Annotated in this window: 53 protein-coding genes (2 of these 53 cut by a window edge); 17 read left to right on the forward strand and 36 right to left on the reverse strand. The window is 62.6% G+C overall.

Going from position 1 to position 57671, the window contains the following annotated elements; translation table 11 throughout:
* Nucleotides 1–186, reverse strand: partial view of a type VI secretion system tip protein VgrG gene (locus JYG34_RS25960; RefSeq protein ID WP_213658935.1) — the 5' portion only. Its footprint begins 1872 nt before the window's first position; only the first 186 of its 2058 coding nucleotides appear in the window; its start codon is at nt 184–186; the stop codon falls past the left edge of the window.
* Nucleotides 187–397: 211 nt separating this feature from the next.
* On the opposite strand from JYG34_RS25960, the gene JYG34_RS25965 reads away from it, so the two are divergent.
* From JYG34_RS25965 to JYG34_RS25975, 3 genes are all read left to right on the forward strand, one after another.
* A complete protein-coding gene (locus JYG34_RS25965) occupies nt 398–1390 on the forward strand; it encodes an AraC family transcriptional regulator (RefSeq protein ID WP_213658936.1) in 993 nt (330 codons plus the stop codon).
* Nucleotides 1391–1579: 189 nt separating this feature from the next.
* Nucleotides 1580–2620: a histone deacetylase family protein gene (locus tag JYG34_RS25970; protein WP_213658937.1), complete on the forward strand. Its 1041-nt coding sequence runs from the start codon at nt 1580–1582 to the stop codon at nt 2618–2620.
* A 2-nt stretch (nt 2621–2622) separates the two neighbouring features.
* A complete protein-coding gene (locus tag JYG34_RS25975; protein WP_213658938.1) occupies nt 2623–3726 on the forward strand; it encodes an extracellular solute-binding protein in 1104 nt (367 codons plus the stop codon).
* 48 nt (nt 3727–3774) lie between these two features.
* Here the strand turns inward: JYG34_RS25975 and JYG34_RS25980 are convergent, their stop codons facing one another.
* On the reverse strand, nt 3775–5301 hold the full coding sequence (locus tag JYG34_RS25980; protein ID WP_213658939.1) for a PLP-dependent aminotransferase family protein: 1527 nt from the start codon (nt 5299–5301) through the stop codon (nt 3775–3777).
* A 90-nt stretch (nt 5302–5391) separates the two neighbouring features.
* On the opposite strand from JYG34_RS25980, the gene JYG34_RS25985 reads away from it, so the two are divergent.
* From JYG34_RS25985 to JYG34_RS25995, 3 genes are read left to right on the forward strand one after another with little or no spacing between them, the layout of a single operon-like run.
* Nucleotides 5392–6021, forward strand: coding sequence for an FMN-binding negative transcriptional regulator (locus JYG34_RS25985; RefSeq protein WP_213658940.1), 630 nt, complete (start codon nt 5392–5394; stop codon nt 6019–6021).
* Nucleotides 6022–6033: 12 nt separating this feature from the next.
* Nucleotides 6034–6480 (forward strand): GNAT family N-acetyltransferase, encoded by a 447-nt coding sequence (locus tag JYG34_RS25990; protein WP_213658941.1) that lies wholly within the window; start codon nt 6034–6036, stop codon nt 6478–6480.
* A 7-nt stretch (nt 6481–6487) separates the two neighbouring features.
* Nucleotides 6488–7159, forward strand: coding sequence for a GNAT family N-acetyltransferase (locus JYG34_RS25995; protein WP_213658942.1), 672 nt, complete (start codon nt 6488–6490; stop codon nt 7157–7159).
* A 122-nt stretch (nt 7160–7281) separates the two neighbouring features.
* Here JYG34_RS25995 and oadA read toward each other — a convergent pair whose 3' ends face one another.
* Nucleotides 7282–9090 carry a sodium-extruding oxaloacetate decarboxylase subunit alpha gene (gene oadA / locus JYG34_RS26000; protein ID WP_213658943.1) on the reverse strand — a complete coding sequence of 603 codons (1809 nt, stop codon included), beginning with the start codon at nt 9088–9090 and terminating at the stop codon, nt 7282–7284.
* Between the two features lie 11 nt (nt 9091–9101).
* Nucleotides 9102–10517 (reverse strand): acetyl-CoA carboxylase biotin carboxylase subunit, encoded by a 1416-nt coding sequence (locus JYG34_RS26005; RefSeq protein WP_011536458.1) that lies wholly within the window; start codon nt 10515–10517, stop codon nt 9102–9104.
* 189 nt (nt 10518–10706) lie between these two features.
* Here JYG34_RS26005 and JYG34_RS26010 point away from each other — a divergent pair, with 189 nt between their 5' ends.
* Complete coding sequence (locus tag JYG34_RS26010; protein ID WP_283811787.1) at nt 10707–11669, forward strand: LysR family transcriptional regulator; 963 nt, start codon at nt 10707–10709, stop codon at nt 11667–11669.
* On the opposite strand, the gene JYG34_RS26015 is transcribed toward JYG34_RS26010, so the two are convergent.
* Both JYG34_RS26015 and hexR read right to left on the reverse strand, forming a co-directional pair.
* The gene (locus JYG34_RS26015; RefSeq protein WP_213658945.1) at nt 11611–11829 is read right to left on the reverse strand and encodes a PA3496 family putative envelope integrity protein; all 219 of its coding nucleotides are present in this window, start codon (nt 11827–11829) and stop codon (nt 11611–11613) included. The genes JYG34_RS26010 and JYG34_RS26015 overlap by 59 nt on opposite strands.
* Before the next feature lie 127 nt (nt 11830–11956).
* Nucleotides 11957–12823, reverse strand: coding sequence for a transcriptional regulator HexR (gene hexR / locus JYG34_RS26020; RefSeq protein WP_011536461.1), 867 nt, complete (start codon nt 12821–12823; stop codon nt 11957–11959).
* A gap of 103 nt (nt 12824–12926) precedes the next feature.
* Here hexR and zwf point away from each other — a divergent pair, with 103 nt between their 5' ends.
* Complete coding sequence (gene zwf / locus JYG34_RS26025; RefSeq protein WP_213658946.1) at nt 12927–14369, forward strand: glucose-6-phosphate dehydrogenase; 1443 nt, start codon at nt 12927–12929, stop codon at nt 14367–14369.
* Nucleotides 14370–14496: 127 nt separating this feature from the next.
* On the opposite strand, the gene JYG34_RS26030 is transcribed toward zwf, so the two are convergent.
* Nucleotides 14497–17358 (reverse strand): putative bifunctional diguanylate cyclase/phosphodiesterase, encoded by a 2862-nt coding sequence (locus JYG34_RS26030; RefSeq protein WP_249746202.1) that lies wholly within the window; start codon nt 17356–17358, stop codon nt 14497–14499.
* A 255-nt stretch (nt 17359–17613) separates the two neighbouring features.
* Here JYG34_RS26030 and uvrD point away from each other — a divergent pair, with 255 nt between their 5' ends.
* The 3 genes from uvrD to JYG34_RS26045 all read left to right on the forward strand — a co-directional run bounded on the left by uvrD (nt 17614) and on the right by JYG34_RS26045 (nt 21351).
* Nucleotides 17614–19797: a DNA helicase II gene (gene uvrD / locus JYG34_RS26035; protein WP_213658948.1), complete on the forward strand. Its 2184-nt coding sequence runs from the start codon at nt 17614–17616 to the stop codon at nt 19795–19797.
* A 187-nt stretch (nt 19798–19984) separates the two neighbouring features.
* A complete protein-coding gene (locus JYG34_RS26040; protein ID WP_011536466.1) occupies nt 19985–20830 on the forward strand; it encodes a Tim44 domain-containing protein in 846 nt (281 codons plus the stop codon).
* A gap of 113 nt (nt 20831–20943) precedes the next feature.
* Nucleotides 20944–21351, forward strand: coding sequence for an SMI1/KNR4 family protein (locus JYG34_RS26045; RefSeq protein WP_213658949.1), 408 nt, complete (start codon nt 20944–20946; stop codon nt 21349–21351).
* Nucleotides 21352–21489: 138 nt separating this feature from the next.
* On the opposite strand, the gene JYG34_RS26050 is transcribed toward JYG34_RS26045, so the two are convergent.
* The gene (locus tag JYG34_RS26050; protein ID WP_213658950.1) at nt 21490–23250 is read right to left on the reverse strand and encodes a cation:proton antiporter; all 1761 of its coding nucleotides are present in this window, start codon (nt 23248–23250) and stop codon (nt 21490–21492) included.
* 325 nt (nt 23251–23575) lie between these two features.
* Between JYG34_RS26050 and JYG34_RS26055 the strand changes: the two genes are divergently transcribed.
* A complete protein-coding gene (locus JYG34_RS26055; RefSeq protein WP_213658951.1) occupies nt 23576–24061 on the forward strand; it encodes an acyl-CoA thioesterase in 486 nt (161 codons plus the stop codon).
* Here JYG34_RS26055 and pdxY read toward each other — a convergent pair.
* Complete coding sequence (gene pdxY / locus JYG34_RS26060; protein WP_213658952.1) at nt 24058–24930, reverse strand: pyridoxal kinase PdxY; 873 nt, start codon at nt 24928–24930, stop codon at nt 24058–24060. The genes JYG34_RS26055 and pdxY overlap by 4 nt on opposite strands.
* Before the next feature lie 120 nt (nt 24931–25050).
* On the opposite strand from pdxY, the gene JYG34_RS26065 reads away from it, so the two are divergent.
* Nucleotides 25051–25443, forward strand: a complete 393-nt coding sequence (locus tag JYG34_RS26065) for a DUF3301 domain-containing protein (protein ID WP_213658953.1) — start codon at nt 25051–25053, stop codon at nt 25441–25443.
* Here the strand turns inward: JYG34_RS26065 and JYG34_RS26070 are convergent, their stop codons facing one another.
* From JYG34_RS26070 to zigA, 3 genes are all read right to left on the reverse strand, one after another.
* Nucleotides 25444–26418, reverse strand: coding sequence for a CobW family GTP-binding protein (locus tag JYG34_RS26070; protein WP_213658954.1), 975 nt, complete (start codon nt 26416–26418; stop codon nt 25444–25446).
* Nucleotides 26419–26584: 166 nt separating this feature from the next.
* Entirely contained in the window at nt 26585–27205 is a 621-nt protein-coding gene (locus JYG34_RS26075) for a DUF1826 domain-containing protein (RefSeq protein WP_283811788.1), read from the reverse strand.
* Entirely contained in the window at nt 27202–28410 is a 1209-nt protein-coding gene (gene zigA, locus JYG34_RS26080; RefSeq protein WP_213658955.1) for a zinc metallochaperone GTPase ZigA, read from the reverse strand. Before zigA ends, JYG34_RS26075 begins: the two co-directional genes overlap by 4 nt.
* A gap of 110 nt (nt 28411–28520) precedes the next feature.
* On the opposite strand from zigA, the gene JYG34_RS26085 reads away from it, so the two are divergent.
* Together JYG34_RS26085 and folE2 are read left to right on the forward strand one after the other, a co-directional pair.
* The gene (locus tag JYG34_RS26085; protein WP_213658956.1) at nt 28521–28898 is read left to right on the forward strand and encodes a glutamine synthetase; all 378 of its coding nucleotides are present in this window, start codon (nt 28521–28523) and stop codon (nt 28896–28898) included.
* Nucleotides 28899–28922: 24 nt separating this feature from the next.
* A complete protein-coding gene (gene folE2, locus JYG34_RS26090; protein WP_213658957.1) occupies nt 28923–29804 on the forward strand; it encodes a GTP cyclohydrolase FolE2 in 882 nt (293 codons plus the stop codon).
* Nucleotides 29805–29809: 5 nt separating this feature from the next.
* Here folE2 and JYG34_RS26095 read toward each other — a convergent pair whose 3' ends face one another.
* Nucleotides 29810–30337, reverse strand: coding sequence for a DUF3617 domain-containing protein (locus JYG34_RS26095; protein ID WP_213658958.1), 528 nt, complete (start codon nt 30335–30337; stop codon nt 29810–29812).
* Between the two features lie 130 nt (nt 30338–30467).
* On the opposite strand from JYG34_RS26095, the gene cls reads away from it, so the two are divergent.
* On the forward strand, nt 30468–31907 hold the full coding sequence (gene cls / locus JYG34_RS26100; protein WP_213658959.1) for a cardiolipin synthase: 1440 nt from the start codon (nt 30468–30470) through the stop codon (nt 31905–31907).
* A 35-nt stretch (nt 31908–31942) separates the two neighbouring features.
* Here the strand turns inward: cls and cfaB are convergent, their stop codons facing one another.
* Entirely contained in the window at nt 31943–33127 is a 1185-nt protein-coding gene (cfaB, locus tag JYG34_RS26105; RefSeq protein WP_213658960.1) for a C17 cyclopropane fatty acid synthase CfaB, read from the reverse strand.
* Nucleotides 33128–33336: 209 nt separating this feature from the next.
* On the opposite strand from cfaB, the gene lpdA reads away from it, so the two are divergent.
* A complete protein-coding gene (gene lpdA / locus JYG34_RS26110; protein ID WP_213658961.1) occupies nt 33337–34737 on the forward strand; it encodes a dihydrolipoyl dehydrogenase in 1401 nt (466 codons plus the stop codon).
* A gap of 56 nt (nt 34738–34793) precedes the next feature.
* Here the strand turns inward: lpdA and hcnC are convergent, their stop codons facing one another.
* From hcnC to yidD, 22 genes are all read right to left on the reverse strand, one after another.
* Nucleotides 34794–36044: a cyanide-forming glycine dehydrogenase subunit HcnC gene (gene hcnC, locus JYG34_RS26115; RefSeq protein ID WP_213658962.1), complete on the reverse strand. Its 1251-nt coding sequence runs from the start codon at nt 36042–36044 to the stop codon at nt 34794–34796.
* Between the two features lie 2 nt (nt 36045–36046).
* Nucleotides 36047–37441: a cyanide-forming glycine dehydrogenase subunit HcnB gene (gene hcnB, locus JYG34_RS26120; RefSeq protein ID WP_213658963.1), complete on the reverse strand. Its 1395-nt coding sequence runs from the start codon at nt 37439–37441 to the stop codon at nt 36047–36049.
* Entirely contained in the window at nt 37438–37752 is a 315-nt protein-coding gene (hcnA, locus tag JYG34_RS26125) for a cyanide-forming glycine dehydrogenase subunit HcnA (RefSeq protein WP_213658964.1), read from the reverse strand. The genes hcnB and hcnA overlap by 4 nt, the downstream gene beginning before the upstream one ends.
* A gap of 225 nt (nt 37753–37977) precedes the next feature.
* Nucleotides 37978–39813, reverse strand: a complete 1836-nt coding sequence (gene glmS, locus JYG34_RS26130; RefSeq protein ID WP_213658965.1) for a glutamine--fructose-6-phosphate transaminase (isomerizing) — start codon at nt 39811–39813, stop codon at nt 37978–37980.
* Between the two features lie 2 nt (nt 39814–39815).
* Nucleotides 39816–40592: a DeoR/GlpR family DNA-binding transcription regulator gene (locus JYG34_RS26135; protein ID WP_213658966.1), complete on the reverse strand. Its 777-nt coding sequence runs from the start codon at nt 40590–40592 to the stop codon at nt 39816–39818.
* Between the two features lie 311 nt (nt 40593–40903).
* Nucleotides 40904–42271 (reverse strand): bifunctional UDP-N-acetylglucosamine diphosphorylase/glucosamine-1-phosphate N-acetyltransferase GlmU, encoded by a 1368-nt coding sequence (glmU, locus tag JYG34_RS26140; RefSeq protein WP_213658967.1) that lies wholly within the window; start codon nt 42269–42271, stop codon nt 40904–40906.
* 122 nt (nt 42272–42393) lie between these two features.
* Nucleotides 42394–42813 carry a F0F1 ATP synthase subunit epsilon gene (locus JYG34_RS26145; RefSeq protein WP_011536500.1) on the reverse strand — a complete coding sequence of 140 codons (420 nt, stop codon included), beginning with the start codon at nt 42811–42813 and terminating at the stop codon, nt 42394–42396.
* A 44-nt stretch (nt 42814–42857) separates the two neighbouring features.
* Entirely contained in the window at nt 42858–44234 is a 1377-nt protein-coding gene (gene atpD / locus JYG34_RS26150) for a F0F1 ATP synthase subunit beta (protein WP_213658968.1), read from the reverse strand.
* A 27-nt stretch (nt 44235–44261) separates the two neighbouring features.
* A complete protein-coding gene (gene atpG, locus JYG34_RS26155) occupies nt 44262–45122 on the reverse strand; it encodes a F0F1 ATP synthase subunit gamma (RefSeq protein ID WP_011536502.1) in 861 nt (286 codons plus the stop codon).
* 48 nt (nt 45123–45170) lie between these two features.
* Nucleotides 45171–46715: a F0F1 ATP synthase subunit alpha gene (gene atpA, locus JYG34_RS26160; RefSeq protein ID WP_213658969.1), complete on the reverse strand. Its 1545-nt coding sequence runs from the start codon at nt 46713–46715 to the stop codon at nt 45171–45173.
* Nucleotides 46716–46736: 21 nt separating this feature from the next.
* On the reverse strand, nt 46737–47273 hold the full coding sequence (locus JYG34_RS26165; protein WP_213658970.1) for a F0F1 ATP synthase subunit delta: 537 nt from the start codon (nt 47271–47273) through the stop codon (nt 46737–46739).
* 12 nt (nt 47274–47285) lie between these two features.
* A complete protein-coding gene (locus JYG34_RS26170; protein WP_023383136.1) occupies nt 47286–47756 on the reverse strand; it encodes a F0F1 ATP synthase subunit B in 471 nt (156 codons plus the stop codon).
* Between the two features lie 57 nt (nt 47757–47813).
* Nucleotides 47814–48071 (reverse strand): F0F1 ATP synthase subunit C, encoded by a 258-nt coding sequence (atpE, locus tag JYG34_RS26175; protein ID WP_003097235.1) that lies wholly within the window; start codon nt 48069–48071, stop codon nt 47814–47816.
* A 143-nt stretch (nt 48072–48214) separates the two neighbouring features.
* Entirely contained in the window at nt 48215–49084 is an 870-nt protein-coding gene (gene atpB, locus JYG34_RS26180; RefSeq protein WP_213658971.1) for a F0F1 ATP synthase subunit A, read from the reverse strand.
* A 16-nt stretch (nt 49085–49100) separates the two neighbouring features.
* The gene (locus tag JYG34_RS26185; RefSeq protein WP_011536507.1) at nt 49101–49508 is read right to left on the reverse strand and encodes a F0F1 ATP synthase subunit I; all 408 of its coding nucleotides are present in this window, start codon (nt 49506–49508) and stop codon (nt 49101–49103) included.
* A 149-nt stretch (nt 49509–49657) separates the two neighbouring features.
* Nucleotides 49658–50530 (reverse strand): ParB/RepB/Spo0J family partition protein, encoded by an 873-nt coding sequence (locus JYG34_RS26190; protein WP_011536508.1) that lies wholly within the window; start codon nt 50528–50530, stop codon nt 49658–49660.
* Between the two features lie 9 nt (nt 50531–50539).
* Nucleotides 50540–51331 (reverse strand): ParA family protein, encoded by a 792-nt coding sequence (locus JYG34_RS26195; RefSeq protein ID WP_011536509.1) that lies wholly within the window; start codon nt 51329–51331, stop codon nt 50540–50542.
* Nucleotides 51332–51349: 18 nt separating this feature from the next.
* Nucleotides 51350–52000 carry a 16S rRNA (guanine(527)-N(7))-methyltransferase RsmG gene (gene rsmG / locus JYG34_RS26200; RefSeq protein ID WP_213658972.1) on the reverse strand — a complete coding sequence of 217 codons (651 nt, stop codon included), beginning with the start codon at nt 51998–52000 and terminating at the stop codon, nt 51350–51352.
* Entirely contained in the window at nt 51997–53889 is a 1893-nt protein-coding gene (mnmG, locus tag JYG34_RS26205) for a tRNA uridine-5-carboxymethylaminomethyl(34) synthesis enzyme MnmG (protein ID WP_213658973.1), read from the reverse strand. The genes rsmG and mnmG overlap by 4 nt, the downstream gene beginning before the upstream one ends.
* A gap of 543 nt (nt 53890–54432) precedes the next feature.
* Nucleotides 54433–55803 (reverse strand): tRNA uridine-5-carboxymethylaminomethyl(34) synthesis GTPase MnmE, encoded by a 1371-nt coding sequence (gene mnmE, locus JYG34_RS26210; protein WP_213658974.1) that lies wholly within the window; start codon nt 55801–55803, stop codon nt 54433–54435.
* A gap of 87 nt (nt 55804–55890) precedes the next feature.
* On the reverse strand, nt 55891–57576 hold the full coding sequence (gene yidC / locus JYG34_RS26215) for a membrane protein insertase YidC (RefSeq protein WP_213658975.1): 1686 nt from the start codon (nt 57574–57576) through the stop codon (nt 55891–55893).
* A 2-nt stretch (nt 57577–57578) separates the two neighbouring features.
* A protein-coding gene (gene yidD, locus JYG34_RS26220; protein ID WP_011536514.1) for a membrane protein insertion efficiency factor YidD crosses the window boundary here: on the reverse strand, nt 57579–57671 show its end. 153 nt of this gene lie beyond the right edge of the window; only the last 93 of its 246 coding nucleotides appear in the window; its start codon lies beyond the right edge, outside the window — the gene reads right to left on this strand; the stop codon is at nt 57579–57581.

A 57671-nucleotide genomic window follows, 5' to 3' on the forward strand; every position in this document is an offset into this window, starting at 1 on the left:
GGCGAGAAAGGCCGGTTGGTTGAGCATCCGCTCGAGCGGCAGGCGGGCATTTTCGCTGACCAGTTCGAGCTCGAAGCGGAAGAGCCTGCTGATGTATTCGTCGCCGTCGAATTTCAGGACCTGAAGCTCAGGCAGGACTGCCGGTACATGAAACCGCAGGCGGTCGGGGGGTAATGATTCGAACATCCGTTGTCCCTGGTTGGGCCACCTTGGCCGGGGTGCAACATCGCCCCCTGCAAAGTGGGGAAAACCGCCAAGCTAGCCGAACTTCTCCACCAGATATGCAGGACCGATCTGAGCTCGCGTAGGAGCTTTCCTTGAAGGCTGTAAGGCATTTACCAAGCCACGAGGCACGCAAATTGCTGCTGATTCCCCTCAGCCCCACGGGACACCGAGCATGCTGCACAGCCACCTCACCACCCTCAACGCGGTTTCGCTGATCCTCCAGGTGTTCCAGGAGGCCGGCGTCGACCCGCGGCAGCTGCTCGCCGGCAGCGGCATTGGCCCGGCGGACCTGGGCCACGCCGATGCGCGCATCACCACCCAGCAGGAGCTGCAGGTGTGCGCCAACGCCGTGGCCCGGCGCGAGGACATCGGCCTGGAGCTGGGCCGGCGCATGCATGTGTCGTGCTACGGCATGCTCGGTTACGCCCTGCTCTCCAGTGCCACTTTGGGTGACGCCCTGCGCCTGGCGCTGAGCTATCCGGCACTGCTGGGAACAGTCTTCCAGCTGCGCCTGGTCGACGATGGCCAGCGGGTCTGGCTGTGCGCCAGCGACCATCACGACGCGCCAGGGCTGGCGGCCTTCAACGCCGAGTTCTGCCTGGTGTCGCTCAAGGTGATCTGCGACGACCTGCTGGGCCGCCCGTTACCGCTGCTGGCGGCACGCTTCGAACATGCCCGGCCCGGCTATCACGCGCTCTACAACGGGGCATTCCAGTGCCCGCTGGGGTTCGAGGCCAGGGACAACGCCTTCGCCTTCGAACGCCGCTGGCTGGACATGCCGCTGCCGCTGGCCGACCCGATCACCCACAAGGCCATGGGCGAGCGCTGCCGGCGCCTGAACCTGGAGTTCACCGGGCGCCAGGCCTGGCTGGGGCGGATTCGCCAGCTACTGCTGCAGCAATTGGACGCGGCCCCCGGGCTGGACGGGCTGGCGCGGCAGATGAACTGCTCGTCGCGTACTTTGCGCCGGCACCTGCAGGCGCTGGGCAGCAGTTATCAACAACTGCTCGACGAGTTGCGTTTCGAGCGGGCCAAGCAGTTGCTGGCCGAGGACCAGATGCCGATCTATCGCATCGCGGAAACTCTGGGGTTCAGCGAGACCGCGAGTTTTCGGCATGCCTTCCAGCGCTGGAGTGGCGTGGCGCCGAGCCATTTTCGCGGGTAAACCCGCTCCTACAGGATCAGCATCGCTCTCAACATTTGCGCCATGCCCGCAAATGGGCCGGTTCAGGATGACCAGGATCCGGCCAACGCCCGTGGCCACATCGATCCCCTTTTGGCCGTTTGCGTCGTTCTCCCTGGCTTGGCCGCCCACCAGAATGGCCCCACGCCAGTCATAAACGGAGAACAACACGTGCTGACGATCTATTCCGATGACCACCGCCTGCACCACGGCCGCTGCGAGCTGATCGACGGCCAGCTGATGCCCTGCTTCGAGATGCCCTCCCGCGCCGACCACGTCCTCGATCAGGTGAAACAGCGCAACCTCGGCCCGGTGCAAGGCCCCACCGATTTCGGCCGCGCCCCGCTGCAGCGCATCCACAGCGCCGACTACCTGAATTTCTTCGAAGGCGCCTGGGCCCGCTGGGCGGCGCTGGGCCACGACGGCGACCTGCTGCCCTTCACCTGGCCGGCGCGCACCCTGCGCCAGGTCAAGCCCACCGGCCTGCACGGCGAACTGGGCTACTACAGCTTCGACGCCGGCGCGCCGATCACCGCCGGCACCTGGCAGGCCGCCTACAGCGCCGCGCAGGTGGCGCTGACCGCCCAGGCCGCGATCCAGCAGGGCGCCCATGCGGCCTTCGCCCTGTGCCGCCCGCCAGGGCACCATGCCGCTGCCGAGGTGATGGGCGGCTACTGCTACCTGAACAACGCCGCCATCGCCGCCCAGGCCTTCCTTGACCAAGGCCGGCGCAAGGTGGCCATCCTCGATGTCGACTACCACCACGGCAACGGCACCCAGGACATCTTCTATACCCGCAACGACGTGTTCTTCGCCTCGATCCACGGTGACCCGCAGGACGAGTTCCCATTCTTCCTGGGGTATGCCGATGAAGTCGGCGAAGGCGCGGGCGAAGGCTGCAACGTCAACTACCCGCTGCCCGCCGGCAGCGACTGGGCCGCCTGGAGCGCCGCCCTGGAAGAAGCCTGCCAGCGCATCGCCGCCTACAACGCCGACGTACTGGTGATTTCACTGGGCGTGGACACCTTCAAGGACGACCCCATCTCCCAGTTCAAGCTCGACAGCCCCGACTACCTGGCGATGGGCAAGCGCATCGCCCAGCTCGGCAAGCCGACCCTGTTCGTGATGGAGGGAGGCTACGCAGTAGAAGAAATCGGCATCAACGCGGTCAATGTGCTGGAAGGTTTCCAGCGCGCCCAGCCAGGAGCCTGAACATGGTCCGACTCAAGCGTCTGCTCGCCCCGCTCATCACCGCCGGCCTGCTCGCCGGCGCGCTCCACGCCCACGCCGACCAGCGCACCTTGCGGGTGTACAACTGGTTCGACTACATCACCCCGCAGACCCTCACCGACTTCCAGAAAGACAGTGCTGTGAAGCTGGTGTACGACATCTTCGACACCAACGAGGCGCTGGAAGCCAAGCTGCTGACCGGCAACTCCGGCTACGACGTGGTGGTGCCGTCCAACGTGTTCCTCGCCAAGCAGATCGAGGCCGGTGTGTTCCAGCCGCTCGATCGCTCGAAACTGCCGAACTGGCAGCACCTGGACCCGGCGTTGATGAAACTGATCGAGGCCAACGACCCGGGCAACAAATTCGCCGTGCCCTACATGTACGGCACCGTGCTGATCGGCTTCAACCCGGACAAGGTCAAGGCCGTGCTCGGCGCAGATGCCCCGGTGGACAGCTGGGACCTGATCTTCAAGGAAGAGAACATCGCCAAGCTCAAGCAATGTGGCGTGGCGCTGCTGGACTCGCCGTCCGAGATCCTGCCCCTGGCGCTCAAGTACCTGGGCCTGGACCCCAACAGCAACAAGCCAGCCGATTACCAGAAAGCCCAGGACCTGCTGCTGAAGATCCGCCCGCACATCACCTACTTCCACTCCTCCAAATACATGGCCGACATCGCCAATGGCGATATCTGCGTGGCGGTGGGCTATTCGGGCAGCTTCTCCCAGGCCGCCAACCGCGCCCGCGAAGCGAAGAATGGCGTGACGGTGGACATGCGCCTGCCCAAGGAGGGGGCGCCGATCTGGTTCGACATGCTGGCGATCCCGAAAAACGCGGCCAACCCGGAGGATGCCCACACGTTCATCAACTACCTGCTGCGGCCTGAGGTGATCGCGCCGATCAGCGACTTTGTCGGTTACCCGAACCCGAACAAGGATGCGACCGACAAGGTCAGCCCGGCGATTCGCAACAACCCCAACCTGTACCCGACGGCGGAGGCGATGGCCACGCTGTACACGCTCAAACCGTTGGTGCGGGATGCAGAACGCGCGCGCACGCGGGCCTGGACCAAGATCAAGTCCGGGACCTGAGCCTTCGCCGGCAAGCTGGCTCCGTGTAGGAGCCGGCTTGCCGGCGAACTATCTCCAAGCCTTGCGCAAGCGCATCAGCGCAGCCGCAATCCCGGCTTCCGGCACCGCCGCAAAACCCAGCACCAACCCCGCCCGCTTATCCACAGGCACCTCGCTGTCTTCCAGCCAGTACCCGCTCAAAGGATTGACCTCCACCCCCACCGCTTCGGCCCGGCGCACCAGTTCCTGCTCCCGCGAGAAGTTATCCACATCCACCTTCACATGGAGCCCCGCCGCCACCTCCGGCATCGGCCCCAACCCCGGTACATCCATCGGCCAGCCGGCCTTGAGCACATTGCGCCGCGCCAGCGCGGCCCGCCGCATGCGCCGGATATGCCGCTGGAAATGCCCCTGGGCCATGAACTGCGCCATGACGCACTGGGTGCCCACCTCGGAATGGCGCACCGCCAGCGCCCTCGCCTGGCTGAAGGCCTGCGCCAGCCCACGAGGCAGCACCAAGTAGCCCAGCCGCAACGCGGGGAAGGCGATCTTGCCGAAGGTGCCGACGTAGAGCACACGCCCCGCCCGGTCCAACGCGGCCAGCGGCGCCAGGGGCGCACCGCTGTAACGGTACTCGCCGTCGTAATCGTCCTCGATGATCCAGCCCTCCCGGCGCTCGGCCCAGGCCAGCAGTGCCAGGCGCCGGGCCAGGCTCATAGTGACCCCGGTGGGGTACTGGTGGGCCGGTGTCACGTAGGCCAGCCGGCACTCGGGCAGCTCGCCCAGCCTCGCGCAATCCATGCCCTCTTCATCCACCGGCACGCCATGGAGCTTCGCCCCGGCCATCGCGAAGGCATGCCCGGCGGCACGGTATCCCGGGTTTTCCACAGCCACGCCATCGCCAGGCCGCAACAGCAACTGTGCACAAAGGTTAATTGCTTCCTGCGAACCACTGGTGATCACAATTTGCTCAGCCGTGCAGGACAGGCCCCGAGAGCGGCGCAGGTAGGTGGCGATCAGCTCACGCAGCTGCGGTTCCCCTGCCGGATCGCCATAACCCAGCAACGCCGGGTCGGGGTTTCGCCAGAAACCCGCATGCAGCTTGGCCCACACCTCGAACGGGAAGAGATCGAACGCAGGCACTCCCACACGAAACGCCTTCGGAGCCCCTCCTCTGGGTAGCGGCAGTTGATGATTTTTCAGGCGTCCAAAAGGCTCGTCGGTGTCAGCGAAACTGGATAAATCCTCAGTATCAGAAGCACGAAATGTGGATAAGTCTGTTGATAAACCCCGGGATAACCCTGTGGATAGTTGTGTGGATAGTTTCGGTAGCTGGCTCACATAAGTGCCATCCCCTATCCGGCTCTCGATGAATCCTTCGGCGTACAACTGGTCATAGGCCCGCACCACGCTGTTGCGCGACAGCGCCAGCACCGCTGCCAGGTCCCGTGTCGCCGGCAGCCGCGTGCCGCTGCCCAGGCGCCCATCCAGTATGCGCACGCGCAGCGCCTGGTAAAGCTGTTGGCTGAGCCCCCGGCGACGGTCGAGCACGATGCCGGCCGGGTCGAAAGGCAAGGCGTGGGAACGTTCGCTCATGGTATTGGACCTATGAAAACAGAGGTTAATGGCTCTTACACAGGACCAATAGCCTGCCTAGGATGGGGCCACTGCACAAGGAACTCCGGCATGTACAACAACAAGCCCCATCAGGAACACGACCTCGCCCGCCTGCACCGGCACATGCTGGAAACACGCCTGGCATTGCTGGTCAGCCATGGCGAACAGGGCCTGCTGGCTACCCACCTGCCGGTGCTGGTCGACACCGCTGATGGTGAGTTCGGCACAGTTTATGGACACCTGGCCCGCGCCAACCCGCAATGGCGGGACCTGGAACAGGGGGGTGAAGCGCTGCTGGTGTTTCCCGGTGCCGATGCCTACGTCAGCCCAGGCTATTACCCCAGCAAGGCGGACAACCCCAAGGTGGTACCGACCTGGAACTACCTGTCCGTGCACGCCTACGGCCCGATCGAAGTTATCCACAATGCGCAGCCGCTGCTGGACATCGTCAGCCGCCTGACCGATCGCCATGAGCAGGGTCGCAGTGCCCCCTGGAAAGTGGCCGACGCCCCCAGCGACTACCTGGAAAGCATGCTCCGCGCCATCGTCGGTATCCGCATGCCCATCGCCCGCCTGCAAGGCGCGCGCAAGCTGAGCCAGAACCGTTCGGCGCAAGACATAGCCGGCGTGCGCGAAAGCCTGGGCGCCAGCACCGACACGCTGGACAACCAACTCGCCGCGCACATGCGCGATCTCTGAAGGAAAAGACCGATGACCACCGTTACCCTGCGCCCGGTGGGCGCCAACGATCAATCAGCCTGGCTGCCACTGTGGAACGCCTATCTGAAGTTCTACGAAACCGAATTGGCCGACGCGATCAGCACAAACACCTGGCAGCGCCTGCTCGACCCCGACGAGCCCACCCATTCGGCACTGGCCTGGGTCGATGGCAAGGCGGTGGGCATGGTCAACTTCATCTACCATCGCTCCAACTGGAGCATCGAGAACTCCTGCTACCTGCAGGACCTCTACGTGGACAGCGAAGTCCGTGGCCTGGGCATCGGTCGCCAGCTGATCGAGCATGTGTACGCCACGGCCAAGGCCGCAGGCTGCATCAAGGTGCACTGGCTGACCCACGAAACCAACGCCACCGCCATCGGCCTGTACGAGCAGGTCGCCGAGCGGCCGGGCTTCATCCAATTCCGCAAGCCACTGTAGGCCGACCATGACCGACGCATTGAACTGGAAACCTGCTGGCACGCCCAAGGCCGAGCCCATCGAAGGCCGCTTCATCCGCTTGGAAAAGCTCGACCCGGCCCGCCATGGCGATGATCTGTGGGACGTGTTGCAGGGGCCGGGGTCGGACCCGGTGCTGTGGGACTATTTGCCTTATGGACCCTTCCAGGAACGCGCCGGCTTCGACCGCTGGCTGGAGGGTAACGCCGCCAGTCGCGACCCGCTGTTCTACAGCGTCATCGACCGGGCCACCGGTCAGGTCCAGGGCATCCTCAGCTACATGTCGATCGTCCCGGAGCAGGGGCGCTTCGAGATTGGCCATATCGCCTTCAGCGCCGCCATGCAGCGCACCCCGAAAGGCACCGAGGCGGTATACCTGCTGGGCAAGCTCGGCTTCGAGCTGGGCAACCGTCGGCTGGAGTGGAAGTGCAACAATGCCAATGCGCGGTCCAAGCGGGCAGCGGAGCGTTTTGGCTTTGTCTTCGAGGGGGTGTTCCGCAACCACATGGTGGTGAAGGATCGCAATCGGGATACCGCCTGGTATTCGATCACCGATACAGAATGGCCGGCGGTGGCGACGGGGTTCGAGCGCTGGTTGAGCGTGGAGAACCAGCGGCCCGAAGGCCAGGTGCGAACCTTGGAGACATGCCGTCAGGGCTGAGTTTTGCTCGAACTTCACCGGCCTCTTCGCGGGTAAACCCGCGAAGAGGCCGGAAAACTCAGCACAAAAAAAGGGGAGCATTCGCTCCCCAGAGGTTAACCGCTTGCAGATGAAGGCTTCTGTCAGCCTTCGATCTCGATCAGGATTTCGCCCGGGGTCACCCGGTCGCCCTTGGCCACATGGATGGCCACGACCTTGCCGGCAATCGCCGCCTGGACTTCGGTTTCCATCTTCATCGCCTCGGTGATCAGCACCGCCTGCCCGGCCTTGACCACATCGCCTTCCTTGACCAGCACATCGACGATGTTGCCCGGCATGCTGGTGCTGACGTGGCCCGGCTCGCTGGCCTGCTTGCGCTTGCTGCCGCCACCGCCGACGAAGTCGTTGAGCGGCTCGAACACCACTTCTTCCGGCATGCCGTCGATGGACAGGTAGAAGTGGCGCTTGCCCTCGGCCTTGACGCCCACCCCGGTGATGTCGACGCGGTAGGTCTCGCCGTGCACGTCGATGACGAACTCGGTCGGCACACCCTCACCGCCCACCGACCCAACCGCGCCGGCTTCCGGAATCGGCAGCAGGGCTTCGGGCTTGAGGGTGCCGGCTTCGCGCTCCTCGAGGAACTTGCGGCCAATGTCCGGGAACATGGCGAAGGTCAGCACGTCTTCCTCGGATTGCGCGAGGTTGCCGATATCGGCGCGCAGCTTGGCCATCTCTGGCTTGAGCAGGTCGGCCGGGCGTACGTCGATCACTTCCTCGCTACCAATGGCCTGGCGGCGCAGCTGCTCGTTGACCACGCCTGGAGCCTTGCCGTAACCACCCTGGAGGTACAGCTTCACCTCGTTGGTGATGGTCTTGTAGCGCTCGCCGGCCAGCACGTTGAAGAACGCCTGGGTACCGACGATCTGCGAGGTCGGGGTGACCAGCGGCGGGAAGCCGAGGTCTTCGCGCACCCGCGGGATCTCCGCCAGCACTTCATTCATGCGGCTGAGCGCACCCTGTTCCTTGAGCTGGTTGGCCAGGTTGGAAATCATCCCGCCCGGCACCTGATTGACCTGCACGCGGGTGTCCACGGCGGTGAATTCGCTCTCGAACTGGTGGTACTTCTTGCGCACGGCGTAGAAGTACAAGCCGATTTCCTGCAGCAGCTCCAGATCCAGGCCGGTGTCGAACTCGCTGCCCTTGAGCGCGGCAACCATCGACTCGGTGCCCGGATGGCTGGTGCCCCAGGCGAAGCTGGAGATCGCGGTGTCGATATGGTCGGCGCCGTTTTCCACCGCCTTGAGCTGGCACATGGCGGCCAGGCCGGCGGTGTCGTGGGAATGGATGAATACCGGCAGTGACTGCTCGGCCTTCAGCGCCTTGACCAGCTCGCCGGTGGCGAATGGCGTGAGCAGGCCGGCCATGTCCTTGATCGCCACCGAGTCGCAGCCCATGGCTTCCATCTGCTTGGCCTGCTGCACGAAGGCCTCGATGGTGTGCACCGGACTGGTGGTGTAGGCGATGGTGCCCTGGGCGTGTTTGCCGGCAGCCTTCACCGCCTCGATGGCCACGCGCAGGTTACGCACGTCGTTCATGGCGTCGAAGATGCGGAACACGTCGATGCCGTTGACTGCGGCCTTGGCGACGAAGGCCTTGACCACGTCATCGCTGTAGTGGCGGTAACCAAGCAGGTTCTGGCCACGCAGGAGCATCTGCAAGCGCGTGTTGGGCAATGCGGCGCGCAGCTTGCGCAGGCGCTCCCACGGGTCTTCTTTCAGGAAGCGCACACAGGCGTCGAAGGTGGCGCCACCCCAGACTTCCAGCGACCAGTAGCCAACCTTGTCGAGCTTGTCGCAGATGGGCAGCATGTCTTCGGTGCGCATGCGGGTGGCCAGCAGGGACTGGTGGGCGTCGCGCAGGATCGTGTCGGTGACAAAGATTTTCTTGGACATTGTTCGGTTCCTCACAGGCCTGCGTGCGCGGCGATGGCGGCGGCGATGGCCAGGGCCAGCTCTTCGGGTTTGCGCTTGATCGAGTAGTTGGTCAGTTCAGGGTGGCTTTCGACGAAGCTGGTGTTGAACTGGCCGCTGCGGAATTCCGGGTTGCGCAGGATTTCCTGGTAGTACGCGGCGGTGGTCTTCACCCCTTGCACACGCATGTCGTCCAGGGCCCGCAGGCCGCGGTCCATGGCTTCTTCCCAGGTCAGCGCCCAGACCACCAGTTTCAGGCACATGGAGTCGTAGAACGGCGGGATGGTGTAGCCGGTGTAGATCGCCGTGTCGGTGCGCACACCTGGGCCGCCGGGCGCGTAGTAGCGGGTGATCTTGCCGAAGCTGGGCAGGAAGTTGTTCTTCGGGTCTTCGGCGTTGATACGGAACTGCAGCGCGTAGCCGCGGTGCTGGATGTCTTCCTGCTTGATCGACAGCGGCAGGCCGGAGGCGATGCGAATCTGCTCGCGGACGATGTCGATGCCGGTGATTTCCTCGGTGATGGTGTGCTCCACCTGCACCCGGGTGTTCATCTCCATGAAGTACACCTCGCCATCGGCGAGCAGGAACTCCACGGTACCGGCGTTCTCGTAGTTCACCGCCTTGGCCGCGCGTACCGCCAGGTCGCCGATGTAGGCGCGCTGTTCAGGAGTCAGCTGCGGGCTCGGGGCGATCTCGATGAGCTTCTGGTTGCGGCGCTGGATCGAACAGTCGCGCTCGAACAAGTGCACCACGTTGCCAAAGCTGTCACCAAGGATCTGCGCCTCGATGTGCTTGGGGTTGACGATGCACTTTTCCAGGAACACTTCCGCCGAACCGAAGGCCTTGGTGGCCTCGGAGATCACTCGGGGGAAGTTCTGTTCCAGCTCTTCACGGCTGTTGCAGCGGCGGATACCGCGGCCACCACCACCGGAAGTGGCCTTGAGCATCACCGGGTAACCAATGCGGTCGCCTTCCTGCAACGCTTCGTGGATATCGGCGACGTTGCCTTCGGTGCCGGGGGTAACCGGCACGCCAGCCGCGATCATGGTGCGGCGCGCCTCGGTCTTGTCGCCCATGCGGCGAATGACGTCGGCGGCCGGGCCGATGAACTTGATCCCGCGCTCGGCGCAGATTTCGGCAAGTTCGGCGTTTTCCGACAGGAAACCGTAACCCGGATGCAGGGCATCGCAGCCGGTCTCGACAGCAAGGTTCACCAGCTTGCGCGGGTTCAGGTAGCCGGCGAGGGGCTCGGCACCGATGCTGTAGGCCTCGTCGGCGCGCTTGACGTGCAGGGCGTGACGATCGGCGTCGGCATAGATCGCCACGGAGCGAATGCCCATTTCGGCGCAGGCACGCACGATCCGAACTGCGATTTCACCCCGGTTGGCGATCAGGATTTTTGTTATCACTGGAGTCTTCCCAAAGCCGTAGGAACAGACGATCCGGTTCTACCGGTCGGCGCGTGACCAGACGTCGCTGGCCAGTCGCATATTCACCCTAGCGCTGAAGGTCGATAAACAAAAATCAATATTTGTTAGAGGCAGTATTAGCAAAAGCTTATAGTCAGGTAACAAGGTTTTGCCGGAGCTCAGAACAAAATGCGTAAGTCCTTGATGCGTATGACTTTACGTCAGCTTCAGGTATTCAACGAGGTGTGCGATTTGCGCTCCTACAGCCGGGCCGCCGAGGAGATGTCACTGACGCAACCCGCCGTTAGTCTACAGATCCGTCAGCTCGAGGAGCTGGTCGGTCAGCCACTGTTCGAATATGTCGGCAAGAAGCTCTACCTGACCGAGGCAGCCGAGGCGCTGCAGCGCGCCAGCCGGGATATTTTCGGGCGCCTGGAGAACCTCGACATGCAGCTGTCGGACATGCAGGGCTCACTGCAGGGGCAACTGAAACTGGCGATCGAGTCCAGCGCCAAGTACTTCGTGCCACACCTGTTCGCCGCCTTCAAGCAACACCACCCGGAGGTCAACCTCACCCTGACGGTGGTCAACCGGGCCCAAGCGATCCGGCGCCTGTCGGACAACCGCGACGACCTGACCATCATGTCCATGGTGCCCCAGGACATGGGCCTGGAGTTCCTGCCGTTCCTCAACAACCCGATCATCGCCGTGGCGCCACCGGAGCATCCGTTGTGCAAGCTCGAACAGCTGCGCCTGCAAGACCTCGAGCCTCATACCCTGCTGGTCCGTGAGCAGGGCTCGGGCACGCGCAAGGCCTGCGAGGAGTTCTTCAAGGACAAGCGCGTGCACTTCACCCAGACCCTCGAAGTGGCCTCCAACGATGCCCAGCGCGAGTGCGTGGTGGCCGGCCTGGGCATCGCCCTGCTGACCCGCCATGCGGTGAACCTGGAGCTGGCCACCGGCGTGCTCAAGGAACTACCGGTGGAGGAGCTACCGCTGTACCGCAGCTGGTGCCTGGTGCAATCGAAAACCAAGCGGCAGTCACCGGTGGCGTTGGCGTTCCAGGCATTCATCCGCAGCGAACGAGTGAAGATCAGCGGGCTTGTGCAGCGTTTCTCGGGGAAGTTGCCGCCGATACCTGCCACACCGTGATGTCCTGCAGGTCGGGGTAGTCGGCCAGTTCGCGCAGCAGCTGGCGCTGGTCGCAGTAGCTTTCGATAGCGCGGCGGAACTCCATGCGGCGCTGGTCCTTTTCCTGCTGCTTGCGAGCTTTGGCGTTGGGTTGGTACACACCGTCGTGATCGCGTGCCATTGCCTGTCTCCCAGATAGGATGCGGGGAGTTCCAGACTGGCCTCAGGGGTTTACGGTTTGGCGGTGGAATGGTGACAGAATCGTGAATTTTCGCTGCCTATGAGGCTCTCTTCGCGGGCAACCGATATCAGTCGTCGGTAGCCTTGATCGACTTGGGCGACAAACGCAGGCTGCGCAAACTGCGCTTCACGCTCTTGAGGTGGTTGACCAGGCTCGGCCCGCGGGCCATGGCCACGCCCATGGCCAGCACGTCGATCACCACCAGGTGGGCGATACGCGAGGTCAACGGTGTATAGATCTCGGTGTCTTCGTGAACGTCGATGGCCAGGTTGACGGTCGACAGCTCCGCCAGCGGCGTCTGGCTCGGGCACAGGGTGATCAGGTTGGCGCCGCTCTCGCGTACCAGGTTGGCGGTGATCAGCAGGTCCTTGGAACGCCCCGACTGCGAAATGCACACCGCCACATCACCAGGTTTCAAGGTGACCGCCGACATCGCCTGCATGTGCGGGTCGGAATAGGCGGCGGCGCTGAGCAGCAGGCGGAAGAACTTGTGCTGGGCGTCGGCCGCGACCGCGCCCGATGCGCCAAACCCATAGAACTCCACGCGCTGGGCCTGGGCCATGGCCGTCACCGCCTGCTGCAGCGCCTGCGGGTCGAGGTGCTCGCGCACCTCCATCAGCGTGTGCAGGGTGGTGTCGAAGATCTTCAGGCTGTAGTCGGCGACCGAATCGTCTTCATGGATGGCGAACTGGCCGAAACTGGCGCCCGCGGCCAGGCTCTGCGCCAGCTTGAGCTTGAGGTCCTGGAAGCCCGAGCAGCCGATCGCCCGGCAGAAACGCACGATGGTCGGCTCGCTGATGCCCACACTGTGCGCCAGGTCGGCCATGGAGCTGTGCATGACGGCAGCCGGATCGAGCAGCACGTGGTCGGCCACTTTGAGTTCCGATTTGCGCAGCAGGTGGCGCGATTGGGCAATATGTTGCAACAGATTCACGGGCTGGACTCGGTTATGATCGGCTGGCCGGGATGTAGCTTTCTTGTAGTTATACTACATGCTTGCCAACCCGCCCAGCTAAACGAACGTGGAGTGTGGTGGTTTGACTATTCCTTGCGACATCCTGGTTTTCGGCGGCACTGGCGATCTTGCCCTGCACAAGCTGCTGCCGGCGCTCTACCACCTGTATCGCGAGGCCCGCCTGCACAATGCCGTGCGGATCATCTCCCTTGCCCGGCGGCCATTGCCACGCAACGACTATGTCAAGCTCGCCGAGCGCCACTGCCGGGCGCAGATCGCCCGCCAGGACTTCGACGAGGACGTCTGGCAGCGCTTCTCGGCACGCCTGGACTACTTCCCCATGGACGCCGCGCAAAGCGCCGACTTCGGCCGCCTGGCCCGCTACCTCGGTGAGCCCGGTGGGCTGACGCGCATCTACTACCTGGCCACCGCGCCCAAACTGTTCGTACCCATCGCCAACCACCTGCGTATCGCCGGGCTGGCCGACAGCGAGGCGCGCATCGTCCTGGAAAAGCCCATCGGCCATTCGCTGGAGTCGGCTACCGCGATCAACGAGGCCATCGGCAACGTGTTCGACGAGTCCCAGGTGTTCCGCATCGACCACTACCTGGGTAAGGAGACGGTGCAGAACCTGATGGCGCTGCGCTTCGCCAATGCCTTGCTGGAGCCTGTGTGGCGCAACAGCCAGGTCGACCATGTGCAGATCAGCGTCTGCGAGACGCTCGGGGTCGAAAACCGCGGCGCCTATTACGACCGTGCCGGGGCCACCCGCGACATGCTGCAGAACCACCTGCTGCAGCTGCTGTGCCTGGTGGCCATGGAGCCGCCCGCGCAGTTCGAGGCCGAGGCCGTGCGCGACGAAAAGGTGAAGATCCTCCGCGCCCTCAAGCCCATCACCGGGCAGGACGTGCAGGACAAGACCGTGCGCGGCCAGTACGGCGCCGGCAAGATCGGAGGCCAGGAAGTACCGGCCTATTACTTCGAGAAGGATGTGGACAACGACAGCGACACCGAGACCTTTGTCGCGGTCCAGGCACACATCGACAACTGGCGCTGGGCCGGCGTGCCGTTCTACCTGCGCACCGGCAAGCGCATGGCGCGGCGTTCGTCGCAGATCGTCATCCAGTTAAAGCCGGTGCCGCACGAGCTGTTCAGCGGCGGGCAGGTCAACCAGTTGCTGATCCAGTTGCAGCCGGACGAGCACATCAGCCTGCGCATGATGACCAAGAGTCCAGGCAAGGGCATGCGCCTGGCGCCGGTCGAGCTGGACCTCAACCTGGCCCAGGCCTTCGCCCAGACACGCCGTTGGGAAGCGTATGAACGCCTGCTGCTGGATGTGCTGGAGGGCGACTCGACGCTGTTCATGCGCCGTGACGAGGTGGAGGCGGCCTGGGCCTGGATCGATCCAATACTGCAGGGCTGGGAAGAGCACTTCCAGGCACCGCGCCCCTACCCGGCCGGAAGCAATGGTCCGGATCAGGCCAACAGCTTGCTAACGCGCGCGGGCCAGGCCTGGCACCTTTAAGCGCCAGCCAGGGGCCGCTGCGCGACCCTTTCGCGGCACAAGGCCGCTCCTACAGAGATTGCGCTGTACTGTAGAGCGGCCTTGTGCCGCGAAAGGGCTGCGACGCAGCCCCATCACCCGATCTGTACTAGTGGAACAAATCGGCGGTCGAACGTCGCAGCAACGCCTGGAACGACACCGCATCTACCGGCCGACTGATCAGATAGCCCTGCACTTCGTCACAGCCATGCTCACGCAGGAACTGCAACTGCTCGCGCGTCTCCACCCCCTCCGCGACCACCTTGAGCTGCAGGCTCTTGGCCATGGCAATGATCGCCCGGGTAATCGCCGCGTCCTGGCTACCCTCGAGCAAACCACGGATGAAGGCCTGGTCGATCTTCACGTAATCCACCGGGAAGCGTTTGAGATAGCTCAGTGACGAGTAGCCAGTACCAAAATCGTCGATGGCCAGCTTCACGCCCAATGCATGCAACTGCTCGAAGGTGGCGATGATGTGCTCCACGCTGTCCAGCAACTGGCTTTCGGTCAATTCAAGCTCCAGCAGGTGCGGCGCCAAACCTGACTCCTGCAGGACCTGGCGCACCAGGCTGACCAGTTTGCCCTGGCGCAACTGGTACACCGACAGGTTGACCGAGACCCGCACCTCCAGCCCCTGGCGCAACCATTCGCAGGCCTGCCAACACGCCTGGCGCAGGACGAACTCGCCCATCGGCGCAATTAGCCCGGTCTCCTCAGCCAGCCCGATGAACTCGCCGGGCGGCACCATGCCCCATTCCGGATGCTGCCAGCGCACCAGCGCCTCGGCCGCATGCAGTTGCCCTGTGCGCAGGCACAGCTTGGGCTGGTAGTACACCAGCAGCTGGCCTTCATCGATGGCCTTGCGCAGCTGGTTCTCCAGTTGCAGGCGCTCAAGGGTGCTGGCGCGAAGGCTCTCGGTATAGAACTGGAAGTTGTCGCCCCCCAGGTGCTTGGCGTGCTGTTTGGCCATGTCGGCCTGGCTGACCAACGCATTGATGTCGAAGGTGGCGTCCGCCAGCACGCTGATGCCCACCGATGCGCTGACCACCAGCTCATGGTCCCCCAGCCGCTGCGGCACTCGCAGCTTGTCCAGCAGGCGCGTGGTCACCCGCACCAGGCTCGACAGGTTGGTGTAGCCATCGAACAGGATGGCGAACTCGTCACCCGACAGGCGTGCCACGGTGTCGGCTTCCGGCACCGCGTTGGCGATGCGTTGCGCCATCCTCTTCAACAGCTCGTCAGCCAACTCGTGACCGAGGCTTTCGTTGAGCAGCTTGAAGCGGTCGAGGTCGACGTGCAGCAAGGCCAGGCTGCGCCCGTTCAGGCGCAGGCGCTGGGCGGCATCGTGCAAGCGCAGGCGGAACAGGGCACGGTTGGCAAGCCCGGTGAGATCGTCGTAGTGGGCCAGGTAGCGCAGGCGCTCTTCCGATTCACGGCGCGCCGACAGGTCGGTGAAGAAGCCGACGATGTTGACGATCCTGCCCCGTGCATCACGCACGCTGTTGAGCTGCAACCATTGCGGGTAGAGCTCGCCGTTCTTGCGCGCCTCGACCAACTCGCCCTGCCAGCCGCCGTGCTGTTCAAGCGCCTGGTCGATGGCCTGGCTGTGCCGGCGTGCGTCACGGCTGCAGGGCAGCTCCAGGGCGTTACGGGCAATCAGTTCGGCACGGCCATAGCCGGTGACGTCGCAAAACGCCTGGTTGACCGCCAGCAACTGGTAATCGGCCCCCAGGATGGCGATGCCTTCGCTGGCCGCCTCGAACACCGTGGCGGCCAGGCGCTGCTGTTCTTCCTGTTCCTTGCGGGCAGTAATATCGCGTCGAGTCCCCAACATTCGTGTCACCTTGCCGTCCGGGGAACGCTCCACCGCCCTTCCGCGGTCCTCGATCCAGCACCAATGGCCCTGAACGTGACGTATGCGGTACTCGACCCGGTAGTCTTCGGTACGGCCTTTCAGGTGCTCGACCAGTGTTCGCCGCAGTAGCGGCACGTCGTCTGGGTGCAGGCGCGGCTTGAGATCGGCGCGCACCGAACGCACCTGGTCGGAGTCCAGGCCAAACAACGTCTGCAGCTGAGTGTGGTGGACTTCGTCGGTCTGCAGGTTCCAGTCCCACAAGCCCAGCTCACTCGCCTCGAGTGCCAATGCCAGGCGTTCTTCGCTCTTGCTCAGCGCCTGGTTGGCCAGGTCCAGTTCATGGCTGCGCTGCGCCACGCGCAACTCCAGGCCCGCCTGGGCCAGGCGCAGTTCTTCTTCGGCTTGACGGCGCTGGCGGACTTCAGCGCTGAGCTGATGATTGAGGTCCTCGCCATGGCGCTGGGCACTTTGCAGGTGCTCGATCAGCGCCTGGTTCTGGAAGCGGCGCAGCAGGCCGCGTTCGATCAGTCGGTTGACCTGCCAGGCCACCACCATCAGCGCCCCCAGCAGGATCAGCCCGAGCCAGCCCCAGCCCCGCTGGTGACCCGTGTCATAGACGAACAGGAAAACGATCGGCGGCAGCAGGCAGGGCAAGGCGAAACTGAGGAATGCCGGCAGGCTCACGGCGTAGGCGACACTGGCCGACAACGCCGCCGTCCCCAGCAGGCCGAAGACCCAGGCTTGCTGCACGAAGTTGTCCACAGGCACCAGGGCGATCGCTGCGCTGGCGAGCGTCAACCCGCTGAACGCGGACCCGCACAGGAACATCCGCCGCCAGGTCGGCCTGGCCTGGCGCCCGGGCGTTGCGGCATCGAAGGCCGCCACCTGGATCACCCGCAAGGCAACCAACGCCAGCAGCCAGGCCAGCCACACGCCGACCAGCAAGTAGCGCGCAGGGCTCCACAACAGCCAGGCACTCAGCAGGCCGGTGATCAACATGAACAGCGTGGGCAACAGGGAGCCTTGGTACAACAGGCGGGTGCGCTCGACCGACAGCTGGGTGGCGAATTGCCTGCGAACGCTCCGTGTCGTCTCCGGCGATGCTCCGATCGCCATGCAATCCTGGGTCATAGGGCTGGATTCTTGTTGTGTTCTTGTTATGGCAGACCGCAAATGTGCAGCGAGCATACACAAGCGCCGCACCGGACCAAACTGCTCTGCGTCATGATTTCGAAAATGTCTGTCGCGTCGAAGTGCGACCGCTCAACCACGCCGACCCGCCGCCCTTATCGATGAACGGCGGATCGCCGACGAGACGAATTGCACCGCAGGCGTTTGCCCCTGCCCCCCACCCGGCCCTAGAATGGCCGGATGCGCAATGATGACCTCTCCCTCCTGCTGAACTCCCTCAACGACGCTCAACGCCAGGCCGTGGCGGCCCAGGTCGGGCGGCAACTGGTGCTGGCCGGCGCCGGCTCGGGCAAGACCCGCGTACTGGTGCACCGCATCGCCTGGCTGATCCAGGTCGTGCAGGCCTCGCCGCATTCGATCCTGTCGGTGACGTTCACTAACAAAGCCGCGGCGGAAATGCGCCACCGCATCGAGCAACTGCTGGGCATCAACCCGGCCGGCATGTGGGTCGGTACCTTCCACGGCCTGGCCCACCGCCTGTTGCGGGCGCACTGGCAGGAAGCGGGGCTGGCACAGAACTTCCAGATCCTCGACAGCGACGACCAGCAGCGCCTGATCAAGCGGGTGATCCGCGAAATGGGCCTCGACGAACAGAAATGGCCGGCGCGCCAGGTCCAGTGGTTCATCAACGGGCAGAAGGACGAAGGCCTGCGCCCGCGGCATATCCAGGCCAGCGGCGACCTGTTCCTGACCACCATGCGCGACATCTACAGCGCTTACGAGCAAGCCTGTGAGCGCGCCGGGGTCATCGACTTCTCCGAACTGCTGCTGCGCGCCCTCGACCTGTGGCGCGATCAGCCTGGGCTGCTCGAGCACTACCAGCGCCGCTTCCGGCACATCCTGGTGGACGAGTTCCAGGATACCAACGCCGTGCAGTACGCCTGGTTGCGCCTGCTGGCCGGCGGCGGCGACAGCCTGATGGCGGTGGGCGACGACGACCAGTCGATCTACGGCTGGCGCGGCGCCAAGATCGAGAACATCCACCAGTACACCGCCGACTTCCCGGACGCCGAGCTGATCCGCCTGGAGCAGAACTACCGCTCCACCGGTGGCATCCTCAAGGCCGCCAACGCCCTGATCGCCAACAACAGCGGACGCCTGGGCAAGGAACTGTGGACCGACCTGGGCGAAGGCGAACCGCTGACGCTCTATGCCGCCTTCAACGAGCACGACGAAGCGCGCTACGTGGTCGAGACCATCGAAAGCCTGATCAAGCAGGGCAACGCGCGCAGCGATATCGCCATCCTGTACCGCTCCAACGCCCAGTCGCGGGTTTTGGAAGAGGCCCTGCTGCGCGAGCGCATCCCTTATCGCATCTATGGCGGCCAGCGCTTCTTCGAGCGCGCCGAGATCAAGAACGCCATGGCCTACCTGCGCCTGCTCGAAGGCCGTGGCAACGACGCCGCGCTGGAGCGGGTGATCAATGTTCCGCCGCGCGGTATCGGCGAGAAGACCGTCGAGGCCATTCGCGAGCATGCCCGTCACAGCCAGTCGTCGATGTGGGACGCGATGTGCCAGTTGCTTGCCGCCAAGGCCCTGAAGGGCCGCGCCGCCAGTGCCCTGGGGGCGTTCATCGAACTGCTCGAGAACCTCGCCGCCAAGGTCCTGGAGATGCCCCTGCACCTGATGACCCAGACGGTCATCGAGCAGTCCGGCCTGATCATCTACCACCAGGAAGAAAAGGGCGAGAAAGGCCAGGCACGGGTGGAAAACCTTGAGGAACTGGTCAGCGCCGCGCGCAACTTCGAGACCAGCGACGAAGATGCCGACCTGACGCCGTTGTCGGCATTCCTCGGCCACGCCTCGCTGGAGGCCGGCGACAGCCAGGCCGACGAGCACGAGGACAGCATCCAGCTGATGACCCTGCACAGCGCCAAGGGCCTGGAATTCCCCTACGTGTTCCTGGTGGGCATGGAGGAAGGGCTGTTCCCGCACAAGATGAGCCTGGAAGAGCCCGGCCGCCTGGAAGAGGAACGCCGCCTGGCCTATGTCGGCATTACCCGGGCCATGCGTCAGCTGGTCATGACCTACGCCGAGACCCGCCGCCTGTATGGCAGCGAGACGTACAACAAGGTGTCACGCTTCGTCCGCGAGATCCCGGCGGGCCTGGTGCAGGAAGTGCGCCTGTCGAACTCCGTCAGCCGCCCTTTCGGTGGTGCCAAGACGCCTGCCAGCAGCCTGTTCGCCAACGCCAGCATCCCGCAAACCGCCTTCAGCCTCGGCCAGCGGGTGCAGCACGCGGTGTTCGGCGAGGGCGTGATCCTCAACTTCGAAGGTTCCGGGGCCCAGGCACGGGTGCAGGTGAACTTCTCCGAGGGCAGCAAGTGGCTGATGCTTGGCTATGCCAAGCTGGAAGCCATCTGACGTAGGAGCCAGCCTTGCTGGTGAAGCAGGCGACGCGGTGGATGGCACCGGCTGCGCCGGCTCCTGCAATAGCGCGCCCCTTCTGATCATCAGGCAAAAGCTCGAAACATCTTGTCGCTGGCCATGTCTGCTGCTTCATGTGCACCATGGCGCGCGTGCAATCCACAAAAATGGGAACCCCCAACTTATGCAACGTTTTCTTAGCATCGCTCTGGCGCTCTGCGTCGGCCTGACGCTGAGCCTCGACGCCAACGCCAAGCGCTTCGGTGGTGGCAAGAGCTCGGGCTCCGCGCCAATCCACCAGACCCGCCAGGCCACCCCGACCACGCCAGCCGCCGCACCGACCGTTCCAGGCCGTGCGCCAGCCGCCAGCGGCGCTTCGCGTTGGCTGGGCCCGCTGGCCGGCATCGCCGCCGGTGGCCTGCTGGCCTCCATGTTCATGGGCGACGGCTTCGAGGGCATGCAGATCCTCGACTTCCTGCTCATGGGCCTGATCGCCTTCCTGGTCTTCCGCTTCATCGCCGCGCGCCGTCGCCAGCAGCAGCCGCAACACGCTGCTGCTGGTCACGCCCCGTACCAGCGCGAAGCCCAGCCACAGGCCGCTCCACAGCCGATCTTCGGCGGTTCCGCCGCACCGGTCGCCTCGCCTGTGATCAACGCCCCTGCCTGGTTCAACGAAGCCAGCTTCCTGGCCGCCGCCCGTTCGCACTTCCAGTCGCTGCAGCAGCACTGGGACGCCAACGAGATGGACAAGATCGCCGAGTTCGTCACCCCGCAGATGCTCGACTTCCTCAAGCGCGAGCGCGCTGAAGAAGGTGAAGGCTTCCAGTCCACCTACATCGACGACCTCGATGTACAGCTGGAAGGCGTCGACGACCGCGCCGACAAGACCATCGCCACCCTCACCTTCCGTGGCGTGTCGAAGACCTCGCGCTTCGACCAGGGCGAGGTGTTCAACGAGAGCTGGCACATGGAACGCGCACAGGGCGAAAACCAGCCTTGGCTGCTGGCCGGTATCCGCCAAAACGGTTAACCGTCGCACGTTGCACAAAAAACCCCGGGCCTGTCCCGGGGTTTTTGCTTTTGCCAGAGCGGCCTACTAGGGTATAACGCGCAGCGTTGTCATAAGGTCAGAGGATGTGAACCGTGGAAGAAGTGATCGAACAACTCCGTGAAGCCAACGAGCCGGTGCCGGTGCCACTGGAGCTACCGGACGAGGATCAGCTGGTCGAAGTCGAGGAACAGCTGTTCATCAACATTCCGTTCGTGTTCAAGGAATTCCTGCTGACCGTCAGTGACGTGGTGTATGGCAGCCTGGAGCCGGTGACCGCCACCGACCCGCAATCCCACACCTACCTGCCAGAAGTGGCAGCCAATGCCTGGGACGCTGGCGTCCCTCGCGATCTCATCCCGATCTGCCAGGACGGCGACGATTACTACTGCGTCGAGGAAGACGGCACTGTGGTGCTGTGGTCCGGCGAAGAAGAGATCGTCACCGAAGAAAGCTGGGAGTCGGTGTGGCACTGGGCCCGGGATGTCTGGCTGGAAAGCTGAATGAGAAATATCCGCACAAAATAATGGCTCTTAGCTATCAAGCCTCGTAGAATCGCCAGGCTCTCTGCGCCTGGCGACATCGCTACCGCTCCATCCCCTCGGACGACGATGAAGTCTCGCGCAGAAGGCGTTGCTCGCTCAGTGCGAACTTTCCCGGTTGTTCTCCAGCGTCTCCAGCAAGGCGACTTGCATCCGTGTATGCACCCGGACGAACCAGCGCCATAGCAACGCCACCACCACTGCCGCGACCACCGCGATGATCAGCAACAGTTCATTGGTCGGCAGGATGCTCGCCGACAACGCCGACAGCAGCAGGAAGATCACCAGCAGCGACAGCAGCGGAATCACTTCGGCGATCACGCGCCGCACGCGCTGGGTGTGCCGCCCGGCCATCTCCGGCTTGACCCCCATCTCCGCCAGCAGCATCGACAACGCCTTGAGCTTGCGGTAGGCCGCGATCAGGAACGGCAACGACAGCAGCAAGGCAGCCCCCCAGATCAACGCCTTCTGCTGGCTCAGGTCGTCGACCCACTCGCTGAGCCAGGTACCGATACGCGCGGCGAAATAACCACCGCTGAAAAAGATGGCGATCACCAGCGCCAGGTTCACCCCTACCTGCAACAGGATGCGCCGAATCATCGCCGCCAGCATGGCCCCCTCACCCTGGGGCTGGATGCTGCGCAGCCATTCGCCATACAGCGACAGCACCCGTGCCAGGCGGCTCGGTACCACTTTGCCGAGCTTCAGCGACAACGGGTCGGCCGCGCGGATCAGGTAAGGCGTCAACAAGGTGGTGATGGCCGATACCGCCACCGCGACGGGGTAGAGAAAATCGCTGGTCACCTGCAGGGTCATGCCCAGCGCGGCAATGATGAACGAGAACTCGCCGATCTGCGAAAGCCCCATGCCCACGCGCAGCGAAGTACGTCCGTCGTTGCCGGCAATGAAGGCCCCCATGCCGCAGGAGAGCATCTTGCCCAGCACCACCGCCAGGGTGATCACCACGATCGGCCAGGCGTACTCGACGAGGATCGCCGGGTCGATCATCAAGCCGATGGCGACGAAGAAGATGGCGCTGAACAGGTCGCGAACCGGCTCGATCAAGCGTTCGATCTTCAGCAACTGGCGTGACTCGGCCATGATCGCGCCGATCAGGAAGGCCCCGAGCACCATGCTGTATTCGAGCTTGACCACCAGCAGGCAGAAGCCAAAGCACAGCCCCAGCACGGTGATCAGCAGCATCTCGTTGCTCTCGAACTTCGCCACGTAGGCCAACAGCCGCGGCACCAGCAAGATGCCGATGACCAGCGCGACGATCATGAACAGCGACAGCTTGCCCACGGTGGAGAACACCTCGCCGGAACTGACCGTGCCGCTGACGGCGATGCCCGACAGCAGCGCGATGATGCCAATGCCGAGAATGTCCTCGACGATCAGCACGCCGAAGATCAGTTGGGCGAAGCGCTCGTTCTTCATCTTCAGGTCGTTGAGCGCCTTGACGATGATGGTGGTCGAGGAAATCGCCAGGATCGCCCCGAGGAACAGCGAATCCATGGTGCTCCAACCGAACCAGCGGCCGATCTCGAAACCGATCCAGATCATCAGGACGATTTCCAGGAAGGCGGCGATGAATGCCGTGGCCCCCACCTTGAACAGCTTGCGCAGGCTGAACTCCAGCCCCAGGCAGAACATCAGGAAGATCACCCCCAGTTCAGCCAGGGTCTTGATCGTGTCTTCATCATGAATCAGCCCGAACGGAGGCGTATGCGGGCCGATGATGAAGCCTGCGACGATGTAGCCCAGCACCACGGGCTGCTTGAGGCGGTGGAAGAGAATGGTGACCACCCCGGCGACCAGCATGATCACCGCCAGATCCTGGATGAAGCTGATGGCATGCATGGCGTGGTACTCCTTGTTCTCGATGCACGGGGCGAACCGCTCCTCTGCCGGAAAACCCTGAGCACGGAGCAGGCACATACTGTTTTGATAGACGGAAAAGCCCACGTTGCAGGGGCTTCGTCAGGTTAACATCGCGCCTTGCCACAAATGCCCGATGCAATATGCGGAAACAGATCGGCCGATTCGACACCGCCGATGGCAAAATTGTCGTGACGATGGAGCGTCAGCCGACGTCCCGTACCAGGATGGGAAACCTCAAAAGAGGGGAACAGAAGTGTCTGCAGATACCCGCCCCGATTCAGCGCAAATTCACCGTGAGCTCTCTATGGAACCTGGAAACGCCCAGTTGACCATGACTGTCCTGATGACACCGGACATGGCCAACTTCTCTGGCAACGTACACGGCGGCACCCTGCTCAAGTACCTCGACGAAGTGGCCTATGCCTGCGCCAGCCGTTATGCCGGCACCTACGTGGTCACCCTGTCGGTGGACCAGGTGATCTTCCGCGAACCGGTGCATGTCGGCGAGCTGGTGACTTTCCTGGCCTCGGTCAACTACACCGGCAACACCTCGATGGAAGTGGGTATCAAGGTGGTCACCGAGAACATCCGTGAACGCTCGGTGCGTCACTCCAACAGCTGCTTCTTCACCATGGTCGCGGTCGACGACGACCGCCGCCCGGTGAAAGTGCCAGCGCGCCAGCCCCAGTCCAGCGAAGAGAAGCGCCGCTTCCTGCAGGGCCAGCAGCGCCGCCAGATCCGCCAGGAGCTGGAGCAGCGCTACCAGGACCTGAAGACCGACGCGATCTAGTACGGAAGTCGCTGCGCCTCGAAGCGCACCCGTGGATGGGCGATGCGATCCTGGGCCCGCACCAGCTGCAGTTCGTAGCTGGCGCAGGCCTGGGTTTCCAGTAGCACCTCATGCACCGCCGCCGCCGCGAACTCGAACGCCTGCACGTCGCTGTCCCCCAACAGCAGCCGGGCCATGAACAGCCCCGAGGTCAGGTCCCCCACCCCGACCGGCTGGCGTGGGAAGGCCAGCAAAGGCCGGCGCAGGTGCCAGCTCTCCTCGCTCGTCACCAGCAGCATTTCGAACGCATCGTCGGCGCGCCCAGGGTAGTTCAGGTGCTTGACCAGCACGATACGCGGCCCACGCTCCAGCAGGCCACGGGCCATGCCCACGCAATCCTCGAGGGACTCGGCACGCCGGCCGCAGAAACTGTCCAGTTCAAGCTGGTTGGGGCAGAGTATGTCGGCCTTGGCGACGGCCTCCTCGAGCAGGAACTCGCTCACCTCGGTAGGGACGATGCAGCCCTTTTCGGCGTGGCCCATGACCGGGTCGCACAGGTACAACGCCTTGGGGTTGACCGCCTTGATTCGCGCGACCCCGGCCAGGATCGCCCGGCCTTGCTCGGCGCTGCCCAGATAACCCGACAGCACCGCGTCGCAGTTGCCCAGCTCGCCGATGTTGGAAATGCCTTCCACCAACGCGGGAATTTGCGCTGGGGCAAGCACTTCCCCGGCCCACTGTCCATACTGAGTATGGTTGGAGAACTGCACGGTGTTGAGCGGCCAGACGTTGACCCCGACCCGCTGCATGGGAAACACCGCGGCGCTGTTGCCGGCGTGTCCAAAGACCACGTGGGACTGAATGGCGAGCAAGTGCGGCGTACGTTTCATGCAGGGCTATTCCGAAACTGTGTGGATAAGTGTGCGGCCCGCAGTATGAACCCGATTGCCATCTGTACGACAGGCCAGAGACGCAGTTAAGCTGGATCGACCTGTCTGGAGCTTACGCAAATGCTGACCCTGGAAAACCTTTTCGTCCTGATGCTGGTGGCGACCGCAGGCGCCTGGCTGTGGCACAACCACGGGCTGCGCGAAAAGGCCCTGGCCAGGGTCAAGCAGCATTGCATGAAGCTCGACCTGGAGCTGCTCGATGACGCCGTGGCGCTCAAGCGCATCGCCTTCGTGCGCGATGCCAATGGCAAGAAGCGCCTGGCGCGCATCTACAACTTCGAGTTCACCGTTACCGGTGAGCAACGCCATCCCGGCACCGTCACGCAGTTCGGCGCCCACACCATGCAGATCGAACTCGCGCCCTACCCCTTCGAGATCAAGACGCCGCCGCGCACCGACAACGTCATCGAAATGCAGCAGTGGCGCCAGGAGCACAACCGCTGGCGTAACTGATCAGGCACACAGCCGGCACGCGGCAAGCGCCTCCTGCAGCTCGTCCTCGGGTTGCGCATCGGCGAAAATCAGTTCCACCCGCGAATCCTTGCGCCACTCGCTCGGCTGCCAGTCGGGCAACTGCCCATCGAGCCCATTGAACGACAGCCAGCCCAGGTCGCTGTGGATAACACCCTTGGCCCGGCGCCATGGCCAGATTTGGAGAAAGGCGCGCAATCTTGCCGCGTCGAAGCGTTGGCTGGGGTGCCAGCGCCAGCCGATGCTCCAGCCACCTTCGCCCTGCTGGGCCTGGCATAGCGGCCGAGTTGGGTCTGTCCACAGGGCAGCAAGCGCCGGGATTGGATTATCCACAACCTGTCGATTTGTATCAGAACAATCCTTCCTTTCTGTGGAAAAGCCCGCCAGCCGGGTCAAAGGCAAGGCGCCGTGATCGACCCAAACACTTGGTAACGCGGGCAATCTGCCAGTTATCAACAGGCGGGTCTGGCTGTCCACAGCGGACGACTTGTTCAACACCAGCAACCCTGCAGCGGGCAACGCCAATTGCTGCGCTTCAGGCAAGGCTTCGCCACGGGCCATGGCCTGAGCATCCAGCACCATGAGCAATGGCTGCACAGCCAATACATCCGTCCAGGGTGCTTGCTCAAGTTGTTGCAGCAACTGCTGGGGATGACCCAGCCCCGAAGGCTCGATGAACAAGCGATCGGGGCGTGCCTTGCGCAGGAGACGTGCCAGCCCGACTTGGAACGGCGCGCCGTTGACACAGCAAAGGCAGCCCCCCGCCACTTCGCCAATGGCAATGCCGTCTTCATCGCCTGCCAACAGCGCGGCATCCAAGCCAATCTGCCCAAATTCGTTGACCAGCACCGCCCAGCGTTCATTAGCCGGACGCTGGCTCATCAGATGGCGGATCAAGCTGGTCTTGCCGGCCCCCAACGGGCCGGCGATCACATGGGTAGGGATGTTCTGCAGCATGGCTCGGTGTCGGGTCGGGGTTGATGCAAGTCTATCGCGAGCCAAAGCAACGCGACACACACTCTGTAGGAGCGGCTTCAGCCGCGATCACCCGCGACGCGGGTGCCAGGCACCGCGTTGCACGCATCGCGGCTAAAGCCGCTCCTACAAAGGGGTTGTGAACAACTCAAGCGAGCCAATCCAGGCTCAGCAACAACCGCCGATTGCCTGAAGAAGCCTGCGGCGAACGGTGGATAAGTCCGCCGCCCTCGTTGCCCTGCCATTTCTCGCCCTTGAGCAACGCGACATCACCCACCGCCAGGCGGCGAATGTTATCCACAGGCGGTTGGTCGCTGAGCAAGCGTGATCGATCGATTGCGCCTTCTTCCAACCACTCGCTGCCTGTGCCTGCATAACTGCTCAGCAACCGCAGCGGCACATGATCCACATGGAAACGGGGGCACATCGCATTGTCCAGCACACGCAGACGCAACCCGACCCGTCGAGCGCCCAACAGGCAGGTGTAGGCCGCCACCAGCCAGCACACGTCGGCGACAAAGCCGTCATAGCCATGCAGGTCCTGCGCCTCCCTGAGCAAACCTGGCAGCCGGGGTGGCTGCCGTTCATCCACCTCGATCACCCGCTCATCCGCCAGGGGCTGGCCAAGACTGAGTACCAGCGCGGCGAAATCTTCCACCTGGGCGGGCAGGCGTCGCTGCCATACCGCCAGGTTGATGCCGTCCTGAAGAATCTCCGTCATGATCTGGGGCGACTCGCCGAAAACCTGGCGGATATCCACAGCGCTCACGCGGCCTCCTCTTCGTGCCAGGCACCGAACGGATCAGGCAGCCGTAACCAGGCCAGCGGTCCCAGTTCCATTTCGTCATCATCCAGCAGGCAGGCATCCAGCTCTGTGGATAACCTTGCAAAGTCGATGTTCTGCCCGATGAACACCAGTTCCTGACGACAGTCTCCCGCTTCGGGCGACCACTGCTTGAGAATCGCGGCCCGATCGTCCCCATCCTGCGGCCACTGCTCACGAGGCACAAAGCGCCACCAGCGCCCGGCCAGGCCATGGCGCATCATGCCGCCGGCCTGGGACCAACTGCCGGCTTCCTGGTATTTACTGGCCAGCCAGAAGAACCCCTTGGAGCGCAGCAACCGCCCATTGCTCCAGGGCTTGTGGATAAAGTCATGGAAGCGTTGCGGATGGAACGGCCGGCGCGCCTGCCAGGTGGTGGCAGCGATACCGTACTCCTCGGTTTCCGGCACATGCTCGCCGCGCAGCTCCTTCAACCATCCTGGCGCCTGGGCGGCCTGGTCGAAGTCGAACAGGCCGGTGTCGAGGATGCGCGAAAGCGCGACCTGGCCCATCACCATGGGCAGTATCTGAGCCCGGGCATTGAGGCTGCGCAGGATGGCGATCAACTCTTCGCGTTCGTGCTGGCTGATCAGGTCGATCTTGCTCAACAACAGCACATCGGCGAACTCGACCTGTTCGATCAGCAAATCACTGATCGAACGCTCGTCCTCTTCACCTAGCGTTTCACCACGGCTGGCAAGACTGTCGGCAGCCTGGTAGTCGCGCAGGAAATTGAGGCCGTCGACTACCGTGACCATGGTGTCCAGCCGCGCCATGTCGGAGAGGCTGCGGCCTTGTTCGTCACGGAACGTGAACGTCTCGGCAACCGGCAGGGGTTCGGAGATGCCGGTCGACTCGATCAGCAGGTAATCGAAGCGGCCCTCCCGCGCCAGCCGGGCAACTTCCTCCAGCAGATCCTCGCGCAGGGTGCAGCAGATGCAGCCATTGCTCATCTCCACCAGTTTCTCCTCGGCGCGATTGAGGCTGACATTGCGCTGGACTTCACTGGCATCGATGTTGATTTCACTCATGTCGTTGACGATCACGGCGACACGCAGGTCGTCGCGATTGCGCAAGACGTGGTTGAGCAGCGTGCTCTTGCCGGCGCCCAGGAAGCCGGACAGCACGGTGACGGGAAGACGGTTGGGCATGATGGACCTCATCGGGCGGGCGCATTCGAAACGATGCATTGCATAATGTTATATTATAACAATACAATTTAGCCAAGCCGCTTTGGCCGAACGGTTGTCTGGAGAGCGCCATGAAATCACCTGGCATCGCTGCATTGCTGCTGGTCACCCTGCCGGCCCCGGTATTTGCCATGCCCCACACCGACCTCGCCCTGTGCACCCGCAGCGCCACCTTGCTCGCCTGCCAGGACAGCCAGGGCAACTACTACAGCGTTCGCACCGAAGGCAGCACCTTCTACCTGCGCGGCTATGAAGTGGCAGGCAAACGGTTATGGGCGCAAACCAACAGCCGCTATGGCCCGCTGACCTTCTTCACCGGCCTGGCCAGCGACGGTGAAGCCTGGGTCGGTTACAGCCGGCGTGTCGGCTGGACCACCCTCAATCGTGTTTCCAGTTCCAGCGGCCAACGCTTCGACCTGCATTGCAGCCTGATCGGCGGCTGCCGCTGAACGCCCCCTTCCCAGGAATTTGCCATGACCAGCCTTACCCTTCCCGACATCGCCAAACAGAGTGCACAACAACCCTTGCCACTGGACTGGGTGGGCATGTGCGGTATTGCCGTGCCGTTGCAGTTCGAGGGGCGCCACCTGAGTGCGTTCGCCGATGCGGGGGTCAGCCTGGATGACGGCTCGGCGCGGGGCATTCATATGTCACGGCTGTATCTGGCGCTGGAGGCGCTGGAAGGAGAAGCGCTGACCCCACCGCTCATTCGCCGGGTACTCGGGCAGTTCCTGCTCAGCCATGAGGGCCTTTCGCAGAGCGCCCACCTGCGCCTGCAGTTCGACCACCTGCTCAAACGCCCTGCCCTGGTCAGCCCGCTGGCCGGTTGGAAACGCTATCCCGTGACCATCGACGCACGACTGAACGGTGAAATGTTCCACGTGGAACTATCAGTAGATATTCCCTACTCCTCAACCTGCCCTTGCTCAGCCGCGCTGGCCAGGCAACTGATCCAGGCACAGTTCGACAGGGATTTCGCGGAACAGGCAGCGGACCGGCAAAGCATGAGGGCATGGCTGGGCAGCAGCAGCGGCATCGTTGCAACGCCCCATAGCCAGCGCAGCATGGCGAAGCTACAGATACGCCTGGTGGGGGATGAGATGCCGATCACCGCGTTGATCGACAAGGCCGAAGCAGCCCTGGGCACAGCGGTGCAGACCGCCGTGAAACGTGCCGACGAGCAGGCCTTCGCCTTGGCCAATGGCCAGAACCTGATGTTCTGCGAGGATGCCGCCCGACGCCTGAACCTGGCCTTGCGCCAGATCGATTGGATAGCGGGGTTCACTGTGCGCGTGGAACATGCAGAAAGCCTGCATGCCCACGACGCGGTGGCGGTGAGTCGGTTCCAGAGGTAGAGCGATCAGCTGCGCGGCTTGACTGTTCCACAGTCGTTGCCCAGCCATACCGCGCGGGTGTCCATACTGCCAGCCTGCTGAACCCCAGACGCGTTGAAGGTGCCGTTGACCTTGGTCAGGAACTCCCGGTCGCTGAGGAACGTGGCCTGGCCTTGCCCCTGGGCCTTCGGGCAACTGAACTGGAACTTCCAGACTTTGCCATTGCGCTCGGTGATCTTCTGGGTGCACCCGGACTGCGGGTCCTGCAGCGGGATGTCATTGGTGCGGACCTGCTCCGGCGTCAGGCACGAACGCACGCCCTTGCCGCCCACGCTGATACCCTGCTTGGCCAGCACCCCCTCCATCATTGCCCGTTGTTCGGGCGGCAGGTTCTTCAGTTGGCCCAGCATGAAGGCCATGTCCGGCAATGGCTTGCCATCGACCTGCATGTTGCTGGTGGTGAGCTCCCACAAGCCAGGTTGCAACATCTGCGCATGTACCAACGGGCTGCCCAGCCCCAGGACCAGGGCAAGCAGTGGCAGGCGAATCTTCATGGATCTAGGCTCCTCGAAATACCGGCTCCGGCCGGACTGTGCCGTTAGACGTCATTTTCCCCTACAGGTTGCAGCCCACCCCACTAACGTGGTCTGTTAAGCAGGACTGTGATTGGCAAGCAGGATGCGTATGGATTACCACAGCCCCTACTTCTTCGGTTACTTGATCGGCCTGATTCATCTGCTCGGCATCATCGCCGCGCTGCACGCGGTGTTCACCGTACGCACCGCCCAAGGTGCGATCGCCTGGGCCTTGTCATTACTGTTCATCCCCTACTTCACCCTCATCCCTTACCTGATCTTCGGTGCCCGCTCGTTCTACGCCTACATCCAGGCGCGTCGCCAGGCCAACCAGGAAATGCACGTGGCCATGGCCAACCTCAACTGGCGCCCCTGGGTGGAAGAGGCGTTGACCGCGCGCGAGTCCGACAGTTACGCAGCCTTGCGAGCAATGCCCAAGCTCGGGCGGATGCCTTGCCTAGCCAATAATGAAGTCAAGCTGCTGATCGACGGCGAAGCCACCTTCAAGGCGATCTTCGCAGCCATCGACGCAGCCCGGCACACGGTGCTGGTGCAATTCTTCATCATTCACGACGATACCCTGGGCAGGCAGTTGCAACAGTTGCTGATACGAAAGGCCGCCGAAGGGGTGCAGGTATTCGTGCTCTATGACCGGGTCGGCAGCCACGCCTTGCCGGGCAGCTACAGCCAGGTGCTGCGCGACGGCGGTGTGCAGATCCAGGCGTTCGCCACCCGCCGCGGCTGGTTCAACCGCTTCCAGGTCAACTTCCGCAACCACCGCAAGATCGTCGTGGTGGATGGCGTGCGTGGCTTCCTCGGTGGGCACAACGTGGGTGATGAGTACCTCGGCGCCAATCCCCATCTATCGCCCTGGCGCGATACCCACGTGCAGATCGCCGGCCCGGTGCTGGCCTGCCTGCAGGAGTCGTTCGCCGAGGACTGGTACTGGGCCACGCGCCAGCTGCCACCGCTGATCCTGCCAGACACCTACCCCGAAAACGGCGTGCTCTGCCAGGCGCTGGCCAGCGGGCCGGCGGACCCACAGGAAACCTGTGCGCTGTTCTTCCTCGAGGCTATCCACTCGGCTACCCGCCGGGTGTGGATCACCAGCCCCTACTTCATCCCCGACGAAGCGATTTTCGCAGCCCTGCGCCTGGCCGTGCTGCGCGGGGTGGATGTTCGCGTCCTGATCCCCTCGCGCCCGGATCATCGCATCGTCTACGCCGCCTCCAGCCTGTTCGCCTTCGAGGCGGTGCGCGCCGGGGTGCGCATGTTCCGTTACCAGCCGGGGTTCCTGCATCAGAAGGTGGTGCTGGTGGACGATGAGGTAAGCGCCATCGGCAGCGCCAACCTGGACAACCGCTCCTTCCGCCTGAATTTCGAGATCACCCTGCTGACCGTCGATCGCGCCTTCGCGGATCAGGTGGAACAAATGCTGCAAAGCGACTTCGACCAGGCCCGGGAGATCACGGCGGAGGACAGCCGTGACACCCACCGCCTGCAACAGTTGGGGATGCGCATCGCGCGATTGATTTCACCGATTCTCTAAAGACAAGGGCCTGCTTGAAGCAGGCCCTTGGCGTCTCAGCGGTAGAGATCCTCACGCGTCCACGGCAGGTCATGGTGCCCATCCGCATAAGGCTTCACGGCGAGAATCTGGTGCAGGTTGATCCAACCCTTGGAGAACGCGTAGGCACAGCCGGCCAGATACAGGCGCCAGATACGCAGGGCCTGCTCAGGCACCAGCGCTGCTGCGCGGTGCAGCTGGTTCTCCAGGTTCTCGCTCCAATGGTTGAGGGTCTTGGCATAGTGCAGGCGCAAGCTCTCCACATCGACCACTTCCAGGCCCACCTCACCAATGCTGGCGCTGATCATCGAGATGTGCGGCAGCTCGCCATGGGGGAAGACATAGCGGTCGATGAACTCACCCGCACCACGCCCGACCGGCCGGCCGTCCACATGCTTGGCGGTGATGCCGTGGTTCATCACCAGGCCACCCTCGCGCACCGCGCTGAACAACTTCCGGCAATACAGTTCCAGGTTGGCGTGGCCGACATGTTCGAACATGCCCACACTGACCACCTTGTCGAAACGGCCATCCTCGGGCAGGTCGCGGTAGTCGAGTATCTGCAGATCGACCTTATCTTCCAGCCCCTCTTCCTTGACCCGTTCACGGGCCAGCTGCAATTGCTCCTTGCTCAGGGTGATACCGAACACCCTGGTGCCGTATTCACGGGCGGCGAAACGCGCCAGCCCACCCCAGCCGCAACCGACATCGAGCAGGTAGTCCCCGGCCTGCAAGCGCAGCTTGCGGCACAGGAGATCGAACTTGTCCTGTTGCGCCTGGGCCAGGGTGTTGTCGGGCTCCTTGAAGTAGGCGCAGGAGTAGGCCATGTCCGGATCCAACCACAGCTGATAGAACTCGTTGGACAGGTCGTAGTGATAGGAGATGGCTTCGGCGTCGGTGCGCTTGTCGTGCGCGGTACGGACGGCCCGCGGTTCGTCTTCACCCTTGAGCAGCGCTTCACTGAGCTCGTCACAGACGCGGATGACCTCGCCGATATCGCCTTCCAGCTCCAGCTTGCCCTCGACGAAGGCTGCACCCAGCTCGGCCAGGCTGGGGTGGGTGAGCTGGGCGATCAGTTGGGGTTCCTTGACCAGGATGGTGACCTGCGGGCTGGGCCCCAGATCGAAGTGGTTGCCGTCCCACAGCTTGACGCGCAAAGGCAAGTGCAGGCTCTGCAACGCGGGTGGAAGTTGCGCAAGCATTCATGACCCTCCCTATCTTTGATTCGGGACGCCACGCCTTACATTACGGACGTCACCGGATCAGGGTAGTTCATTCGTGCGAAGTTTCCGTTAATCGCGACCATGGTCCAGCACTATCTGGCGCGGCAAGGCCAACAGATTGTATACAATCCTTCGCACTCGGACTAACCTTGTGCCCCTCTTCGCTTCCTCACTCTGGAGTAGAACCCATGAAATCCTATGACGTGGTGATCATCGGCGGCGGCCCCGGCGGCTACAACGCAGCCATCCGTGCCGGCCAGCTGGGTCTGAGCGTGGCCTGTGTCGAAGGCCGTTCGACCCTCGGCGGCACCTGCCTGAACGTGGGCTGCATGCCCTCCAAGGCACTGCTGCATGCCTCCGAGCTGTTCGAAGCGGCCAGTGGCGAGGAATTCGCGCACCTGGGTATCGAGGTCAAGCCGACCCTGAACCTGGCCCAGATGATGAAGCAGAAAGACGAAAGCGTGACCGGCCTGACCAAGGGCATCGAGTACCTGTTCCGCAAGAACAAGGTCGACTGGGTCAAGGGCTGGGGCCGCCTGGATGGCGTTGGCAAGGTGATCGTCAAGGCCGAGGATGGCAGCGAGACCCTCCTGCAGGCCAAGGATATCGTCATCGCCACCGGCTCCGAACCCACGCCACTGCCCGGCGTGACCATCGACAACCAGCGCATCGTCGACTCCACCGGCGCGCTCGCCCTGCCCCAGGTTCCCAAGCACCTGGTGGTGATCGGTGCCGGTGTGATCGGCCTGGAGTTGGGGTCAGTCTGGCGTCGCCTGGGGGCTGAAGTGACCGTGATCGAGTACCTGGACCGCATCTGCCCAGGCACCGACAACGAGACTGCGAAGACGCTGCAGAAGGCCTTGGCCAAGCAGGGCATGACCTTCAAGCTCGGCAGCAAGGTGACTCAGGCCACGGCCTCGGCCGACGGTGTCAGCCTGACCCTGGAGCCCGCCGCCGGTGGCACCGCCGAAACCCTGCAGGCCGACTATGTGCTGGTGGCCATCGGCCGGCGCCCGTACACCCAAGGCCTGAACCTGGAGAGCGTGGGGCTGGAAACCGACAAGCGCGGCATGCTCGCCAACGATCACCACCGTAGTTCGGTGCCCGGCATCTGGGTGATCGGCGACGTCACCTCAGGCCCCATGCTGGCGCACAAGGCCGAGGACGAAGCGGTCGCCTGCATCGAGCGCATCGCCGGCAAGCCCCACGAGGTCAACTACAACCTGATCCCGGGTGTCATCTATACCCGCCCTGAAATGGCCACGGTCGGCAAGACCGAAGAACAGCTCAAGGCCGAGGGCCGCGCCTACAAGGTCGGCAAGTTCCCCTTCACCGCCAACAGCCGCGCCAAGATCAACCACGAGACCGAGGGCTTCGCCAAGGTCATCGCCGATGCCAACACCGACGAGGTGCTGGGCGTGCACCTGGTCGGTCCGAGCGTCAGCGAGATGATCGGTGAGTTCTGCGTGGCGATGGAGTTCGCCGCCTCCGCCGAAGACATCGCCCTGATCTGCCACCCCCACCCGACCCGCTCCGAGGCCCTGCGCCAGGCGGCGATGAATGTGGATGGCAAGGCAATGCAGATCTGATCGCCCCGCCGGCAGGCTCGCTCCCCCGCAGGAGCCGGCTTGCCGGCGAACCGTCTTCAGCCATGCGCCAGCTTCTTGTCCGCCCCCTCCCGAAACCGCGAGGCCAGGAAAGGCGTGATATCCAGCGGCAACGCCTCATTGTGGATAACCTTGTCCAACAGCACCCCGGTAATGGCCGACGTGAGAATCCCGGTACGGAAGTGTCCACAGGCATTGAAATAGCCCTGAACATTATCCACAGGCCCGAGAATCGGCAGCTCATCCGGCGACCCCGGCCGTAGCCCGGCCCAGGTACGCTTGAGGTTGACCTGTGCCAGCTGCGGTACGCAACGTATCGCCCCCTGCACCAATCCATTGATCTCCGGGAAGGTGTTGCTGACATCGAAGCCCTTCTCTTCGGTCGTACTGCCGATCAGAATCTCGCCGTTGTCCTTCTGCGCCATGTAGCAATCGCTGGTGGTCAGGCAGCCATCGAGCAGCTTGGGCAAGCGCTCGGTCAGGACGATCTGCCCTTTCACCGGCTTGACCGGGATACTCTCGCCGGTTGCCCATTCACTCAGCTCGGCCGCCCAGGCGCCAGCGGCGTTGATCAATGTGCCGCAGTGGAACTCGCCGGCTTCGGCGGTGCGCACGCCCTTGATCCGCGAACCTTCGTGCAGTACGCCGGTGATGTTCACGTTGGGGTACAGGTCGACGCCGTTCTGCCGCGCCGCCTCCATGAACGCATCGCCCAGGCGGAATGGGCTGACCTGGTGATCGCACAGGAACTCCAGCGCACCGGTGGCCTTCAATGTCACCGCAGGCTCGGTGGCACGCAGTGCATCGCGGTCAAGCCAGCGTACCTGGTCGGCCAGGTGGGGGATCTGCTTGACGATGTGCTCGGCGTACAGCTGGTCCTCTTCATCCTGGATGATGTACTTGAGCCCGGTGCGCTCGAACTTGAAGTCCATGCCGTGGCGCTCGATCAGTTCCTGGTGCAGCTGTGGATAAATCGCATTGGACTGCAGGGCGAAGTCGAAGAAGCACTGCGGCAGGATATGCGGCGTGCTGGAATCGACCGCCACGGCCGCGCCGTGGGCTTCGCGCTTGCTGCGCGTGGACATCATGCGGAAGAAGATCACCCCGCAGCCCAGCCCCACCGATTCACCGATGGCCCACAAACCGCCTGCCGAAGCTCGGGTGGCGTTGCCTGGGCGCTTGCAGTCGATCAGCGCGATCTTCAGGTTGCCGCGCTTGGACAACTGGTAGGCACAGGACGCGCCGATCACCCCGCCGCCCGCGATGATGATGTCGTAATGCTTGTTCATGCTCAGGCCTCCGTGGCCAGTTTTTCGAATGCGGAAAACGGAATCGGGTCGACCGGGAAACGCGGCCGCAGCCAGCCCACGTCCTTGCGCCCAGTGGCGCTGCGCAGGCGATCGCTGCAATAGCCGACGCACATCCGCCCCTGGCAGTCGCCCATGCTCACCCGGGTACGCATCTTCAGGCTGGCCATGTCCTGCACGCCCTGCTCCAGGGCCAGGTCGATCTGGTCGCGGGTCACGTGCTCGCAGCGGCAGATCACGGTGTCGGCCTGGGGCAGGTCGATCTGTGCGGCGCCACGCGCGGTGTAGCGTTCCACGCCAGAACGGAAACGCTTGATCGCCGCCAATTTGCCCAGGTACTGCTCGCGCCGTTCGATAGCGTTCTCGGCGTCGAGCTTGCCCATCTGCTGGAGCATCGACACCGCGGCGATGCGCCCGGTCAGCATGGCCGCCTCACCGCCACGAATACCGGCCATGTCACCGGCCAGGTGCACATTGGGTCGGCTGCTCTGCTGCCAGACGTTGCACTCGGCACGCAGGTAGCCGTCCTCGCTGAACCCATGCGCCAGCCCCAACTGCTGGCTGAGCTGGGTGCGCGGAATGAAGCCGTAGCCCACGGCCAGCGTCTGCACCGACTCGCGCTGGACGCGGGTCATGTCCGGCTTCCAGTCCTGGGTGTAGGGCGCAACGCTGACTTCGCGCAGTTCCCCTTCCCCGGTGGCGCCGACCACACCCCAGCCGTAGTGCATGGGGATACCGTTGAGCTTCATGTAGGCGAGCATGCTCAAGCCATCGAGGAACAACTGCGGCTTGTTCATCAGCGCCAGGCTTTCCTTGGCGATGCGGTTGAACGAACAGGCTTCGTACACGCCAGCGACCTTGGCCCCAGCGGCGTGCAGTTGGCAAGCCACCAGCGGCAGCAGCGGCCCGGTACCGGCGATCAGGGTGCTGCCCAGGGGTTTGACCACACCGCTCTTGATTTGCAACTGCAGCCCACCCAGCAGGATGACGCCCGGTAGCGTCCAGCCCGGGAACGGCACGTTGCGTTCATGACAGCCGGCGGCCAGCAACAGGTGGGAATAGTCGATCTCGTGCAGTTGCTCGTCACCGTCGAGCACCATCAAACGCTGATCGTCCCCACCCACCACTCGGTGGTTCAGGCGCAAGTCGATATGTTGGGCACTGGCGGCGAAATCCTCGTGCAGCTTGTTCAGTGCCTTGGTGTAGCGCGGCCCCAGATATCCCAGGTCGACACCCGCGCGCAGCGGGCCGCGATAGACCACCCCGCCAGGGCGTGACGCTTCGTCGAACAACAGGCAATCGACACCATGCTCGGCCAGCTCGATGGCCGCCCCCATGCCGGCCGAGCCACCACCGACAATTACAGGACGCAGGCTCATGGGCGTTCCTCCTCTTGCACGCGGTTGACCTCGGTCTCCACGCGCATGCCGGGCCTCACCACCGTCTGGCAGGCGCGCCGCTTGGGCCGGCCATCGATCTGCACCAGGCAGCAGTGGCAGACGCCCATGCCGCAGTAGGCGCCGCTGAGCTGGCCATGATCATTGAGCGCCAACTGGCGCAGGCCGACCGCATTGAGCACACTGAGGACGGTTTCGCCCGCGCTCGCCACGGTGGGCAGACCGTTGACCAGCAAGGTCATCTCGGCCTCGCCCAGCGGCTGAATATCGTACTTTCGTTCCAGAATCTGCATTTCCTGTCGTCCTTGGTGGCTCGTGAGACGGCGACGTTAGGTGAAACGCAGTGTGAAAACATTGATCCATGCCAGATGCCGGTCGTAGGGATTTTCCTCAGATGACGAACTGCAACCTGGGTCACGATCCGGACAGCAAGTTTGGACATGCCGATGCGGTCGCCGCAAATGAAAACGCCCCTGGCTAGCAGGGGCGTTTTCTCGACAGCGGATGTCGCGATGGCCTTACTCGACCGTCACCGACTTGGCCAGGTTGCGCGGCTGGTCGACATCGGTGCCCTTGAGCACGGCGACGTAGTACGACAGCAACTGCAGCGGGATGGTGTAGAGGATCGGCGCCAGGGCGTCGTTGATGTGCGGCACCTTGATCACGTGGGTGCCCTCGCCATTGCTCATGCCGGCGTTCTCATCGGCGAACACCACCAGCTCGCCACCACGGGCACGCACTTCCTGCAGGTTGGACTTGAGCTTTTCCAGCAGCTCGTTGTTCGGTGCCACGGTAACCACTGGCATGTCGTTGTCCACCAGCGCCAGCGGGCCATGCTTGAGCTCACCGGCCGGGTAGGCTTCGGCGTGGATGTAGGAGATTTCCTTGAGCTTGAGCGCACCTTCCATCGCCACCGGGTACTGGGCACCGCGGCCGAGGAACAGGGTGTGGTGCTTGTCGGCGAACAGCTCGGCAGTCTTCTCCACGACGCTGTCCATCGCCAGCGCTTCACCCAGGCGAGCTGGCAGGCGACGCAGCTCTTCTACCAGCTCGGCTTCGACGCCGGCTTCCAGGGTGCCGCGCACTTGGCCCAGGGCCAGGGTCAGCAGCATCAGCGATACCAGCTGGGTGGTGAAGGCCTTGGTCGAAGCCACGCCGATTTCCGGGCCTGCCAGGGTCAGCAGGGTCAGGTCGGACTCACGCACCAGCGAGCTGATGCCAACGTTGCAGATCGCCAGGCTGCCCAGGAAGCCCAGCTCCTTGGCATTGCGTAGGGCCGCCAGGGTATCGGCGGTCTCGCCCGACTGGGAGATGGAAACGAACAGGGTGTCTGGCTGTACCACGACCTTGCGGTAGCGGAACTCGCTGGCCACTTCTACCTGGCACGGGATACCGGCCAGGCTTTCGAGCCAGTAACGGGCAACCATGCCGGCGTGGTAGCTGGTACCGCAGGCGACGATCTGCACATTACGCACTTTGGCGAACAGCTCGGCCGCCTTCGGGCCGAAGGCCTGGACCATGACGTGGTCCTTGCCCAGGCGACCTTCCAGGGTACGCTGCACCACGGTCGGCTGCTCATGGATCTCCTTGAGCATGAAGTGGCGGAATGCGCCCTTGTCGGCGGCTTCGGCACCTTCGTGATACTGCACGGTTTCCCGCTGGACAGGGCGGCCGGCCTGATCCCAGATCTTCACCTGGTCGCGGCGGATCTCGGCGATGTCGCCCTCCTCCAGGTACATGAAGCGGTCGGTGACCTGGCGCAGGGCCAACTGGTCGGACGCCAGGAAGTTCTCACCCAGACCCAGGCCGATCACCAACGGGCTGCCGCTGCGCGCGGCCACCAGGCGATCAGGCTGCTGCTTGCTGATCAGCGCCAGGCCGTAGGCGCCATGCAGGCGCTTGACCGCAGACTTGAGTGCGTCGGTGAGGTCCGGAATGCTCTTGAGGGTGTGGTGGATCAGGTGGACTATGACCTCGGTGTCGGTCTGCGAATCAAACACATAGCCCAGCCCCTTGAGCTCCTCACGCAGCTCTTCGTGGTTTTCGATGATGCCGTTGTGCACCACCGCTACATCGCTGCCGGAGAAATGCGGGTGGGCATTGCCCTCGGTCGGCGCGCCATGGGTGGCCCAGCGGGTGTGGGCGATGCCCAGTTGGCCGATCAGCGGGTCGGCGGCATTGGCGGCGTCCAGTTCGGCGACCTTACCGATGCGGCGGCGGCGCTGCAGTTCACCCTGCTGGGTGTAGACAGCCAGGCCGGCGCTGTCATAGCCGCGGTACTCGAGGCGTTTGAGACCCTCGATGAGGATGGCCGTGATGTTGCGCTCGGCTACGGCACCAACGATTCCACACATGGTTATTGCTCCTGGCTGATCGCGGCACAGATCAGGTTGATGCCGCGGGCTTGAATGTGTTCGCGTGCCGCTGCGGGCAGGCGTTCGTCTGTAATAAGGGTGTGCACGCTGCCCCAGGGCAGCTCGAGGTTGGGGATCTTGCGTCCGACCTTGTCGGATTCGACCATCACGATCACCTCGCGGGCCACCTCGGCCATCACCCGGCTCAGGCCGAGCAGTTCATTGAAGGTCGTAGTGCCACGGTTGAGGTCGATGCCATCGGCACCAATGAACAACTGGTCGAAATCGTAGGAACGCAGGACCTGTTCGGCGACCTGCCCCTGGAACGATTCGGAGTGCGGATCCCAGGTACCACCGGTCATCAGCAGCACTGGCTCGTGCTCGAGCTCGCTGATGGCACGGGCCACGTTCAGTGAGTTGGTCATCACCACCAGTCCCGGCTGACGGCCCAGTTCCGGGATCATGGCGGCCGTGGTGCTGCCGCTGTCGATGATGATGCGCGCGTGTTCGCGAATCCGGCCCACGGCGGCCCGGGCGATGGCCTTCTTGTAGGCCGAAACGGGCTGTGCGGGCTCGCCCAGCATTTCTTGCGGAACGGGTACTGCGCCACCGTAGCGGCGCAGCAGCAGGCCGTGGGATTCGAGTGCCGCGAGGTCCTTGCGGATGGTCACTTCCGAGGTTTCGAAGCGTTTGGCCAACGCATCCACGCTCACCTCGCCCTGCTCGCTGAGCAAGGCCAGGATGTTGCGGCGGCGTTGGGGCGTGTTTCGTTTCGACATTGGCGCTTAAGTTTCGATTCGAAAGATATTGGTTGCAATCAAAACCTAAGTTTGGGGATTCGTCAAGGTTAGCGATCAGAAATCGCAGGCTGTGGATAAGTGGCCGATGTTCATAAGACGCATTCGCTCTGCGAGAGTCTCTTCGCTGTATAGACCCGCTTTCATGGAACTAACTGTTGTAGGAGCGGCTTTAGCCGCGATCACCCGCGAGCACCGCGTTGCCTGTATCGCGGCTAAAGCCGCTCCTACAGACAATAAAAAAGCCGACTTACTCACATAAGTCGGCTTTCGATCGAAAGGGCTGTGGGTAATCAGCTCTTCTTGATCTTCTCCGGCCGCTTCCAGCCTTCGATATTGCGTTGACGGGCCCGCGCCACGCCCAGTTGCCCGGTTTCCACCGTCTGGGTGATGGTCGAACCCGCCGCCGTGGTGGCGCCGGCCCGGATTTCCACAGGTGCCACCAGCGAGTTGTTGGAACCGATGAACACATCCTCGCCCATCACGGTGCGGAATTTATTGGCGCCATCGTAGTTGCAGGTAATGGTGCCGGCACCGATGTTGGTGCGCGCGCCGATCTCGGCGTCTCCCAGATAAGTCAGGTGGCCAGCCTTGGCACCTTCGCCCAGGTGCGCATTCTTCAGCTCGACGAAGTTACCCACATGGGCCTTGGCTTCCAGCACACTGCCTGGACGCAGGCGAGCGAACGGGCCGGCATCGCTGCCTTCGCCCAGCACCGCACCTTCGATGTGGCTGTTGGCCTTGATCACCACGCCCTTGCGCAGGGTGCTGTCCTTGATCACACAGTTGGGGCCGATCTGCACGTCATCCTCGATGACCACCTTGCCTTCGAGAATCACGTTGATATCGATCAGCACATCGCGGCCGACGGTGACGTCGCCACGCACATCGAACCGCGCAGGATCACGCAGGGTCACGCCCTGGGCCATCAAACGACGCCCCTCGCGCAACTGGTAATGACGCTCGAGTTCGGACAGTTGGCGACGGTCGTTCGCCCCCTGCACTTCCATCGGATCGTGGGGTTGCTCGGTGGCTACCACCAAGCCATCGGCAACGGCCATGGCGATGACGTCGGTAAGGTAGTACTCGCCCTGGGCGTTGTTGTTGGACAAACGGCCCATCCAGTCGGCCAAACGCGCTGCGGGCAGAGCGAGAATGCCAGTGTTGCCTTCCTTGATAGCCTTCTGCGCTTCACTGGCGTCCTTGTGCTCGACGATAGCGGTCACGTTACCCGCCGCGTCGCGCACGATGCGACCGTAACCGGTCGGGTCCTGCAACGTCACGGTGAGCAGGCCCAATTGCTGCTCGCTGACCTTGGCCAGCAGGCGCTGCAAGGTCTCCACCTCGATCAGCGGCACGTCACCGTACAGCACCAGCACAGTATCGGCAGTAATGGCCGGAAGCGCCTGGGCCACGGCATGACCGGTACCGAGTTGTTTGTCCTGCATGACGAAGTTCAGATCGTCAGCGGCCAGTCGCTCACGTACCTGCTCGGCACCATGGCCGATGACCACGTGGATACCTTGGGGCTGCAGTTGGCGCGCGCTGTGGATAACATGGCCGAGCATGGAGTTGCCGGCGACCGGGTGCAGCACCTTGGGCAATGCGGAACGCATGCGGGTGCCCTGGCCTGCGGCGAGAATGACGATATCGAGGGACATGACTGGCTACCAATCCTGGGCGGTCAGGGACGTGACCGAAGAGGGAATTTCGGAAAAAGAAAAAGGGTAGCCGAGGCTACCCTTTAACTCAATCGCAATGGAAGTGACCGGCCAAAGCCAGGTTACTTGCCTTTGCGCAATTGCTGGACAGTACGCAACTGAGCTGCAGCCTCGGCCAGACGTGCGGCGGCAGCGCCGTAGTCGAAGTCCGAGCTTTTCGCGTTCAGGGCGTTCTCGGCAGCCTTGAGGGCTTCCTGAGCCTGAGCTTCGTCCAGGTCGGCAGCGCGCTGCACGGTGTCGGCAAGAACCTTGACCATGTTCGGCTGCACTTCGAGGAAGCCACCGGAGATGTAGAACACCTCACGATCGCCACCTTGCTTGGTCAGCGTGATCGGACCTGGCTTGAGATTGGTGATCAGCGGCGCGTGGCCTGGAGCGATACCCAGATCGCCCAGGTTGCCGTGCGCTACTACCATCTCGACCAGGCCGGAGAAGATCTCTCCTTCCGCGCTGACGATATCGCAATGGACTGTCATAGCCATCTGCTTGCCTCAACCTGAAAAGCGCCCCTTGCGGGGCGCCGGGATTACAGTTTCTTGGCTTTCTCGATCGCTTCGTCGATGCTGCCGACCATGTAGAACGCTTGTTCTGGCAGGTGGTCGTAGTCACCTTTGAGGATACCGCTGAAGCCAGCGATGGTGTCCTTGAGCGAAACGTACTTGCCTGGCGAGCCGGTGAAGACTTCGGCCACGAAGAACGGCTGCGACAGGAAGCGCTGGATCTTACGAGCGCGGGCAACCAGTTGCTTGTCGGCTTCGGACAGCTCGTCCATACCCAGGATCGCGATGATGTCTTTCAGCTCTTTGTAGCGCTGCAGAACATACTGGACCTGACGGGCAGTTTCGTAGTGCTCGTTGCCGATCACGTTCGGGTCCAGCTGGCGCGAAGTCGAGTCCAGTGGGTCGACCGCTGGGTAGATACCCAGGGAGGCGATGTCACGGGACAGAACGACGGTGGCGTCCAGGTGGGCGAAGGTGGTGGCTGGCGACGGGTCGGTCAGGTCGTCCGCAGGTACGTATACGGCCTGGATCGAGGTGATCGAACCTTCCTTGGTGGAAGTGATGCGCTCTTGCAGAACGCCCATCTCTTCGGCCAGGGTCGGCTGGTAACCTACTGCCGAAGGCATACGGCCCAGCAGTGCGGATACTTCGGTACCGGCCAGGGTGTAACGATAGATGTTGTCGACGAACAGCAGAACGTCGTTACCTTCGTCACGGAACTTCTCAGCCATGGTCAGGCCGGTCAGCGCTACGCGCAGACGGTTTCCTGGTGGCTCGTTCATCTGACCGTAGACCAGCGCTACCTTGTCGAGAACGTTGGAGTCCTTCATCTCGTGGTAGAAGTCGTTACCCTCACGAGTACGCTCACCCACACCGGCGAACACGGAGTAACCGCTGTGCTCGATGGCGATGTTACGGATCAGTTCCATCATGTTTACGGTCTTGCCGACACCGGCGCCACCGAACAGACCAACCTTACCACCCTTGGCGAACGGGCAGACCAGGTCGATAACCTTGATGCCGGTTTCCAGCAGGTCGTTGCCACCTGCCTGGTCAGCGAACGAAGGGGCGGCGCGGTGGATACCACGACGCTCTTCTTCGCCGATCGGGCCAGCTTCGTCGATCGGGTTGCCCAGGACGTCCATGATACGGCCCAGGGTGGCCTTACCAACTGGAACGGAGATGGCAGCGCCGGTGTCGACGACATCCAGACCGCGCTTCAGGCCTTCGGTCGAGCCCATCGCAATGGTACGAACCACGCCGTCGCCCAGCTGCTGCTGAACTTCCAGGGTGGTTTCCGCGCCTTGTACTTTCAGCGCGTTGTAAACACTCGGCACGACGTCACGTGGGAATTCCACGTCGATGACGGCGCCGATGATTTGAACGATACGTCCGCTACTCATAGCTGGATCCTCTGAATATTTGAACCGTTAAACCGCGGCAGCGCCGCCGACGATTTCCGAGATCTCCTGGGTGATCGCAGCCTGACGCGCCTTGTTGTAGATCAGCTGGAGTTCGCTGATCAGGTCACCGGCGTTGTCTGTGGCGTTCTTCATGGCGATCATCCGGGCCGCTTGTTCAGCAGCGTTGTTCTCGACCACCGCCTGGTACACCTGCGACTCCACGTAACGCACCATCAAGCCGTCCAGCAGCTCTTTTGCGTCGGGTTCGTACAGGTAGTCCCAGTGATGCTTGAGATCCTGATCCGGGGTTGCCACCAACGGTACCAACTGCTCTACCGTCGGTTTTTGGGTCATGGTGTTGATGAACTTGTTCGAAACCACCGAAAGGCGATCGATGCGGCCGTCCAGGTAGGCGTCCAGCATCACCTTGACCGAGCCGATCAGATCGTTGATCGATGGCTCTTCGCCCAGGTGGCTGATCGCGGCTACGACGTTGCCGCCAAAGATGCGGAAGAAGGTCGCACCTTTGCTGCCGATCACGCACAGGTCGATTTCCACGCCCTGTTCGCGGTTTTCGTTCATGTCCTTGACCAGGGCCTTGAACAGGTTGGTGTTCAAGCCACCGCACAGACCACGGTCACTGCTCACCACGATATAACCGGCGCGCTTTACAGGGCGCTCGATCATGAACGGGTGGCGGTATTCCGGGTTGGCGTTGGCCAGATGACCGATCACCTGGCGGATACGCTCCGCGTAAGGACGGCTAGCAGCCATGCGCATTTGTGCCTTGCGCATCTTGCTGACCGCCACTTTCTCCATGGCGCTGGTAATTTTTTGCGTGCTTTTGATGCTCGCAATCTTACTGCGAATCTCTTTTGCGCCTGCCATGTATCACCTATCAGGTTAGCAAGCGGGGGCCGTAGCCCCCGCTGCGGCTTACCAGGTCTGGGTGGCCTTGAACTTCTCGATACCGGCTTTCATGCCAGCATCGATTTCGTCGTTGAAGTCACCCTTCACGTTGATCTTGGCCATCAGTTCGGCGTGATCACGGTTGAAGTAGGCGATCAGAGCTTGCTCGAAGCTGCCGACCTTGGAGACTTCTACGTCGGTCAGGAAGCCACGCTCAGCGGCGTACAGCGACAGGGCCATGTCGGCGATCGACATCGGCGCGTACTGCTTCTGCTTCATCAGCTCGGTAACGCGCTGACCATGCTCCAGCTGCTTGCGGGTCGCTTCGTCCAGATCGGAAGCGAACTGGGCGAATGCAGCCAGTTCACGGTACTGGGCCAGTGCGGTACGGATACCACCGGACAGCTTCTTGATGATCTTGGTCTGAGCGGCACCACCTACGCGGGATACCGAAACACCGGCGTTCACTGCAGGGCGGATGCCCGAGTTGAACATGGCCGATTCCAGGAAGATCTGACCGTCGGTGATCGAGATCACGTTGGTCGGAACGAACGCGGAAACGTCGCCAGCCTGGGTTTCGATGATCGGCAGCGCGGTCAGCGAGCCGGTCTTGCCGGTTACGGCACCGTTGGTGAACTTCTCGACGTACTCTTCGGAAACGCGCGATGCACGCTCCAGCAGACGGGAGTGGAGATAGAACACGTCGCCTGGGTATGCTTCACGTCCTGGTGGACGGCGCAGCAGCAGGGAGATCTGACGATAAGCAACGGCCTGCTTGGACAGGTCATCGTAAACGATCAGTGCGTCTTCACCGCGGTCACGGAAGTATTCGCCCATGGTGCAGCCGGCGTACGGGGCCAGGAACTGCAGCGCGGCCGATTCCGAGGCGCTGGCGGCAACAACGATGGTGTTGGCCAGGGCGCCGGCTTCTTCCAGCTTGCGAACAACGTTGGCGATGGTCGACTGCTTCTGGCCGACGGCCACGTAGACGCAGAAGATGCCGCTGTTTTTCTGGTTGATGATCGCGTCGACCGCCATGGCGGTCTTGCCGATCTGACGGTCACCGATGATCAGCTCACGCTGGCCACGGCCAACCGGGATCATGGCGTCGACCGACTTGTAGCCAGTCTGTACAGGCTGGTCTACCGATTTACGCCAGATAACGCCCGGAGCCACCTTTTCGACTGCGTCGGTTTCGGTGGTGGTCAGAGGGCCTTTGCCATCGATCGGGTTACCCAGAGCGTCGACGACGCGGCCCAGCAGGCCCTTGCCGACTGGAACTTCCAGGATGCGACCGGTGCACTTGGCGCTCATGCCCTCGGCGAGGGAGGTGTACGCACCCAGTACCACTGCACCCACGGAGTCTTGCTCCAGGTTCAGTGCCATACCGTATACGCCGCCCGGGAACTCGATCATTTCGCCGTACATGACGTCGGCCAGACCGTGAATCCGCACGATACCGTCGGAAACGCTTACGACGGTACCTTCGTTGCGGGCTTGGGAGCCGACATCGAGCTTCTCGATGCGACCCTTGATGATTTCACTAATTTCGGAAGGATTGAGTTGCTGCATTGCTCTGCTGCCCCTTCAAACTCAAGATTTCAATGCTTCGGCCAGTTTCGCGATCTTGCCGCGAACCGAGCCATCGATTACCAGGTCGCCGGCGCGGATGACGACGCCGCCGATCAGGCTGGCATCCTCCGACGCGTGCAGGCGCACTTCCCGGCTGAGCCGTGCACTGAGAACCTTGGCGAGTTTGTCTTGCTGTTCTTGGTTCAACGCAAAAGCACTGGTGACTTCCACGTCCACGGATTTCTCTTGCTCGGCCTTGTACAGGTCGAACAGAGTCGCAATCTCCGGCAGAAGCAGGAGACGGTCGTTTTCCGCGGCAACATGAATGAAATTCTGTGCCTGAGCGTCGAACTTGTCACCGCACACTTCGATGAATGCGGCGGCCTTGTCTGCGCTAGTCAGTTGCGGGGCCTTGAGCAGGCGCTGCATGGTGCCGTCTTCCGACACCGCAGCAGCCAGGCCGAGCATGGCTGACCAATTGGCCAGTTGCTGATGGGCCTGGGCATACTCAAAGGCAGCCTTAGCGTAAGGTCGGGCCAACGTGGTCAGTTCTGCCATGATCGCCCTCGCTTAAATTTCAGCGGCCAGTTTGTTAACCAGCTCCGCATGCGCGTTTTGATCGATTGTGGCGCCAAGGATCTTTTCAGCACCGCCAACGGCCAGGGCACCCACTTGGGCACGCAGGGCGTCTTTGACGCTGTTCAGTTCCTGTTCGATCTCGGCTTGAGCCTGAGCCTTCACACGGTCAGCTTCGACGCGAGCCTGTTCACGGGCTTCCTCGACAAGCTGAGCAGCGCGTTTCTTGCTTTGCTCAATGATTTCGGCTGCCTGTGCCTTCGCTTCACGCAGTTGCTGACCCGCTTTCTCTTGGGCCAGCTCCAGGTCGCGAGCTGCGCGGTTGGCAGCGTCCAAGCCGTCGGCAATCTTCTTTTGGCGCTCTTGCAGGGCAGTGATGACCGGAGGCCATACGTACTTCATGCAGAAGAGTACAAAAATCAGAAAAGCAACGGATTGGCCAATCAGGGTTGCATTAATGTTCACGCCAACACCTCGCTCGGTCTTTGTCCATCACACCAATCAACTCGTAAGAACGAGTGATTAGCCGGCGATCTGACCAACGAAGGGGTTCGCGAAGGTGAAGAACAGAGCGATACCAACACCGATCATGGTGACGGCGTCGAGCAGACCGGCAACGATGAACATTTTGACCTGCAGCATCGGAACCATTTCTGGTTGACGAGCAGCGCCTTCCAGGAACTTGCCGCCCAGCAGGCCGAAACCAATGGCGGTACCCAGAGCACCCAGGCCGATCAGCAGAGCAACAGCGATAGCGGTCAGACCAACTACAGTTTCCATCTTTCCTCCCGACTTTTACGTCGTATTGGTTAGGTTTTTAGTTTGAAGCGGTAAAACAAATCGTTTGGTACAGCTGCCCTTGCGGACTTTTTAAGCCCTCCCCCCGAATAGGCGGGGAAGGCTATCAGACACGCCAGGCGGTCTTAATGGTTATCTTCGTGAGCCATCGACAGGTAGACGATGGTCAGCATCATGAAGATGAAGGCTTGCAGGGTGATGATCAGGATGTGGAACACCGCCCACGCCCACTGCAGCACCACACCCAGGCCGCTGAGCCAGAGAATGCCGGCGCCGAACATCACGGCGATCAGGATGAACACCAGTTCGCCGGCGTACATGTTGCCGAACAGACGCAGGGCCAGCGAGATTGGTTTGGCGATCAGGGTGACGAATTCGAGCAGGAAGTTCACCGGGATCAGCAGGATCTGAACGAAGATGTTCTTGCTGCCGAACGGGTGCAGGGTGAGCTCGCCGAGGAAGCCGCCCAGGCCCTTGACCTTGATGCTGTAGAAGATGATCAGGGCGAACACGCTGAAGGCCATGGCCAGCGTGGCGTTCGGGTCGGTGGTCGACACCGCGCGGAACGGAATGTGCGGATCACCGGAGATGAGCATCGCCAGTTGCGGGATCCAGTCGACCGGTACCAGGTCGATGGCGTTCATCAGGAAGACCCAGACGAAGATGGTCAGCGCCAGCGGGGCGATCACCGGGCTACGGCCGTGGAACGAGTCCTTGACGCTGCCGTTGACGAAGTCCACCAGCACTTCCACGAAGTTCTGCAGGCCGCTCGGTTGGCCGGAAGTCGCCTTCTTGGCCGCCATGCGGAAGATGAACAGGAAGATCAGACCCAGCGCAACGGACCAGCCGAGGGTGTCGACGTGGAACGCCCAGAAGCCCATTGCCTTGGCTTCCGCAGCCGAATGGGCGAAGCCCCAGCTGCCGTCTGGTAGTTGACCGTAGGTCAGGTTCTGCAAGTGGTGCTGGATATAGCCCGAAGCGGTTTCTGCTGCCATGGTTGCCTCAAACGCCCTAAGGTCTCGAAAGTCTTTTATTCATCAGCAGGGGCGCGAACCAGCTGACCAAAAGGGTCAGCACGAAGACGCCGAATACTGCCAACGGCGCCAATGGCTTCACTCCTGCGAAGGTCAGTGCAAAAAGCACTGCCGTCAAAATCATCTTGCCTGCCTCGCCCGCGTAGAACGACTTGACGATGGCCTGCGCCGCCCGGGCTCCGCTGAAGCGAAAAGCCTTCCAGGCGAAATACACATTGGGCAGCCAGGCAATCAGCCCTCCGCAGAGACCTGAATATCCACTGACCACCCCTTTCCACTGCCACAACACCAACGTTGCCAGCAGCAGCACGACAAATTGAGCCAGCAGTACCGGAAAAACCGCCCAGCGATGGAAAGGCAGGCGGTTTGGCGTGCGGATTTCCATCACAACTGCTCCTCGAAAGTCGACCGCCTAGTCAGCAATGACTTGGCATAATTTGTGCCGACAAAATGCGCGCAGAGTATAGGGGTGGATTAACCCCTATTCAACTCTTCGGTAGTGATTTCCGACTGCGCGCTACAACGGGAATTGTTTCAGCGGATGTGAGCAAGCACACCTTGCAACTCGTCAAGCGAGTTGTAGCGAATAACCAACTGGCCCTTGCCCTTGTTGCCATGGCGAATTTGCACCGCCGAGCCCAGCCGCTCTGCCAGACGCTGTTCGAGGCGCGCGATATCCGGATCAGGTTTGCTCGCTTCGACCGGTTCAGGTTTGCCGTTGAGCCACTGGCGCACCAGTGCCTCGGTTTGGCGCACGGTGAGGCCGCGTGCGACAACATGACGCGCCCCTTCTTCCTGGCGATCTTCCTCGAGGCCGAGCAAGGCGCGGGCGTGGCCCATCTCCAGGTCGCCGTGGGCGAGCATGGTCTTGATCGCCTCGGGCAGCGAGATCAGGCGCAGCAGGTTGGCCACGGTCACCCGCGACTTGCCGACGGCGTCGGCCACTTGCTGTTGCGTGAGCTCGAACTCCTGCTGCAGGCGCTGCAGGGCGAGCGCCTCTTCCAGCGGGTTGAGGTCCTCGCGCTGGATGTTCTCGATCAGCGCCATGGCGATGGCGGCTTCGTCGGGCACTTCGCGGACCATGGCCGGAACGGTGTCCAGGCCAGCCTGCTGGGTGGCGCGCCAGCGGCGCTCACCGGCGATGATCTCGTAGCGGTTGTCGCCGATCGGGCGCACCACGATCGGTTGCATGACGCCATGGGTGCGGATCGAATGCGCCAGTTCTTCCAGCGCCTCGGGATCCATGTCGCGGCGCGGCTGGTACTTGCCGCGCTGGATCAGCTCGACCGGCAGCTGTTGCAGTTCTTTCTGGTCGATCTTGACAGCCTGCGCCTCGAGCGCGCTGACGGAAGGACCACTGAGCAGTGCATCCAACCCACGTCCGAGACCGCGTTTCTTGATGGCCATGCGGATTCCTTAAGTTGTTTGTGCAATGCGTGATGGACGACGCTGGCGGCGCACCAGTTCCCCGGCCAGCGCCAGGTAAGCGAGCGCGCCACGGGATTGCTTGTCGTAGGCCAGGGCCGGCATGCCGAAGCTCGGGGCCTCGGCCAGGCGAATGTTGCGCGGGATCACCGTGTCGTACAGCTGGTCGCCGAAGTGTTCCTTGAGCTGGGCCGAAACATCGTTGTTCAAGCTCAGGCGCGGGTCGTACATAGTCCGCAGCAGGCCTTCGATCTTCAGCTCCGGGTTCAACCGGGCGGCGATGCGCTTGATGTTATCCACAAGGTCGCTGAGACCTTCCAGCGCGTAGTACTCGCACTGCATGGGAATGATCACGCCATCGGAGGCGACCAGGGCGTTGAGCGTCAGCATCGACAGCGACGGTGGGCAGTCGATGAGGATGTAGTCGTAATTCTCGCGGATCGGCGCCAGTGCGTTGCGCAGGCGGCTCTCCTTCATCTGCATTTCCAGCAGGACCACTTCCGCGGCGGTCAGGTCGCGGTTGGCCGGCAACAGCTGGTAACCGCCGTGCTCGGAATAGTGCATGGCCTGGGCCAGGTCGCATTCCCCGATGAGCAGGTCGTACACCGAGTGCTCGAGCTCGTGTTTATCCACACCGCTGCCCATGGTGGCGTTGCCCTGTGGATCGAGGTCGATCAGCAGCACGCGACGCTTGGTCGCGGCCAGCGATGCGGCGAGATTGATGCAGGTGGTGGTCTTGCCCACACCACCTTTCTGGTTCGCGATTGCGAATACCTTAGCCATTGTTGCGTGTGTTCCCAGTCATGCCTTGCGGCGCAGTATCAGCAGATGGCGCTGGCCCTGGCAACCTGGAACGGTCAGGGCCTGCTCGCTTTCCACTGTGAAGTCTGCGGGCAATGCTACCAGTTCATCGGCAGGATGCAGCCCCTTCATTGCAAGCCATTGCGTGCGGCTGTCACCCAAGTGGCGGGTCCAGTTGGTGAAATTCTCCATGCTGCTGAAGGCGCGGGAGATGATCCCGCAGAACGGCTGCTCGGGCTGGACCTCTTCCACCCGGCTGTGGATAACCGTGAGGTTGTCCAGTTTCAGTTCCATCTTCACCTGCGTCAGGAAGCGCGTCTTCTTGCCGTTGCTGTCGAGCACGGTCACCTGCTTGTGCGGATGCAGGATGGCCAGCGGGATGCCCGGCATGCCGCCGCCGCTTCCCACATCCAGCCAGCGTTGGGTGTCATTGTGGATAAACGGCATGACACTCAGGCTGTCGAGCAGATGGCGCGAGACCATCTCGTCCGGGTCGCGCACCGCGGTCAGGTTGTAGGCCTTGTTCCATTTGATCAGCAGGGTCAGGTAACCCAGCAGCAGTTCGTGCTGCTGCGCGCTCAGCTCGACACCGAGCTGGCGCGCACCTGTGGACAACTCTTCGGCGTGTTGCGGGGTGACCAGGGAACTCAAGCGCTTTGCTCCAATTCGCGGCCTGCGCCGCGTTTTTTCAAGTGAATCAGCAACAGGGAAATCGCCGCCGGGGTGACGCCCGGGATGCGCGAAGCCTGGCCCAGGGTTTGCGGGCGGGTCTGCCCGAGCTTGCCCTGGATCTCCTTGGACAGGCCGGAAATCGTGGTGTAGTCGATATCCACAGGCAGGCGAATGTCTTCGCTGGCACGCAAGCGGGCGATCTCTTCCTGCTGACGGTCGATGTAGCCGGCGTACTTGGTCTTGATCTCGACCTGTTCGGCGACCTGTGGATCGATGACCTCGCCCCCCGTGGCCTCGATCAGCCCAGCGTAGTCGACTTCTGGACGGGCAAGCAGGTTCAGCAGGCTGTATTCATGGGCCAATGGCGTGCCGAACTTATCCACAACGGCCTGGCCCTGCGGCGTGCCTGGGCGAACCCAGGTGCTCTTCAGGCGCTGCTCTTCACGTTCGATACCCTCGCGCTTGGCGCAGAAGGCCGCCCAGCGCGCATCGTCGATCAGACCCAGTTCGCGGCCTTTTTCGGTAAGACGAAGGTCGGCATTGTCCTCGCGCAGGATCAAACGGTATTCGGCACGTGAAGTGAACATCCGGTAGGGCTCTTGGGTACCCAGGGTGATCAGGTCGTCGACCAGTACGCCGATGTAGGCCTCGTCGCGGCGTGGGCACCAGCTTTCGCGGCCCTGCGCGCGCAGCGCGGCGTTGGTACCGGCCAGCAGGCCCTGGGCGCCGGCCTCTTCGTAACCGGTGGTGCCATTGATCTGGCCTGCGAAGAACAGGCCGCCGATGACCTTGGTCTCGAGGCTGTACTTCAGGTCGCGGGGGTCGAAGTAGTCGTACTCGATGGCATAGCCCGGGCGCACGATGTGGGCGTTCTCCATGCCGCGGATCGAGCGCACGATCTCCAACTGCACGTCGAACGGCAGCGAAGTCGAGATGCCGTTGGGGTAGAGCTCATGGGTGGTCAGGCCTTCCGGCTCGATGAACACCTGGTGGCTTTCCTTGTCGGCGAAGCGATGGATCTTGTCTTCGATCGAAGGGCAGTAGCGCGGGCCGATACCTTCGATCACGCCCGAGTACATCGGCGAACGGTCGAGGTTCGAGGCGATGATCTCGTGGGTGCGGGCGTTGGTGTGGGTGATCCAGCAGCTCACCTGGCGGGGGTGCATTTCGGCATTGCCCATGAACGACATCACCGGGATCGGTGTGTCGCCCGGTTGCTCGGTCATCACCGAGAAGTCCACCGAACGGCCATCGATACGCGGTGGTGTGCCGGTTTTCAGACGGCCGACGCGCAGCGGCAGTTCACGCATGCGTTGCGCCAGGGCGTTGGCGGGTGGATCGCCGGCGCGGCCACCGGAGTAGTTCTGCAGGCCGATGTGGATAAGTCCACCGAGGAAGGTGCCGCTGGTCAGCACCACCGAGTCGGCGAAGAAACGCAGGCCCATTTGCGTGACCACGCCCTTGACCTGGTCCTGCTCGACGATCAGGTCATCGCACGACTGCTGGAATATCCACAGGTTCGGCTGGTTTTCCAGGATCTCACGCACCACCGCCTTGTAGATGGCGCGGTCGGCCTGTGCACGGGTGGCGCGCACGGCCGGGCCCTTGCGGTTGTTCAGAACACGGAACTGGATGCCGCTCATGTCGGTGGCCAGCGCCATGGCGCCGCCGAGCGCATCGATCTCCTTGACCAGGTGGCTCTTGCCGATGCCACCGATGGCCGGGTTGCAGCTCATGTGACCGAGGGTTTCCACGTTATGGGTCAGCAGCAGGGTCTTCACACCCATGCGTGCGGACGCAAGCGCAGCCTCGGTACCGGCATGGCCGCCGCCGATGACGATCACTTCAAAACGGGAAGGGAAATCCACCACGCACCTCGTGCCTGTTTTTGCGAATAGAGAAGGTAAGCGGACAAGTATAGGGACTTCCCCCCCTTCAAAGGAACCTTCTGAGCAAAATTTGACCAGGCTGTGGATGAGTGGCAGGCAAAAGTAAACAAAGAGGAAAAATTTATAAAAGCTTTGTTTTTATGTTTATGTTTAGGCAGCTATCCACATGTGGGTAAGTAGCTTAAGCCTTACTCCTGTCTGCCTTTGCTGGAATCATAACCCTGTGGCGTAGTGGGGCTGAGGGTTCTGGATAACGGCGTGTAACCTGTGGATTAAAGTACTGCTTACCCACAGGCGGGTTTGTCCTCAGAAAAAAAGGTCAGTTATCAACGGAGCTGATGGTGAGTTTTCCACAGAGCTCCTGAGCGGTCGCTCGCATCTGTTGATGAAATTCATCCCTGTAGGAGCGGGTTTACCCGCGATCACCGGCATCGCCGGTGCCATGCAACGCGCAGATGTGTAAATCACAGGCAAAAAAAAGCCGCTCCAGTCAGGAGCGGCTTCGATATCGCGAGGCGGCGGCTACTTGCCGATGCAGAAGCTCGAGAAGATCCTGCCGAGCAAGTCATCCGAACTGAACGCCCCGGTGATCTCTCCCAACGCCTGCTGTGCCTGGCGCAGATCCTCCGCCAGCAGTTCTCCGGCACCCGCCAGGGTCAGTTGTGCCCGACCATGCTCCAGGTGCTCGCTGGCCTGGCGCAGCGCTTCGAGGTGCCGGCGACGGGCGCTGAAGCTGCTTTCCGCCGTCTGTTCATAACCCATGCAGGCCTTGAGGTGATCTCGCAGCAGATCCAGCCCCATGTCGTCTTCGCGGGCACTCAGGGTAATGGTCACGTGCCCATCGTCACTCTGCTCCATGCCGACGTGCTCACCGCTCAAATCGGCCTTGTTACGGATCAGCGTGACTTTTGCCACATCTGGGCGCTGATCAAGGAACTCAGGCCACAGGGCGAAGGGGTCACTGGCCTCCGCCGCGGTCGAATCGACCACCAGCAGCACACGATCTGCCTCGCCGATGGCCTTGAGCGCCCTTTCCACCCCGATCTTTTCCACATGATCGTCGGTATCGCGCAGGCCGGCGGTGTCGACCACATGCAGTGGCATGCCATCGATGTGGATATGTTCACGCAGAATATCCCGGGTGGTGCCGGCGATATCAGTAACGATCGCCGCCTCGCGCCCGGCCAGCTGGTTGAGCAGGCTGGATTTGCCGGCATTCGGACGGCCGGCGATGACCACGGTCATGCCATCGCGCAACAGGGCACCCTGCCCGGCCTCACGCTGCACTGTGGACAACTCGCTGCGCACGTCATCGAGCATGCGCAACACATGGCCGTCGGCGAGGAAGTCGATTTCTTCCTCAGGGAAGTCGATCGCCGCCTCGACGTAGATGCGCAAGGCAATCAGCGCCTCGGTCAGCCCATGCACGCGCTTGGAAAACGCCCCCTGCAGCGAACGCAAGGCGTTGCGGGCGGCCTGGGTGGAACTGGCTTCGATCAGGTCGGCAATGGCTTCGGCCTGGGCCAAATCAAGCTTGTCATTGAGGAACGCACGTTCGCTGAACTCGCCAGGCCGTGCCAGGCGGCAGCCCAACTGCAGGCAACGCTGCAGCAGCATGTCCATCACCACAGGGCCGCCATGGCCCTGCAGTTCCAGCACATCTTCACCGGTGAACGAGTTCGGCCCAGGGAAAAACAAGGCGATGCCTTCGTCCAGGACCAGGCCATCGGCATCACGGAACGGGCCGTAATGGGCGTGCCGCGGTGTCAGCGTGCGGCCGGTGATGGCCAGCCCGGCCTGGCTGGCCAGCGGCCCGGACAAGCGAACGATACCGACACCACCCCGGCCCTGGGCGGTGGCGATGGCGGCAATGGTTTCACGCACAGTGTTCATGCTCGAAAGCCTCTACAACGAATTCGTCAGATAGCAAAAACGCCCCACTAGGGGGCGTTTTTATTCACAGGCAAACCGGGTTGCCCGTCAAGCGGCAGCTTTTTTGGTTGCCGCTTCGATGCTACGGGTGATGTACCACTGCTGTGCGATCGACAGGCAGTTGTTCACAACCCAGTACAGCACCAGACCGGCCGGGAACCACAGGAAGAAGAAGGTGAAGATGATCGGCATCATTTTCATGACCTTCGCCTGCATCGGATCCGGCGGCGTCGGGTTCAGGCGCTGCTGGATGAACATGGTGGCGCCCATGATGATCGGCAGGATAAAGAACGGATCCTTGATCGACAGGTCGGTAATCCACAACATCCATGGGGCCTGGCGCATCTCGACGCTTTCCAGCAGTACCCAGTACAGGGCCAGGAACACCGGCATCTGCACCAGGATCGGCAGGCAGCCGCCCAGCGGGTTGATCTTCTCTTTCTTGTACAGCTCCATCATCGCCTGGGACATCTTCTGGCGATCGTCACCGAAGCGTTCCTTGAGCTGGGCAAGCTTCGGCGCCACGGCACGCATGCGTGCCATCGAGCGGTAGCTGGCGGCCGACAGCGGGAAGAACAGGCCCTTGATGAGCATGGTCAGGACGATGATCGACCAGCCCCAGTTGCCCAGCAGGCTGTGGATATGTTGCAGCAGCCAGAAGATCGGCTGGGCGATGAACCACAGGAAACCATAGTCGACGGTCAGTTCCAGGCCTGGGGACAACTCCTTGAGCTTGGACTGGATCTTCGGGCCGGCATACAGCATGGCGCTGGTTTCGACCTTGCCACCGGCAGGGACGTTAAGCGCAGGGCCGGTGTAACCGATGATGTAGTTGCCTTGGCTGTCCTTGCGAGTCTGGACGGCGTTGTTGTCCGACTTGTTCGGGATCCAGGCGGTCACGAAGTAGTGCTGCAGCCAGGCGACCCAGCCGCCGGCGACGCTTTCCTGCAGGCCGCCCTTGTCCATGTCCTTCATCGACACTTTCTTGTACGGCTCGGAAGCTGTCCACAGGGCGGCGCCCAGGTAAGTGGCGGTACCGGTGGCGGTGCTCGACGACGGATCGGAGCTGGCGTCACGCTTGAGCTGGGCAAACATGTTGCCGCTCCAGGCCTGGGCGCTCTGGTTGTCGATCAGGTAGCTGACGGTCAGGTCGTACTCGCCGCGCTTCAAGCTGAAGCGCTTGATGTAGTTGACGCCGTTCTCGCTGAACTTGAGGTCGACCACCAGTTGGTCCTGGCCATCGGCCAGCTGGTAGCTCTTCTGTTCGGTGGCGTACAGCGGTCGACCGCTGGCGCGGTCCGGGCCGTCGCTGCCGATCAGGCCGCTCTGTGCCAGGTAGACACGCTCGCCGCCGTTGTCGAACAGCTGGAACGGAATCTCAGGGTGGTCCTGGCGACGCGGGAACTTGGGCAGGGTCAGTTGGACGATATCACCGCCAACCGGGTCGATAGCCAGGTTCAGGACATCGGTCTTGACCTGAATCAGGTCCTTGCTGATCGCAACTGGCGCCGGAGCCAGGCCGGTGGTGCCGTTTTGCGCATTGACGCTCGGCAAATCAGCGTTCGCGCCGTTGTTGCCGGCGGGCACGCTGTCCGGCAAGGACGCGTTGGCAGTGCTGGCAGCAGTATTCTGAGTCGGCAGGGCAGCCTGGCCGTAGTCCTGGTTCCACTTGAGGACCATGACGTAGGACACGATTGCCAGGGCGACGATCAGGATCGTGCGTTTAATATCCATGATTACTCGGCTATCGAAGAAGTTCGGGAGGAAGGAGCAGGTGGAACGGGATCGAAACCGCCGTCGTTCCACGGATGACAACGCCCCAGGCGACG

Source organism: Pseudomonas entomophila, assembly GCF_018417595.1.
GTDB classification, from domain to species: Bacteria; Pseudomonadota; Gammaproteobacteria; order Pseudomonadales; family Pseudomonadaceae; genus Aquipseudomonas; species Aquipseudomonas entomophila_C.

Excerpts from the sequence above, each read along its gene's own strand:
- JYG34_RS25965 (WP_213658936.1), top strand. The coding sequence starts at position 398 with ATGCTGCACAGCCACCTCACCACCCTCAACGCGGTTTCGCTGATCCTC.
- JYG34_RS25975 (WP_213658938.1), top strand. The coding sequence starts at position 2,623 with ATGGTCCGACTCAAGCGTCTGCTCGCCCCGCTCATCACCGCCGGCCTG.
- JYG34_RS25980 (WP_213658939.1), bottom strand. The coding sequence starts at position 5,301 with ATGAGCGAACGTTCCCACGCCTTGCCTTTCGACCCGGCCGGCATCGTG.
- JYG34_RS25985 (WP_213658940.1), top strand. The coding sequence starts at position 5,392 with ATGTACAACAACAAGCCCCATCAGGAACACGACCTCGCCCGCCTGCAC.
- JYG34_RS25990 (WP_213658941.1), top strand. The coding sequence starts at position 6,034 with ATGACCACCGTTACCCTGCGCCCGGTGGGCGCCAACGATCAATCAGCC.
- JYG34_RS25995 (WP_213658942.1), top strand. The coding sequence starts at position 6,488 with ATGACCGACGCATTGAACTGGAAACCTGCTGGCACGCCCAAGGCCGAG.
- oadA (WP_213658943.1), bottom strand. The coding sequence starts at position 9,090 with ATGTCCAAGAAAATCTTTGTCACCGACACGATCCTGCGCGACGCCCAC.
- JYG34_RS26010 (WP_283811787.1), top strand. The coding sequence starts at position 10,707 with ATGCGTAAGTCCTTGATGCGTATGACTTTACGTCAGCTTCAGGTATTC.
- JYG34_RS26015 (WP_213658945.1), bottom strand. The coding sequence starts at position 11,829 with ATGGCACGCGATCACGACGGTGTGTACCAACCCAACGCCAAAGCTCGC.
- JYG34_RS26030 (WP_249746202.1), bottom strand. The coding sequence starts at position 17,358 with ATGGCGATCGGAGCATCGCCGGAGACGACACGGAGCGTTCGCAGGCAA.
- uvrD (WP_213658948.1), top strand. The coding sequence starts at position 17,614 with ATGCGCAATGATGACCTCTCCCTCCTGCTGAACTCCCTCAACGACGCT.
- JYG34_RS26040 (WP_011536466.1), top strand. The coding sequence starts at position 19,985 with ATGCAACGTTTTCTTAGCATCGCTCTGGCGCTCTGCGTCGGCCTGACG.
- JYG34_RS26050 (WP_213658950.1), bottom strand. The coding sequence starts at position 23,250 with ATGCATGCCATCAGCTTCATCCAGGATCTGGCGGTGATCATGCTGGTC.
- JYG34_RS26055 (WP_213658951.1), top strand. The coding sequence starts at position 23,576 with ATGGAACCTGGAAACGCCCAGTTGACCATGACTGTCCTGATGACACCG.
- pdxY (WP_213658952.1), bottom strand. The coding sequence starts at position 24,930 with ATGAAACGTACGCCGCACTTGCTCGCCATTCAGTCCCACGTGGTCTTT.
- JYG34_RS26065 (WP_213658953.1), top strand. The coding sequence starts at position 25,051 with ATGCTGACCCTGGAAAACCTTTTCGTCCTGATGCTGGTGGCGACCGCA.
- JYG34_RS26070 (WP_213658954.1), bottom strand. The coding sequence starts at position 26,418 with ATGCTGCAGAACATCCCTACCCATGTGATCGCCGGCCCGTTGGGGGCC.
- zigA (WP_213658955.1), bottom strand. The coding sequence starts at position 28,410 with ATGCCCAACCGTCTTCCCGTCACCGTGCTGTCCGGCTTCCTGGGCGCC.
- JYG34_RS26085 (WP_213658956.1), top strand. The coding sequence starts at position 28,521 with ATGAAATCACCTGGCATCGCTGCATTGCTGCTGGTCACCCTGCCGGCC.
- folE2 (WP_213658957.1), top strand. The coding sequence starts at position 28,923 with ATGACCAGCCTTACCCTTCCCGACATCGCCAAACAGAGTGCACAACAA.
- JYG34_RS26095 (WP_213658958.1), bottom strand. The coding sequence starts at position 30,337 with ATGAAGATTCGCCTGCCACTGCTTGCCCTGGTCCTGGGGCTGGGCAGC.
- cls (WP_213658959.1), top strand. The coding sequence starts at position 30,468 with ATGGATTACCACAGCCCCTACTTCTTCGGTTACTTGATCGGCCTGATT.
- cfaB (WP_213658960.1), bottom strand. The coding sequence starts at position 33,127 with ATGCTTGCGCAACTTCCACCCGCGTTGCAGAGCCTGCACTTGCCTTTG.
- lpdA (WP_213658961.1), top strand. The coding sequence starts at position 33,337 with ATGAAATCCTATGACGTGGTGATCATCGGCGGCGGCCCCGGCGGCTAC.
- hcnC (WP_213658962.1), bottom strand. The coding sequence starts at position 36,044 with ATGAACAAGCATTACGACATCATCATCGCGGGCGGCGGGGTGATCGGC.
- hcnB (WP_213658963.1), bottom strand. The coding sequence starts at position 37,441 with ATGAGCCTGCGTCCTGTAATTGTCGGTGGTGGCTCGGCCGGCATGGGG.
- hcnA (WP_213658964.1), bottom strand. The coding sequence starts at position 37,752 with ATGCAGATTCTGGAACGAAAGTACGATATTCAGCCGCTGGGCGAGGCC.
- glmS (WP_213658965.1), bottom strand. The coding sequence starts at position 39,813 with ATGTGTGGAATCGTTGGTGCCGTAGCCGAGCGCAACATCACGGCCATC.
- JYG34_RS26135 (WP_213658966.1), bottom strand. The coding sequence starts at position 40,592 with ATGTCGAAACGAAACACGCCCCAACGCCGCCGCAACATCCTGGCCTTG.
- glmU (WP_213658967.1), bottom strand. The coding sequence starts at position 42,271 with ATGTCCCTCGATATCGTCATTCTCGCCGCAGGCCAGGGCACCCGCATG.
- JYG34_RS26145 (WP_011536500.1), bottom strand. The coding sequence starts at position 42,813 with ATGGCTATGACAGTCCATTGCGATATCGTCAGCGCGGAAGGAGAGATC.
- atpD (WP_213658968.1), bottom strand. The coding sequence starts at position 44,234 with ATGAGTAGCGGACGTATCGTTCAAATCATCGGCGCCGTCATCGACGTG.
- atpG (WP_011536502.1), bottom strand. The coding sequence starts at position 45,122 with ATGGCAGGCGCAAAAGAGATTCGCAGTAAGATTGCGAGCATCAAAAGC.
- atpA (WP_213658969.1), bottom strand. The coding sequence starts at position 46,715 with ATGCAGCAACTCAATCCTTCCGAAATTAGTGAAATCATCAAGGGTCGC.
- JYG34_RS26165 (WP_213658970.1), bottom strand. The coding sequence starts at position 47,273 with ATGGCAGAACTGACCACGTTGGCCCGACCTTACGCTAAGGCTGCCTTT.
- atpE (WP_003097235.1), bottom strand. The coding sequence starts at position 48,071 with ATGGAAACTGTAGTTGGTCTGACCGCTATCGCTGTTGCTCTGCTGATC.
- atpB (WP_213658971.1), bottom strand. The coding sequence starts at position 49,084 with ATGGCAGCAGAAACCGCTTCGGGCTATATCCAGCACCACTTGCAGAAC.
- JYG34_RS26185 (WP_011536507.1), bottom strand. The coding sequence starts at position 49,508 with ATGGAAATCCGCACGCCAAACCGCCTGCCTTTCCATCGCTGGGCGGTT.
- JYG34_RS26190 (WP_011536508.1), bottom strand. The coding sequence starts at position 50,530 with ATGGCCATCAAGAAACGCGGTCTCGGACGTGGGTTGGATGCACTGCTC.
- JYG34_RS26195 (WP_011536509.1), bottom strand. The coding sequence starts at position 51,331 with ATGGCTAAGGTATTCGCAATCGCGAACCAGAAAGGTGGTGTGGGCAAG.
- mnmE (WP_213658974.1), bottom strand. The coding sequence starts at position 55,803 with ATGAACACTGTGCGTGAAACCATTGCCGCCATCGCCACCGCCCAGGGC.
- yidC (WP_213658975.1), bottom strand. The coding sequence starts at position 57,576 with ATGGATATTAAACGCACGATCCTGATCGTCGCCCTGGCAATCGTGTCC.